The organism is Enterococcus sp. AZ128 (assembly GCF_051714485.1).
Lineage (GTDB): Bacteria > Bacillota > Bacilli > Lactobacillales > Enterococcaceae > Enterococcus_A.
Genome location: NZ_JBIORZ010000003.1, coordinates 1 through 57,671 on the forward strand (window position 1 = coordinate 1; position 57,671 = coordinate 57,671).

45 protein-coding genes and 1 riboswitch (1 of these 46 running past the window's edge) are annotated in these 57,671 nt (G+C 39.4%); of the genes, 8 read left to right on the plus strand and 37 right to left on the minus strand.

Going from position 1 to position 57,671, the window contains the following annotated elements; genetic code table 11:
* The 4 genes from IGI38_RS18835 to IGI38_RS18850 all read right to left on the minus strand — a co-directional run.
* The coding region (locus IGI38_RS18835; RefSeq protein WP_438733408.1) for an Ig-like domain-containing protein at positions 1-1,968 on the minus strand (1,968 nt) is incomplete at its 3' end.
* Positions 1,969-2,531: 563 nt separating this feature from the next.
* Positions 2,532-4,220 carry a MutS-related protein gene (locus IGI38_RS18840; protein ID WP_438733409.1) on the minus strand — a complete coding sequence of 563 codons (1,689 nt, stop codon included), beginning with the start codon at positions 4,218-4,220 and terminating at the stop codon, positions 2,532-2,534.
* A 79-nt stretch (positions 4,221-4,299) separates the two neighbouring features.
* Positions 4,300-5,241 carry an NAD(P)H-binding protein gene (locus IGI38_RS18845; protein ID WP_438733410.1) on the minus strand — a complete coding sequence of 314 codons (942 nt, stop codon included), beginning with the start codon at positions 5,239-5,241 and terminating at the stop codon, positions 4,300-4,302.
* 98 nt (positions 5,242-5,339) lie between these two features.
* On the minus strand, positions 5,340-6,218 hold the full coding sequence (locus IGI38_RS18850; RefSeq protein WP_438733411.1) for a LysR family transcriptional regulator: 879 nt from the start codon (positions 6,216-6,218) through the stop codon (positions 5,340-5,342).
* A gap of 232 nt (positions 6,219-6,450) precedes the next feature.
* Here IGI38_RS18850 and IGI38_RS18855 point away from each other — a divergent pair, with 232 nt between their 5' ends.
* Complete coding sequence (locus IGI38_RS18855; protein WP_438733412.1) at positions 6,451-7,368, plus strand: ABC transporter ATP-binding protein; 918 nt, start codon at positions 6,451-6,453, stop codon at positions 7,366-7,368.
* The gene (locus tag IGI38_RS18860) at positions 7,361-8,131 is read left to right on the plus strand and encodes an ABC transporter permease (RefSeq protein ID WP_438733413.1); all 771 of its coding nucleotides are present in this window, start codon (positions 7,361-7,363) and stop codon (positions 8,129-8,131) included. The genes IGI38_RS18855 and IGI38_RS18860 overlap by 8 nt, the downstream gene beginning before the upstream one ends.
* Before the next feature lie 51 nt (positions 8,132-8,182).
* On the opposite strand, the gene IGI38_RS18865 is transcribed toward IGI38_RS18860, so the two are convergent.
* The 5 genes from IGI38_RS18865 to fdrA all read right to left on the minus strand — a co-directional run bounded on the left by IGI38_RS18865 (position 8,183) and on the right by fdrA (position 15,731).
* Positions 8,183-9,016, minus strand: coding sequence for a DUF2877 domain-containing protein (locus tag IGI38_RS18865; RefSeq protein WP_438733414.1), 834 nt, complete (start codon positions 9,014-9,016; stop codon positions 8,183-8,185).
* 71 nt (positions 9,017-9,087) lie between these two features.
* The gene (locus IGI38_RS18870) at positions 9,088-10,311 is read right to left on the minus strand and encodes an amidohydrolase family protein (RefSeq protein WP_438733415.1); all 1,224 of its coding nucleotides are present in this window, start codon (positions 10,309-10,311) and stop codon (positions 9,088-9,090) included.
* Positions 10,312-10,406: 95 nt separating this feature from the next.
* Positions 10,407-11,732 (minus strand): citrate transporter, encoded by a 1,326-nt coding sequence (locus tag IGI38_RS18875; protein ID WP_438733895.1) that lies wholly within the window; start codon positions 11,730-11,732, stop codon positions 10,407-10,409.
* Positions 11,733-11,786: 54 nt separating this feature from the next.
* On the minus strand, positions 11,787-12,722 hold the full coding sequence (arcC, locus tag IGI38_RS18880) for a carbamate kinase (protein WP_438733416.1): 936 nt from the start codon (positions 12,720-12,722) through the stop codon (positions 11,787-11,789).
* Positions 12,723-12,737: 15 nt separating this feature from the next.
* The gene (fdrA, locus tag IGI38_RS18885; protein WP_438733417.1) at positions 12,738-15,731 is read right to left on the minus strand and encodes an acyl-CoA synthetase FdrA; all 2,994 of its coding nucleotides are present in this window, start codon (positions 15,729-15,731) and stop codon (positions 12,738-12,740) included.
* Positions 15,732-15,852: 121 nt separating this feature from the next.
* On the opposite strand from fdrA, the gene IGI38_RS18890 reads away from it, so the two are divergent.
* Positions 15,853-17,451: a PucR family transcriptional regulator gene (locus tag IGI38_RS18890; RefSeq protein WP_438733418.1), complete on the plus strand. Its 1,599-nt coding sequence runs from the start codon at positions 15,853-15,855 to the stop codon at positions 17,449-17,451.
* On the plus strand, positions 17,417-18,211 hold the full coding sequence (locus tag IGI38_RS18895; protein ID WP_438733419.1) for an alpha/beta hydrolase: 795 nt from the start codon (positions 17,417-17,419) through the stop codon (positions 18,209-18,211). Before IGI38_RS18890 ends, IGI38_RS18895 begins: the two co-directional genes overlap by 35 nt.
* A 182-nt stretch (positions 18,212-18,393) precedes the next feature.
* Here IGI38_RS18895 and dagF read toward each other — a convergent pair whose 3' ends face one another.
* The 24 genes from dagF to IGI38_RS19015 form a co-directional block, all read right to left on the minus strand.
* Positions 18,394-19,143 (minus strand): 2-dehydro-3-deoxy-phosphogluconate aldolase, encoded by a 750-nt coding sequence (gene dagF / locus IGI38_RS18900; RefSeq protein ID WP_438733420.1) that lies wholly within the window; start codon positions 19,141-19,143, stop codon positions 18,394-18,396.
* Between the two features lie 12 nt (positions 19,144-19,155).
* A complete protein-coding gene (locus IGI38_RS18905; protein ID WP_438733421.1) occupies positions 19,156-20,247 on the minus strand; it encodes a DgaE family pyridoxal phosphate-dependent ammonia lyase in 1,092 nt (363 codons plus the stop codon).
* A 21-nt stretch (positions 20,248-20,268) separates the two neighbouring features.
* A complete protein-coding gene (locus tag IGI38_RS18910; protein WP_438733422.1) occupies positions 20,269-21,120 on the minus strand; it encodes a PTS system mannose/fructose/sorbose family transporter subunit IID in 852 nt (283 codons plus the stop codon).
* A complete protein-coding gene (locus tag IGI38_RS18915; RefSeq protein WP_438733423.1) occupies positions 21,120-21,872 on the minus strand; it encodes a PTS mannose/fructose/sorbose/N-acetylgalactosamine transporter subunit IIC in 753 nt (250 codons plus the stop codon). The genes IGI38_RS18910 and IGI38_RS18915 overlap by 1 nt, the downstream gene beginning before the upstream one ends.
* A gap of 172 nt (positions 21,873-22,044) precedes the next feature.
* Positions 22,045-22,542, minus strand: a complete 498-nt coding sequence (locus IGI38_RS18920) for a PTS system mannose/fructose/N-acetylgalactosamine-transporter subunit IIB (protein ID WP_438733424.1) — start codon at positions 22,540-22,542, stop codon at positions 22,045-22,047.
* Between the two features lie 12 nt (positions 22,543-22,554).
* Positions 22,555-22,962, minus strand: a complete 408-nt coding sequence (locus IGI38_RS18925; RefSeq protein ID WP_438733425.1) for a PTS sugar transporter subunit IIA — start codon at positions 22,960-22,962, stop codon at positions 22,555-22,557.
* Positions 22,963-23,208: 246 nt separating this feature from the next.
* Complete coding sequence (locus tag IGI38_RS18930; protein WP_438733426.1) at positions 23,209-26,028, minus strand: sigma 54-interacting transcriptional regulator; 2,820 nt, start codon at positions 26,026-26,028, stop codon at positions 23,209-23,211.
* A 180-nt stretch (positions 26,029-26,208) separates the two neighbouring features.
* Positions 26,209-26,946 carry a tRNA pseudouridine(38-40) synthase TruA gene (gene truA, locus IGI38_RS18935; protein ID WP_438733427.1) on the minus strand — a complete coding sequence of 246 codons (738 nt, stop codon included), beginning with the start codon at positions 26,944-26,946 and terminating at the stop codon, positions 26,209-26,211.
* Between the two features lie 270 nt (positions 26,947-27,216).
* Positions 27,217-28,404 carry a MalY/PatB family protein gene (locus tag IGI38_RS18940; RefSeq protein ID WP_438733428.1) on the minus strand — a complete coding sequence of 396 codons (1,188 nt, stop codon included), beginning with the start codon at positions 28,402-28,404 and terminating at the stop codon, positions 27,217-27,219.
* Entirely contained in the window at positions 28,397-29,464 is a 1,068-nt protein-coding gene (locus IGI38_RS18945; protein WP_438733429.1) for a M24 family metallopeptidase, read from the minus strand. The genes IGI38_RS18940 and IGI38_RS18945 overlap by 8 nt, the downstream gene beginning before the upstream one ends.
* 16 nt (positions 29,465-29,480) lie before the next feature.
* Entirely contained in the window at positions 29,481-30,806 is a 1,326-nt protein-coding gene (locus tag IGI38_RS18950) for a PTS sugar transporter subunit IIC (RefSeq protein ID WP_438733430.1), read from the minus strand.
* A gap of 69 nt (positions 30,807-30,875) precedes the next feature.
* On the minus strand, positions 30,876-31,217 hold the full coding sequence (locus IGI38_RS18955; protein ID WP_438733431.1) for a PTS sugar transporter subunit IIB: 342 nt from the start codon (positions 31,215-31,217) through the stop codon (positions 30,876-30,878).
* Between the two features lie 29 nt (positions 31,218-31,246).
* Positions 31,247-31,552, minus strand: a complete 306-nt coding sequence (locus IGI38_RS18960) for a PTS lactose/cellobiose transporter subunit IIA (RefSeq protein ID WP_438733432.1) — start codon at positions 31,550-31,552, stop codon at positions 31,247-31,249.
* Between the two features lie 15 nt (positions 31,553-31,567).
* Complete coding sequence (ypdE, locus tag IGI38_RS18965; RefSeq protein WP_438733433.1) at positions 31,568-32,608, minus strand: aminopeptidase; 1,041 nt, start codon at positions 32,606-32,608, stop codon at positions 31,568-31,570.
* The gene (locus IGI38_RS18970) at positions 32,598-34,463 is read right to left on the minus strand and encodes a BglG family transcription antiterminator (protein ID WP_438733434.1); all 1,866 of its coding nucleotides are present in this window, start codon (positions 34,461-34,463) and stop codon (positions 32,598-32,600) included. The genes ypdE and IGI38_RS18970 overlap by 11 nt, the downstream gene beginning before the upstream one ends.
* Positions 34,464-34,831: 368 nt before the next feature.
* Positions 34,832-36,103, minus strand: a complete 1,272-nt coding sequence (eno, locus tag IGI38_RS18975; RefSeq protein WP_438733435.1) for a phosphopyruvate hydratase — start codon at positions 36,101-36,103, stop codon at positions 34,832-34,834.
* A gap of 148 nt (positions 36,104-36,251) precedes the next feature.
* A riboswitch (Fluoride riboswitch) is annotated at positions 36,252-36,318 on the minus strand.
* Between the two features lie 287 nt (positions 36,319-36,605).
* Positions 36,606-37,115, minus strand: a complete 510-nt coding sequence (locus IGI38_RS18980; protein WP_438733436.1) for a DinB family protein — start codon at positions 37,113-37,115, stop codon at positions 36,606-36,608.
* Between the two features lie 61 nt (positions 37,116-37,176).
* Positions 37,177-37,527, minus strand: a complete 351-nt coding sequence (locus IGI38_RS18985) for a hypothetical protein (RefSeq protein WP_438733437.1) — start codon at positions 37,525-37,527, stop codon at positions 37,177-37,179.
* A gap of 4 nt (positions 37,528-37,531) precedes the next feature.
* The gene (locus IGI38_RS18990) at positions 37,532-39,145 is read right to left on the minus strand and encodes an FAD-dependent oxidoreductase (protein ID WP_438733438.1); all 1,614 of its coding nucleotides are present in this window, start codon (positions 39,143-39,145) and stop codon (positions 37,532-37,534) included.
* Positions 39,146-39,467: 322 nt separating this feature from the next.
* Positions 39,468-39,785 carry a hypothetical protein gene (locus IGI38_RS18995; RefSeq protein ID WP_438733439.1) on the minus strand — a complete coding sequence of 106 codons (318 nt, stop codon included), beginning with the start codon at positions 39,783-39,785 and terminating at the stop codon, positions 39,468-39,470.
* A gap of 273 nt (positions 39,786-40,058) precedes the next feature.
* Positions 40,059-40,445 carry a C-GCAxxG-C-C family protein gene (locus IGI38_RS19000; RefSeq protein ID WP_438733440.1) on the minus strand — a complete coding sequence of 129 codons (387 nt, stop codon included), beginning with the start codon at positions 40,443-40,445 and terminating at the stop codon, positions 40,059-40,061.
* Positions 40,446-40,459: 14 nt separating this feature from the next.
* The gene (locus IGI38_RS19005; protein WP_438733441.1) at positions 40,460-40,903 is read right to left on the minus strand and encodes a GNAT family N-acetyltransferase; all 444 of its coding nucleotides are present in this window, start codon (positions 40,901-40,903) and stop codon (positions 40,460-40,462) included.
* 52 nt (positions 40,904-40,955) lie between these two features.
* The gene (locus IGI38_RS19010) at positions 40,956-43,046 is read right to left on the minus strand and encodes an ATP-dependent helicase (protein WP_438733442.1); all 2,091 of its coding nucleotides are present in this window, start codon (positions 43,044-43,046) and stop codon (positions 40,956-40,958) included.
* Between the two features lie 305 nt (positions 43,047-43,351).
* Positions 43,352-44,371 carry a PocR ligand-binding domain-containing protein gene (locus tag IGI38_RS19015; RefSeq protein WP_438733443.1) on the minus strand — a complete coding sequence of 340 codons (1,020 nt, stop codon included), beginning with the start codon at positions 44,369-44,371 and terminating at the stop codon, positions 43,352-43,354.
* A gap of 169 nt (positions 44,372-44,540) precedes the next feature.
* Between IGI38_RS19015 and IGI38_RS19020 the strand changes: the two genes are divergently transcribed.
* The 4 genes from IGI38_RS19020 to dhaL all read left to right on the plus strand — a co-directional run bounded on the left by IGI38_RS19020 (position 44,541) and on the right by dhaL (position 47,834).
* The gene (locus IGI38_RS19020) at positions 44,541-45,674 is read left to right on the plus strand and encodes a glycerol dehydrogenase (RefSeq protein WP_438733444.1); all 1,134 of its coding nucleotides are present in this window, start codon (positions 44,541-44,543) and stop codon (positions 45,672-45,674) included.
* Between the two features lie 148 nt (positions 45,675-45,822).
* Entirely contained in the window at positions 45,823-46,221 is a 399-nt protein-coding gene (dhaM, locus tag IGI38_RS19025) for a dihydroxyacetone kinase phosphoryl donor subunit DhaM (RefSeq protein ID WP_438733445.1), read from the plus strand.
* Position 46,222: 1 nt separating this feature from the next.
* A complete protein-coding gene (dhaK, locus tag IGI38_RS19030) occupies positions 46,223-47,206 on the plus strand; it encodes a dihydroxyacetone kinase subunit DhaK (RefSeq protein ID WP_438733446.1) in 984 nt (327 codons plus the stop codon).
* A 31-nt stretch (positions 47,207-47,237) separates the two neighbouring features.
* Complete coding sequence (gene dhaL / locus IGI38_RS19035) at positions 47,238-47,834, plus strand: dihydroxyacetone kinase subunit DhaL (RefSeq protein WP_438733447.1); 597 nt, start codon at positions 47,238-47,240, stop codon at positions 47,832-47,834.
* Positions 47,835-47,881: 47 nt separating this feature from the next.
* On the opposite strand, the gene IGI38_RS19040 is transcribed toward dhaL, so the two are convergent.
* The 4 genes from IGI38_RS19040 to IGI38_RS19055 all read right to left on the minus strand — a co-directional run.
* Complete coding sequence (locus tag IGI38_RS19040; RefSeq protein ID WP_438733448.1) at positions 47,882-49,237, minus strand: PcsB-like coiled-coil domain-containing protein; 1,356 nt, start codon at positions 49,235-49,237, stop codon at positions 47,882-47,884.
* 518 nt (positions 49,238-49,755) lie between these two features.
* Positions 49,756-55,836, minus strand: a complete 6,081-nt coding sequence (locus IGI38_RS19045; protein WP_438733449.1) for a VaFE repeat-containing surface-anchored protein — start codon at positions 55,834-55,836, stop codon at positions 49,756-49,758.
* Positions 55,837-55,950: 114 nt separating this feature from the next.
* Positions 55,951-56,898, minus strand: coding sequence for an IS30 family transposase (locus IGI38_RS19050; protein WP_438725454.1), 948 nt, complete (start codon positions 56,896-56,898; stop codon positions 55,951-55,953).
* 85 nt (positions 56,899-56,983) lie between these two features.
* Positions 56,984-57,671, minus strand: the 3' portion of a protein-coding gene (locus IGI38_RS19055) for a hypothetical protein (protein WP_438733450.1). It continues 29 nt past the right edge of the window; the window shows 688 of its 717 coding nt (coding positions 30-717); the start codon falls outside the window, past its right edge; its stop codon occupies positions 56,984-56,986.

The following is a 57,671-nucleotide window of genomic DNA, read 5'->3' on the forward strand; positions in this document are numbered from 1 at the left end:
CTTATTTCCGCCTGTAATTGTGACATAAGTACTTGATCCGGCAGGTGTTTCTTTCTGTAATTCAAACTCGACATTTTTTAAGATTACTTGAGTATCCTTATCCATTTTCTTCAATCGAAAAGTCGTCGGCGGCACACGAGTCGCACCACCGCCCCAGTTGCTGACAGTGACTTTGCTGACATCACTTTCTTCACCCGCAGTATTGGTTTCCCAATACACAGTCGCTTTATTTTCGATAATGGAGCCTTCACCTAATGTTGTGGAGCAAGTGATCCTTGTTACAAGCGCAAACGGGTAGTTATCATTTGTCTGCCCGCTATCAACACTAAAATACTTTTCATACGCTTCTTTTGTTTTGTCTCCACGCGAAGCGGTCATTCTTCCATCCGCTACCGCATTGTTGATCAAATCCCAGATGCGTTCCTTGGCGCTTTTGGTCGCATCTCCAAATAACAGAAGTCCATTACTTTTGTCATCCGTTAGGTTAGGCAGATCTTTATAATTCATCACTAACAGATTGTCCGAAGTCACACCATAGCAAGGATAATTATAGCTTTCGATTCGCGCTTCAAATTCTGCAGCCGATTCAGAGTCGCTTTGTGTCAGTTTTTCTAACGGTGTACTGGAGTTTCTACCATCTTTACCCAACAGTTGCAATGATCCTAGATTGTCCGAAGTCATATTTCCATCTTCATCCGCCGCATAAACATTCATATACATCGTGTAGCCTTCCAACGTCAGAGAAGAATCCATCTGATCTTTTAGGATCACCTTTTTATATAAGCTGGGATTGTCATCTTCATAGGCTTTTTTGTAGTTATCCATCATAATCGGAATATTCCAATAAACGATATTACTATTGGGAGTAGCGCCACCATTTTTGGTAATTGGTTTTTGATTTCCGATCGGTTTTCCAGGTAAGCTTTCAGATGGTTTTGGTCCGATCTCGATTGGATAGCGTCCAGTTTCAGTATTCCCAGTTGATCCGCCGCTGCTTTCTTGTGTCGCCGTTCCATAGGCTGTCGCATAACAATCCTGCAATCCATTCCAATTCTTTTCCACTGCATCGTTAAAGGTGATTTTCAAATATTTCTTTCCAGCTATCGTCTCTAATGTCATATCCCCGATCTTATCGCCTTTACTTTCATAAAACGGAACGGAGTTGCTGACGCTAGAAAAATTAAAATATTCTTCTGGTAGTGCAATGTAAATAAAGTCCCCATCTTTTAGGTCCGCTGCTGATGGAACCGTAAAGGTATAATCAAAATAGACACCATCTCCAACTTTGATCGTTGGTGGAGAGGGATTTACCACACCATCTTGGACAATATATTTTTTTGGATCGCCACCGATATAAATATTATTCAACTTCATATCATTGATTTGGCTTGTTTTGTCAGATCCCGAAAAAGGTGTGGCACCGCCTAATGGGTTAATTTTCTGACTGCTTTCTGAGCTCTTCTTTTTAGTCGAGCTTTTCTTACTTGTCGCTTCATCTGCTGACTGCTCTTGGTTCAAGTTCAGCTGGAATTCATACTCATTAAAAAAATTCAAGGTTACTTGTGATAACGAACGGACTTGATCAGCTAATTTAAATTCAAAATTCACTCCTTCAATCGAAGCTTGCTGATCACTGTCATTAACGACCGTTAATTGATTATTTTTAATTGAAACAGTAACATCCTTCTTGCGATAAAGTTCTTTGTCGCTCGTCGTGATTTCTGCAGGAAGTCCAAGCGTACGCTGTTCATTTTCTGCAATTGTCAGATCAAACTTTGCAACAAGTGAAGCATCAGGTGCGATTTCTTGCGGAAGTACATTTCCATCATGATTTTCCAGCTGCAGATTTGTTATACCGCTGTTTTCTGCAGTTTGCAGATTCTCTGCGATCGTTTGAAGTGGAAAACTAGACAAAACCATCAGCAAGATCGACAGAATCGACCACCAATGTTTTTTGAATTTGCTCATAATACCCTCCTTTCACTTATGACTTTTTTCTTTCCCTTTATTAGCAATCCCCTCCACTCCATCTCCTATGTATTCATTCCGAAAAAACTAATAAAATAATTTTGAATATTCATTAATAGAAATACTCAATTATCCCTCTTTGAAAATAAATACAGAAAAATCATTTTAGAATCATTTTTATTATATTTCTACTATTTTTGTGTGACAATATTTTTGGAGCAAGATGCATCACGGGAGAACAAGAGGTTAATATTAAGTCATAAAATTTTTCTTTTTAGATTAATATTAAAAATAATTCCTTGCTTTATTTCACGCTCTTGTAAAAACATTTCTATTTGAATTAATTTTTAATTATTTTAATAACCAGAAATATTTATGTGTCGTTTTTGAAAATAACGAATTTATAAAGTGGAGAAATAAATTATTTAACTGCATATAAAAGGAGCTGATCCAAAAGTCTTTTAGACTTTCGGATCAGCTCCTATTCACGAATAAACGGCGACTCATAAGCAGCGTCTGCGGAAATAAGCCGAACACTTATTAGTCTGCCACTTTGACTAACATTACAGGTTCGGCCATTCCCCAGTCATTCTGTATTTCTCAGCATAGGCTTCGGCCTGAGACACGATTTCTTGATCATACTGACAATACGATAATAACTTAATCGCGTTACTGCCCGTCGTTACCCCTACACGCAGTGTGTAATCAAACAGAATGTCAGCATCCGTAATTACTTCACGAAAATGATAGTTTTCATAACGATCCCCTAAAATACGACTTAACTCGACATCATGAGTGGCCAAACAAATAAAGCAGTTTAAGCTGGAAAACTTTCGCAAAATGATCGAAGCTGCGGCTATCCGTTCCACCATATTGGTTCCTTTGAACATCTCATCCATAAATATCATCGCATATTCTGACGACTCCGCAATTTTCAATAAGCGCTTCAATGATTTTATTTCTGCCATGTAGAAGCTGTCGCCGCTTACAATGTCATCTTTAAGATTCATGGAACTATAGACCAGACATGGTTTGAAGGAAAAACGTTTGGCCAGACAGGTATTGAAAAGCTGACCGAGAATCGTATTGACCGCCAAGGTTCTTGCAAAGGTCGATTTTCCGCTAGCATTTGATCCTGTAATTAAAATTTTATTACCAATACTGTGAGAATTAGGTACCGGTTCTTTTAACAACGGATGAATGATTTCCTCGAACGCTACTTCGGCTTCATCACTAAAAGTTGGCTGACAATAGTGCGGCAAACTATTTCGGTAAGAAGCAATGGCGATACAAAGCTCAATGTATCCGATCGTTTCATATAATTCCAGCGCTTCTCTGCGGTATTTTTTAAACAGCTTAACCATGGCAAAATAGGCATAGCCATACAAGGAAAAATAGGAAGTGATGATCATCATCAGACTGTTAGAAGATCCCGATATTTGAATCATGTAATCTGCCAGAGCAGTAATATTCTTAAACACACCAAGATTTTTACGCATCTGTTCCGTTTCATTTCCAAAAGCTGGCAGATCTAAGTTCACCATTAATTTTGCCGCACGAACCATTCGAGTAAACATTCCCAACGCTTCGAAAGCATGATAGATTTTACGCAATACAACTGTGAATAGAATCAGTCCCAAACAGAAGCTTAAGCAGACAGCTAAAATACCATAATCAATGTCGATCACTAACCAAACCAAACTGCCAAGACTTATTATTGTCATCATAAGGATGAGCAACATTGAAATCTGAGGAAATTTTTTTGGATCTAACAACAGTTCAACTAGTTGATTATTCGTCTTCCGCCCAATCCGATAAAAAGCGAACTGCAACCGTTCACGTGCCTCAGGATTCTCATTCATACTCTGTACAGCTTCTTCAAAATGACTCAAATCTGGATTTTTCTGTCTCCTAAAGAAATAGTAACTGTACTCATCTCCAATGCTGGATTGCGTATTTTTCATCCGCTTAAAAATGTCATCCATTGTCAAATCAGCCCAAGTGATATCATCAATCATCTGCTCGCTGTTCTGCTTATGGTGATAATACTTTTTCATACTGGCATAATCACGTTCATCTAACTTCCACTCACAAGATTTCCCATACTCGTCTCTGATTTTAGCCTTAATTTTTTGGTTCTGACGATACAAAAAATAGAAATAAACCAGAAAGAATATCCCAACAATTCCTAAAATAATTCCATAAACGCCAACAACACCCAATGACTGATCCTCACATTCTTTTTGATTCATTTTACCATTATAAAAATGAGTTTTCTTGCCAAATAAAAAAGCACCTCACCGCTTTTGAGCATGTGAGGTACTTGTCTAGTTAACTATCCTTAGAATGCCGTTCACCAACTTGGAATTCAGCGGCATGCTCAAACATATAGCGGACGGAAATTGGTGTATCGCCAGTCAAGTTTACAAAATCATCCGTGTGCTCAGCCATTTTATTTTCACGAATAGCCTGCGCAAAGGTTACCATCCCTTCAGAAGAAAATGGGGCTTCGGAATCGTCTTTGAATGTTCCTTCTGTCGTCCGCGGAACGCCCATTGCATCAAAAACCGCATAGTTTTCCTCATCAGATATTTCCTTGTAAGTCACCTTGTTGCCGGTCACTTCATTGCCAATCGCGACAAATTCGCTGATCGTCATCAAGTCTTTTCCATTGATATTCAAAATTTGATGATGCAGCGTTTCATTGATCAACGCGTAAGCTACTGCCTTGGCACAATCTTTTCTTGAAATATAGGCCATCTTTCCTTCACCTTGACTATTCGTTAAAACACCATCGCCTTTTACATACGTGAAGTAATTAGTGACCATCGCTTCCGCATATTGAGAGTTCCGTAAGAAAATATAGTCAAGTCCGCTTTCTTCAATATATTTCTCTGTAAAAGCATGATCTATTTTTTCAATGCTAGGATTCTCAGGATCAGCCGCATTAACTAATGATGTATAAATAATTTTTTTCACTCCGGCTGCTTTGGCTGCATCCACCACATTTTTATGGGCCGTTTGGCGTTTTGCTCCTACGAAAGGCATCGAAATGAGCGCTAACGTTTCACCACCTGCAAATTTTTCAGCCAAGCCTGCCAAATGATTAAAATTCGTTTCTCGTGTTTCTACACCTCGTGAGGCAAATTCCTCTAAAGAAGTCGGATCATACCCGCAAAAAACTAAACGATCTTTTTCTGCTATCGTCAATAGATACTCAGCTGCTTGTCCGCCTAAATTGCCGTCTACACCTGTCAAAATCAATTTATTCATTGAATGAAACCTCCTCATCTTTGATAAGTTAAGCTTATGTGATTTTATGAACAAATACCAATACATCTATTTAATAGCCCATAAGAAAAACTTATTCGTTACTCCTTCAACAGCTCCAGCAATCGGTGAACGGCGGCATTCTGCTCTGTGGCTAAATAAGCGAGAACAATCTCAAATTGGTGATGTGAATCTTTGATTGGCAATGATTTCACTTCCATTTCATCATCAATCAATGGATAGTTTTCAGGAAAGAAACCGAGCAGATCACTATTTTGGATCAAGAAAATCTCCGTTTCGACATCATCTGTGACCTTCGCGATATTCGGTGCATACCCATCCTGCAACGCATTTTCCAACATCAAATAGTAAGATTTTCCAATTGTCTCTGGCGACAGCATAACGATTGGCTGACTATAGAGTTCCTCTAAGGAAAGCGATTCTTTTTTGAAAAAGGGATGACCTTTACCAACAACTGCACAATAGTCGCCATAATATAGCGGCAAGGTTCTTATCTGCTTTTCTTCAAAAAATTCTGAATCAAAACTAATTGCTGCGTCATACCGATGATTCACCAAATTCTCAGCCACCCCCTTCAACGGTACCTTTTCAATATCTAATAAGATCTTTTCTTGCTCGAGCTTCTTATCTTGGACAACCTGAGAAAATAGCTGAATATCCATAATGGATGTATACTCTATCCGGATTCGTCTTTTTTGTTCATTATAATCAGACATTTGCTGCGTCAAATGCTCGTATTGCTGCAAAAGTTGAAGTGATTCTTGGTAGAGGAGCTTACCAGCTTCGGTCGGCTTCACCGGAATCGTTGTACGATCAATTAACTGACAAGCGAAGTGGGTTTCTAAAAAACGAATCTGTTGGGTGATACTCGCTTGAGAGACAAAATTCTTTTTCCCTGCCTTCGTAAAACTGCCGGTCTGAACTAAATCTATGAAGTATTTCAATTTTTCTAAATACATGAGCTCTCCTCCGCTTCTTGCCTTTCATTTTAACAAATATACCGGTCACTCTCCAAAAAGTTCATCACTGATTTTTATCAAACAGATTCAGAATTTAATGAAGCTTTTCGGGTTTGTGATCACCCGAATGAATGATAGAATAAGGAATCAGACTAAACTAAGATAATATTAGCAAGCAATTATTTTCAGTTGAAACATGACTACTTTATTCAGAACAAGGAGAACTATATCAATGACCAATGCACTTGAAATAAAAGCGTTGAAAAAAGTCTATGCCACGGGTGTAGAAGCTTTAAAAGGAATCGATTTATCCGTAGAAGAAGGCGATTTTTATGCCTTGTTAGGACCAAATGGCGCCGGAAAATCAACGACGATCGGAATCATCACTTCCTTAGTCAATAAAACTTCTGGTAACGTCAAAGTTTTCGGTTATGACTTAGACAAAAACTTAGTGATGGCTAAACAACAAATCGGATTGGTTCCGCAAGAATTTAATTTCAATCCTTTTGAGACAGTCCAGCAAATCGTCGTGAACCAAGCCGGCTATTATGGTGTACCGCGGAAAGATGCTTTGATCCGCAGTGAAAAATATCTGAAGCAATCAGATCTGTGGGAGAAGCGCAATGTTCGTGCTCGAATGCTGTCTGGCGGGATGAAGCGCCGATTAATGATCGCCCGCGCGCTGATGCATGAACCTCGATTACTTATTTTGGATGAACCAACAGCCGGTGTGGATATTGAACTGCGTCGCGAAATGTGGACTTTTCTAAGAGAACTTAACGCGAATGGAACAACGATTATTTTGACAACTCACTACTTGGAAGAAGCTGAGATGCTTTGCCGCAATATCGGGATTATCCAATCTGGCGAATTGATCGAAAATACGAGTATGAAGTCGTTATTGTCAAAATTGCAGTTTGAAACGTTTATTTTTGATCTTGAACCTTATAATACAAAGCCTACCATCACTGGCTTCAAGCATTCTTTTGAAGATGATCAAACCTTAGAAGTAGAAGTCGTTCGCGATCAAGGAATCAACGAGCTATTTGAGCAGTTAACGAACCAAGGAATCAAAGTCCTTTCTATGCGAAATAAATCCAACCGCTTAGAAGAGCTATTCCTTAAAATCACGGAGGAAAATCATGTTTAATCTATATTTCACTGCCCTTAAAAGTCTAGCGGTCAAAGAAACCAATCGCTATCTGAGAATCTGGATACAAACTTTGGTACCGCCGGTCATCACTACTTCCTTATACTTTGTCATTTTTGGAAATCTGATTGGCGGACGGATTGGGGACATGGCTGGCTTCTCCTACATGGAATTCATTGTTCCAGGATTGATTATGATGTCAGCCATCACAAGTTCTTATGCGAATGTTTCTTCCTCATTCTTCTCGCAAAAATTCCAAAAAAATATCGAGGAGATTTTAGTCGCTCCAGTCCCAACCCATATCATTATCTGGGGGTTTGTGATTGGCGGTGTTGGTCGGAGTGTCTTAGTTGGAGCATTAGTTACCGTTATCTCACTATTTTTTGTTCCGCTTCACGTTTATTCTTGGGGCATTGTTGTCGTCACATTACTGATGACTGCCATTTTATTTTCATTGGCAGGTTTACTAAATGGTATTTTTGCTCAATCTTTTGATGATGTCTCGATCGTACCAACCTTTGTTTTACAGCCACTAACCTATCTTGGCGGTGTCTTCTATGCTATTTCAATGCTGCCGCCATTTTGGCAAGCTGTCTCAAAAATCAATCCGATTGTTTATATGATCTCTGGTTTCCGTTACGGCTTTCTTGGTGTGATGGATGTCTCAATCGGGATATCAATGTCCATCTTAGTATTATTCATCGTCGTCCTGTATAGTGTCTGCTGGTATCTGATCGATCGCGGACGCGGGTTAAGAAGTTAAAAAAAAGAGCCGATTCGGACAAGTTGTTGTCCAAATCGGCTCTTCTTTAATTTACTCAAAGTTTTTTTGGACAGCAATGAGACCTAAAAGGACTCCATAGCAACTATCACTGCCAGAAGTATGCCCTATTGCTAAAATCGCATCCACTAACTGATCTAATTCACTATAAGAGAGCTTTCCCTCTAATCCAATTTGCAACTCAATAAATGTCGAACTCGCATACCCAGAAAGCAGCGCTGATAGATAATTCCAGCTAACATCAGTTGTCAGACCGTTCACTTCTCGCAACTGAACCTCTAAGACTGAATAAATTTTATATTGATAGACTTTAAGTATAAAAAAATAACCCATTAATAGATCATCTCCGCTAGGGGTTAACCCTTTGCCACGGCCCACGAAATATTCTACTAACGCCAGCCACTTATCGTCACCCATATCAGGATTCTGCAAGAAATCAAAATACATTCGTTCTCTATTTCCAACAGGTAAACCTAGTCGCTTCTCTAATTGTTTCGTGTCCAAAATTTTTTTTAGAGTCAATAATGTCGACAGATTTGGTTCAATGGCTCCAATGTCCAATGGAACTATTTGGATATCAGAAAATGATAACCGCTTGATTCCCAACTGACTGTAAATCGTTAATGACTGTTGAGTCAGTTTTACAACATTTCCCAACTGACAAAATGGTAGGATTTCTTGAAAAGCAGTTTGTGACAGCTGTACGCCGAAACTAGACAAAAAATTCCCCGACGCAGTTAAATTTATCAGCTGTTCCTCGACGATCAGATTGAGTGACTGTTCAAAAACACTATGGATTTTTCCAATCTTTCCAAAATGATCCAACGTTGAAAGATAAGAACTAATTCTAGCTTGTTCTTTGTCCATATGCTTCTCTCCATTGTTCAATCTCTGTAACTAACCTTAAAAAGGCAGAATAAATCTGCCCTTATCAAAATCTATTTTAAAATACTTGCTTGATGGTTCACTTTTACCGTGATCCGACCATTTTTAATGACATACAGTCGTTCTGGTATATCAATGACAGCATCCGCCTTAACTTTGGTGTCTAATAAAACCAAGTCAGCCTTTTTGCCTACGCCGATACCATAATCAGTTAATCCCAATGCTTTTGCAGGATTTTCTGTAATCATTGGAAGAACCGTCGGCAAATCATCAGCTCCACCTAAATGACCTACTGGCACAGCCAGCATCGCAATTTGCATCAAATCGCCATTTCCATACGGTGTGAAGGCATTTCGAATATTATTAGTAGCTAAACAAATATTGACACCGCCATCTCTTAACTTACGAATCGGTGTAACCGCGCGCCGAATGTTATACTCGTCGTTGCGGGCACCTAAGTGCAAATCAGTTGCGGGCAACGGCATCACATTAATTTTTGCTTCGGCCATTTTTTTAATCACACGATCCAATTGCTCTTTTGGCATAGCATGCAATGCTGTCAAGTGCCCCACTGACACACGTCCTTGATAACCTTCCTCAATCGTTTTCTCACATAAATATTCGATTGAAGTATTGTCCGCTTCATCTGCAAAATCTTGATGCAAGTCAATATCTTTGTCATATTTCTTTGCGATTTCGAAAATCAAATCAATATGATCATTCACAGGCGCGTCATTGTAAGGTATACCGCCAACAACATCGGCACCCATTTCCATCGCTTCATACATCATTTTATCAGTACCAGGTGCTTTAAAAATTCCTTCTTGCGGAAATGCAACCACCTGCATATCAATCAAATCTTTGTATTCTTCTTTTAATTTCATGATCATCTTGAAGCCAGTGAAACCTTGTGCCGGATCAAATTCAGAATGGGTTCTTACAGTCGTCGCTCCACGACGGATAATCATTTCCAAAGCTCGCTTCGCACGAGTATAGACATCTTCTTCTGTGAAAGTTGGTTTAAGCTTTGCAGTTACTTGAATAGCTTCCTTCAATGTTCCTGACTTGTTTGGTTCACGATCGGCAATCAGCGCTTTATCTAAATGAATATGACTTTCTATCAATCCAGGAATCAATACTCGTCCATTCGCTTCAATCACTTCTTTAGCGGAATCTTTGATTTCAGGTGCAATCGCTACAATTTTTCCTTGATCGATTGCGATATCCTGTAAGGCATCACCATCATTTAATCTTGCTTGTTTGATCAATAAATCCATTCTTTCCACTCCTTATTCAACTTAATGTATTCATTTCTATACTATATAACATCCATTTTGACGATTCGTTTATTCAGACTTTAACAGATTTTTACTTAACCAAAGAATAAGCCGATTGCTAAAAGTAAAACAGATGCTAAACTCAACCATTTTACGTTTCCTTTTACTACATCCAAAATTGGAATTTGGAAACCTGATGACAATGCCTGCATTGTAATATTTACGAAGCTCATTTGACTTCCTAAGCCAACACCCATCGTAACAAAACCTAAAGCTAATGGCGGGAATCCTAGTGAAACAGCTACCGGCAAGACTAATGTTAGGACTGAACCGACATACGCTCCCGCGGGAACGCCAATCAACACGCCGGTTAAAATGGCTACAGGAACAACAACAAATTCAGGCGCATTTTGGGCAACTCCTGCAATAACCGCGAAAGTTCCAGTTTGAGCGATTACATTAATGAAGGCTAAGAAAATCCCAACTTGGAATAAGCGCGTTAAGATATACGTTGAGCCATCTACCATTGCTTCGACGGATTGATTCATCGTAAAGTCGGTACATATGAAGACCAGCGCCAAAGTTAGGATCATATAGACCAAAGGTGTAAAAAAGGCAAAGCCGATGAGATCATTAACAATTGGTCCAAAGATTACTGCAAATAGTAAAAATATTGCTGGTAACGTCAGCTTGAATAATTCCCCATTTGTTTTCTTATCAAACTCATCATCTGTAGTCTCTTTGAAACCAATTTTCCGGCGTTTTGTCCCCCAGAATGCCAGAACAATAGCCAAAACAACAAAGATCAACCAATAAGGACGCATAATTGAAACATAATTTCCAACACTTACATCTCCAAGTTTAGAAACAATACTTGATTCTAATGAAGCCGGAGAAGTCGTAAAAGATACTGCTGCGGAAAGTGACATAGCTGCAATTAACTCTGGTACTACCCCAACTGCTGCAAAAGCTAACGGTGCAATGACCATGGCACTCCCGCCGCCGATTCCTGACATATAAGTAGCAGCCGCTAATAAGATAACAATAAAGGCTGATACATACTCAACCTTCCCTTTTGTTCCCCGTTTTGCCAAAGTTAGAGCAGCTGAATAACTGCCGGCTTTAAAAACCGCCATAGCAACCGCAGAATTAATGATCGGAACTGTAATGCTCAACATAGATGGAATTGTTTCCAACAACTGTGCATTCGCATCCATCAGGCTGACACCGCCAATCAGCATCGCTAAAACCCCCGCGACTAATCCGGCGATAATCATATCTACTTTCAAGAATAATAGAACAAGCACTAAAATCAATGGAACAATTACTAACAGTGCTTGAAAACCGGTCGGCGCAGTAACTTTATCTAGCGCCTCTGCGGCATATGCGTTGATTCCTGATGTTGCACCTACCAGCAACATCAGGAAAAAAAACGTAATTTTTCGCTTCATCATTAAACCCCTCACTCATTTTTATTAGCAAACAATTCTTGTACCAAAGCCTTCTACGATATTACTTAAGTTTTCAATTGAGGTAATCACAGCCTCACGTTTTCGACTTTCTTGAACAAAATCAATAGCAGATTCAACTTTTGGCAGCATGCTTCCAGGAGGAAATTGATCCTCCTGAATATATTGCTTCGCTTCACTGATCGTTAACTTTTCTAATTTCTTTTGGTTTGGTTGATTGTAGTTAATGTAAATATTATCGACTCCGGTTAAAATAATTAGACGATCTGCATCAATTTCTTTGGCTAAGTGATTCGCAGATAAATCCTTATCAATCACCGCTTCAACACCTTCAAATTCTCCTAGTGCATTTTTCGCAACAGGAATCCCGCCGCCACCAACACAAATAGTAATAATACCTGCATCCACTAGTGAAAGAATCGCCTCTTTTTCAATGATTCGTTTAGGTTTCGGAGAAGCAATCACTTTCCGATATCCTCGGCCAGAATCTTCTTGATAAAGTCCATCACCATTAGCCATTTGTCTCTCAGCTTCTTCGCTGGTATAGAAGGGACCGATTGGTTTAGTCGGTGTCTTAAATGACGGATCGTTTGTATCAACCTCTACTTGTGTGATTACACTAACCACACTTTTATGCATATTTCGTTTTTGTAGTTCATTCTGAATCGCCTGTTGAATCCAGTAGCCAATGCTGCCTTCGGTCATTGCCACATTTGAATCCAGCTTCATCATTGGAGTTTTTTCGGAATCTCCCGCTTTTTGCTGGATCAGCAAATTACCGACCTGAGGACCATTTCCATGGCAAATGACCACTTGCTCTCCTAATTCAATAAACTCAATAATATCTGACGCAACTTTTCGTACGACCTCCTTTTGTCCTTCGTCAGTTGGAATTTTATCTAAAATGGCGTTTCCGCCTAAAGCAATCACATTTAATCCCATTAATTTGATCCTTTCTTAGTTGGTCTCAATACCTAATGATTGGGCATAAGCTTCTAACGCTTTTTCAAAACAGGTTAAGGGTGCTCTCACAGTCCCTGCTCCGATTTGGCCAATACCTGCTTCTTTATGTGCAATTCCGGTGTTAATCAATGGTGTAATACCCGTCTCTACAACTTTTCGAATATCGATTCCTAGACAAGTTCCTCGGAAATCCCACGTCGGAATCGTCCAAGTTGGATTTTGACCTGCACTGATTTCTGCCATTTCATTCGAAATAGCTAAAGCATCTTGGAATCCCCCTGCGCCAACAAAACGGGTCACTCCAGGGGCGGCCACCATTGCCATTCCGCCAACACCGATCGTTTCGGTAATTGCACTATCGCCCATATCTGGATTGCCATTTTCCTCTGAGAACCCAGTAAAATATAAACCTTTAGGGACATTAACTGGTGCGGTATACCACTCATCCGCTGTCTCTGCGATACGAACACCAAAATCTACGCCATTTCTAGTTAATGTAGTAACGATGGTTCCTTTAGCGTCTTTTCTAGCACAGTCAACAATTGATTTTCCAGCAGCCATCATGATATTCAAGAAAAATTGATCTGTATCCGCTAAAAACTTCATAACGTCCTGTTTATCTTGTTCAGCCATTGATAGAGGGACTATCAGCGGGGCAATTTCTCTTAGGAAGTTCAATGACGCCGCGAAATTACGTTGATGGAATTCATCTCCCATCGTAATCGAACGTGCAATCAATACGCTCAAATTAAGACCATTTTTACTTTGCTTCAAAGCACCTGATAGAGTCGGGCCTAAAATATCTCTCATCCAATTCAATCGATCAATTACCTCTTGCGAGAAAGCGCCAAAGCGTAAGACTTTTCCAATCCCTTCATTCATTGTGCAGTATCCTTTTGAGCCATCTAAACGATTTTCAACTACAAAAACCGGCATATTAGCAGAAGTTATTCCTCCCATTGGACCAACTGCATGGACGTGGTGACAAGGAATAAAACGGATTTGATTGGATTCGATCAATGCGACAACTTCTTTTTCATTGGCCGCCCAGCCTTCAAAGATCGCCGCACCGACTACTGACCCTTTCATTGGCCCCGTCATTTCTGTCCAAGTAATTGGTGGACCTGCGTGTAGCAAAGTCTTCGTTGATTCATTTAACTCTGGAATCACTATTTTTGCTGGCACAACATCTGTTAGAAACGGTTGAGCATTTTTGATTTTGTTCATTACCTTTTGATTCTCTGCATCGATCTGTTCTGCGTGTTCTTCCAATGCGTTTAGAATCTTGATCATTTTTTTGTTTCCACTAGCTCTCGGTTTCCAATTAAATTGAGTAGATTTTCCATCAAACGCTTGGACTGATTGATTGAAGCTTTGTAATCCGACATTGATAATTCGCGGTTTAGAATTTAATAATTCCATCACTTTAGAACTTGCTTCAGGTACTTCAATTGTTGTTCCTTGATACGGCACAACAACCTTATCTTCTTCGGTCAACGCTATTCCTTTTAAACTTAGTGCCAATTGAACCGCTTTTGCGTTACTCTCAGCAACTAATATTTGATTTTCTTGTAACCGTTGAACCGCCTTCTGATAATTTTGCGGATCTTTGTCTGTTCCAACCACTGTTGCAACGAATTGCAAATCAGATCTAGACGCTTGGACTTTTTTTATCGTTGGCAGCAAAGCTCCCACCATATCTTCATGAGCGCCATAGCCTAATACAATATCTAACAAAATTGCACCTGTTGATTCATCGGCGGCATATTCTTGAATTTTTTTAATTCGAACTTCTGGATCAATCATTGGATGAGGCTTCCCTTGAGTATAGATATCATCACCCAAATCAATCACATCATAGCCGTGTGATTTTAAAACATAACCTTCCTTTTTCACCAATCCTTCTAAGCCTAAAGCCTCTGAGATCAACATTCCTGCTTCTGCAGCTAAAGTACCACCTGAATAAAGACCTTTGATGACCTTGTCTTCGGCAAGAATCGCAGTTGATTTAGCCACCGCTTCAAAATAATTTTTTTTAACAGCAGTTTCATTCGCTAAATCTACCGCAATCTTGGCGGTTTCTTCTAGTGCATGCGCCAGATATACTTTGCCTTCATGGGCTGCTGGTTTTTCCCCTAAGAAAATAGCTACTACTGGCTTAGTGATGCTTTGTAAAAGTTGAACAACCTCATCACGAACCTCTTTTGCTGGCGGTTTTGAAATCACACAGATCACATCTGTTGGTTCATGATTTTCTAAAGCCACAATGGCATCTTTCATCGTAGTTGCCCCAACTTTATCGCTTAAATCACGACCGCCTGTTCCGATGGCATGAACCACACCATTTCCCAAACGATCGATAATCGTTGTTACTTCCTGAATTCCAGTTCCAGAGGCACCAACAACACCAATATTTCCAGGTGCCACAACATTAGTAAAAGCAATCGGGATACTAGAAATAATTCCCGTCCCACAATCAGGGCCCATCATCAACAAACCTTTTTCATGAGCCATTTGTTTTAATCGCACTTCATCTTCTATCGGAATATTGTCAGTAAAAGAGAAAACATGCAGACCTTTTTTTAAAGCGGTTTCCATTTCTGCCGCACCATATTCTCCAGGAATACTAAAAAGCGCCATATTCGCTTCTGGTAAATTATCCAACGCTTCTTGCCATGAAGTTGCAGCTTTTGCTTTTTCTTCGGAGCCTGTTGACGATAGATCCTCTAAAAATTGTTCAATTTCAGGTAAAACTTGAGCCATAATATCTGATTGCTCACTGTCGACGACAATCATTAAATCGTTTGGTGAAGCCGCTTTCGCTTCATCCGTTAGAAGTTTTGTATTATCTAAGATATCCTTATTAGCATTTGTCCCCATCATAATTTGACTCATTGTAACAGCCTGCAGATCATTGATCCGATTTGTCAGTAGCATCAAATTAATAGAGTCTTGATAATTGTTTTTTAAAATAACAGTTTGCAACATTTAGTTACGCCTTCCTTTCCTCTACACAAACATTTTAGAACTAAAAGATGGCGTTTTCATCGGATGATATTCTAAAAAAGTGGTATAATTTTTATCCGAATAGGGAAAAAAGGAGAATTTGATGAAATTAAAAGAGTTGTTATCGCTAAGTCAATTAGAAACAAGTAAAATCCTAACGAAAGAAATTGGATTAGAGAATGAAGTAGAGTCAGCGATGGTATTAGAGGCTCTCGACATTGAACACTGGAGTAAAAGAAATCAATTAATTTTGACCTCCTTCTATGCCTTTGATGGACTTACAGAAGCTGATCTAGAAGAGTTCTTCCATAAAATGCAGCAAATTGGTGTGAGTGGATTAGTCATTAAAATGGAACGCTTGATTAAAATCATCCCCGATTGGGTAATCGAACTATCCTTCAAATATCAAATTCCTTTGATTAAAATCGCGCAGGATGTTAGCTATGAAAAAATTTTGCTCGCCATTTACGAACCATTATTGAATCATCAGACTCATATTTTGCGTGCCTATTATGATGTTCGTCAACGTTTTACCAGACTGGAGCGCCAACATCCTTCGTTGAAAGAAATTATGAAGGAATTTTACCATTTGATTGGATCGCCCTGCAGCTTGAAGATGATCGATCATCAGGTAGAAATAGCTTTTGGTGAAACACCTAAGGACAATGTTGTCCTTGATCGAAAAAGTTTATCTAGTGGGGAATTTACTAAAAACGACTATACCTTGCTGACGCTTTTTTCACAGCAAAATGGTCCAAGCCAGTCTGCTTTGGAAGTGAATCTATTTAACCCCTATTCTAGTCGCTGTCTATTGTTGGTTTATTTGAATCAAACGGAGATTAAAGAAACTGATTTGGTTATTATTGAAAATACGATCGACGTTTTGCAGGAGAGATTGAATACTGAATACTTATTAAAGAAAGAACGCTACGAGCGATTAAACAATTTAGCCGATGCTATTTTACAAAACACGCCGAAGAATCTTGATGAACTGGAAAGTCTCTTGCAAGAAGCTCACATGAATCAGCATGCGTATTACCAAGCGGTAGCCTTTTCAACAAAAACACCCGCGTCAAAACTGCTGAAAGACAGAGCAATCAATCTTCTGAAGAGCTTGAAGACTGATTCAATCTTTTTTGATCATCATAACTATTCACTGATTCTTTTTAATTTTAGTCAAAACAAGAGTATTTCAAAATTACAGATGAAGCATCTGTTAACCGAAGTATTAGAATCAAACCCAACGATGACTTTTGTTGTCAGCAGTTTAAAACAACGTGATGATTTAAAGGAGATTTTGATGGAGTGTTTGGATATTTTAAGATTCAGTGAGGAATTCTATCAAGATAATGTGGTGGAATTAGCAGATATTGGTATTTTTCGACACTTTATTCGCAGTGAACAGCTTCAAGCAATCAATGAACTTGTTCCCGCAAAATTACTGAATCTGGCTCAAACTAATTTTGAACTTTTCGAAACCTTCTACCAATTCTTACGAAACAATCGAAACTATAAACAAACATCAGAGGCGATGTTTCTACATTCAAAGACCATTCGCTACCGTTTAAATAAAGTCGAAAAAATCCTAGCAATCGATCTTGCCGATCCTTTGCAAGTAATGAATCATGAAATTGGTACTTATATCATAAAAATGAGGAGAACCGCTCTTGAAAAAAACAATGACATTAACAAACCAAGCTAATTATGATCTCTATGAAACAACCCAAAACGATAAATTTGTTCTCTATCTCCATGGCGGAGGTTTAGTCTATGGGTCAAAAAATGATCTTCCTCGTGATCTGAGAGATCGCTTCTTACAGAGAGGTTATTCTGTACTAGCTTTGGATTACCGCTTAGCGCCTAACAGTTCTTTGGTTGAAATTCTAGATGACTTAGAGACAAGTGTTGCGTTTCTGTGTAACACTATCATTAAGGGCGCGTCCTTCGGTATCTGTGGGCGATCAGCCGGCGCTTTTCTAATGTTGCAATTGACCCAACGGCTCAAAGAAAAAAATCAAGCACCCGATTTCTTAGTCAATTTCTACGGGTACACTGACTTAACGTTTATCAATGAAGAGCGAACATTACTGCCACAGAAAATTTCTTCAAAACAAATTGAAGGAACTGAGTTGAAAAAGCCTATCTGGGATGATCCTCTCATGTCGCGTTACTTACTTTACCATTATGCTGTACAACAAAATTTACTTCCTTCATTTTACGGTGTCGATTCTCCTGATGAATTCGCCTTATCAAAAGAAATTTTGCACTCTTTTCCAAAAACATTTAGCAGCGCCAGCTCTTCTGATGAAGAAATCCCCTTTCGTTATAGCAAAATGATTGGACGTAGTATCCCAGACAGCCTTTTTGTTCCGGTCTATTATTTACCTCATGATTTTTTGAAGGAGAGTAACAAATCAGAAGTTCAAGTTGTTTTAGATAAATTGGCAGATTGGCTGCCTTAACTAAGAGATCGTGACAGAAGCAGTCAACTTCAAGAAATTTCGGCTTATTTCTGAATGCTAGTTCTGCTTAGTGAAACTTAGCAGTAACTGTATGGGTAGCTTGCGAAGAAGAAGCTACTTCTGGCACACCGTTTGTTCGGAAAAAGGAACTGTGACAAGACTTTTGTCACAGTTCCTTTTTTTTAAGAATGAACATTCAATATCTTTTTCATTATCTCCAATAACGTTTTAACATCTTCTGGTTTCGTATCTCCTGTCTCAGAATCAATGATCGAGCTATAGATATGAGGAATGATTTTTTTCACTCCAGCATCAACAGCGATTTGAACGATTTCTTCCACATTCGACAAATCAATTCCACCTGTAGGCTCTAAATAAAAATCATATTTAGCACAAGCCTCAGCAACAGCTCGGTATTCTTCTTTATGTGCCAGTCCCTTCATAGGAAAATACTTCACTGAGCTACCGCCCATATCCTTTAACAATTTAATTGCCGTTTCAATCGGTACAACTGCTTCTGGCGCTCTTGAACTCAGTGGTCCCGTCGCAATATTGACATACCCAACTTTTCCAGTCGGTGAAACTAAACCATTCACAATCGTGTCAGCTTGCCCTAAAAGTGCTCGCGAAGTCCCCACTCCGGTAAACACTTGATTCACATGTTGCGGTTGTAAAATAGCTGAAATACGAGAAACCATTTGACTTTGATTTGGGTCTCCAGCACCTAATCCAACAGATAATGCATTATTAGTTGCTGCCTGATACAATTTCATGTCTTCGACTGCCAGCTCATCACTAGTGTAGTTTTTTGATAATACGCCTAATACTACATGTCCTTCAGCGGCCTCGTAGCATTCCTTGGCATTTTCGACCGAATGAGCTAAAACATTCAAACAAATACGCTCTTCTAAATAGTTTGGTGTTAATGACATACCGTCTCTCCTTTATCTCATGATTTCCTGCAAACGTTGAACAATTTTTTCTAGCTCTTGTTCATTAACAGAACGAACGTCAAATTCAACGATTCCATTATTCGCTTGGTATTCACGTGTGTAGATTGCTGGGTTTTCTTCTTTCAACTCATTGATTACAGCTAAAGCTGATTTTTTTCCAGTTACTTTCACACTCGCGCGATAAATATCCCGTCCGGCACCATCCTGTACAACTTTCGATTCTAAATTAGTAATTTGATTGACTGCTGAAACAAACGGAACCAATCGTTGTTTCAACTCCTCACCAGATTCAGTTCCATCAGATAAATAATCGGCGACTGCTTGTGTAAATCCTAAGATGTTATCCTTGCCGATTTTCATTGCTCGACCGATCCCTTTGCCTTGCAGCCTCGTCCATTCCACATATTGACTTTTGCCAATGACTAACCCTGCACTAGGTCCTTCGATCGCCTTTGCTCCAGAGTAAATAACAAGATCCGCACCTGACTGTGTATATTTAAAAAGGTCCTCTTCAGCAGCGGCATCAACAATCAATGGAAGCTCATGTTTCTCTGCCATTTTAGCCGCTTCTGCAACACTCAACATACTTTTTTGAACAGTATGATGGCTTTTTATATACAAAATCGCAGCCGTTTCTGGTGTTATCATCCTCTCAAGATGCTCTATCGAACACATATTGGCATAGCCTGCCTCGACAACTTTTCCACCGCCTTGTTGAATCATCACTTCCACCGGCGTGCCATAATCAACATTGTGGCCTTTAGGAATAATGATCTCTCTCTTCGTTATCTTAGACGTATACGGATGATAGACGTGATACAAATCCCCTCTTCCAATCATCGCCGCAACAGACTGAGCGATCCCAGCCGAAGCCGAAGAAACGATCTGAGCATCCTCTGTTTGCAGCAGTTCTGCAAGATATTTTCCCGTTTGAATCATTAAATCACTCATCTCAAAAAAATGTTCACCGCCAAAACGTTGAGCCTCTAAAACATTTTTTGATACCTTTGAGACGCCTAAAATCGTCATTCGTCCAGAAGCGTTGATTACTTCTTTTAAACCAAATTTTTCATAACTGATCATTTTTACACCCTCGATAACTTTTTATAATAATCCGAAGAATGAAGCGACAATACTGATGATAACGATCGTTCCGATAATAATGCCGTACCTAGGTCCTTTTTTGACCATAAAGAAATAAATGGCAAACACTGCTGTCAATGGTAATAATCCTTTAACGATCTGATCAAAAATATCTTGTAAAATGATCGTTGCCCCGCCAGGTACTTTAAATTTCATTGGACTGACAATGTTTACATAGCTGGCACTTAAAGCACCCATCATCATCATTCCTAAAACATTTGCCGCATAAATCACCTGCTTGATCTTCCCATCCTTCAATAAGCTTAAAATCGAATTACGTCCTAAACTATACGATTTATTGATCAATAACCAGCTGATATACATCGTAACTGCTGTATAGATAACAATCGGGCCAATCCCGCCAATCGCATTTCCGCTTGAAGCCATTGGAATAAAAATCGAGATGATCAAAGGCATAACCGCCGCCCAAATAATCGAGTCCCCAATTCCAGCCAAAGGTCCCATCAAACCAGTCTTAATTGAAGTGATTGCTGTATCCGTAATCGCTGCCCCGTTAGATTTTTCCTCTTCCATCGCAATAACGATTCCTTGAATAGAGGAGCCGATTGTTCCTTCTGTATTAAAGAAATTTAAGTGACGTTTCAATGCTTCTCTTTGCGCATCTTCATCGTCCGCATACAATTTTTTGACAGCTGGGATCATTGAAGCACAAAAGACCAAACTCTGCAGCCGCTCATACGAATTAGATAACTCACAACCTAACTGGTAGATCCAAAATGATCGAGACAATTCCTTTTTAGTAATTTTCTTTTGTTCTAATTGTTGTTCATTTTTCTCTGTCATTTGTTCCATTATGCTGCCGCCTCCTCTTCTAATGCTTTGTTCCTCACTAAGAATGCAATACAGACACCAATAATCGCGACAGCCATCACTTCTGCGCCGAAGTATACAACTGCGACAAATCCGATCAAGAAATAAGGAATCAAATGTTTCTTCCCGATAACCATAATCGTTAATGCAAATCCAAGCGCTGGTAAAATGCCGCCCATCACTTCAAATCCGTGCATCAACCATTCTGGAATCACATCTAAAACCTGATTGACGATCGACTGGCCAAAGAAATTTGCAGCAAATACAAGAGGAAAACGAATAACAAAACCAGCAAGTGCAGGATACAAAAAAGCAGCTCGATAAATGCCAGAATAATTTAAATCCTCTGCATATTTGTCCGCCATATGAACCCATGTCGCATTGACCGTCCGTCGAAGCTGATCCATAAATACGCCTAACACACCAAAAGGAACCGCTAAAGCAATCGCTGCTTCCGCATTCATGCCGACTCCCAAAGCAATCGGAATCGCAATCGCAGAAGCTAAAGCCGGATCACTGGGAACATTTCCGCCTGGTGTAGATGTTACACCCAAATAGACCAGCTGAATCCCCGCTCCAATCACCATCGCTTCTGATAATTTACCTGTCGCAATCCCCGCAATCAAAGCCGCAGAAAGAGGTTGAGACAGCATTCCTGAAAAGGTATAGCCGAAACGCAGCCGAGCAAACCAATAGTATAACCCCATCACAATTGAAATACCTAGAACACCCATAATTTGAACACTCCTTTTTCTTATTCATGTATTTATTTTTCCTTCAGAAAAATAAGTTCGATTTTCAAGCCGTATACGATTCAACTTGCTGTTCTTTGATGATTATGTTTTTTCTTTTTTATTGTCTTTGTTCAATCAAGCAACTGAAAAGTGTTGAACTCACATCCTTTTTCTACAATATTTTATACTTTTCAATTAGTTTTTGAATCGGTACTGGTGTTTCTTCTGGAATAGCTTGGAAATAAACTTCCATATTTTTGGCTAAAAGCCCTTCTAAAATCTCAACGTCTTCTTCTGAGAGATTAATATTTTTCACTACGTTTTTACGACTAGGGCCACCACCAAGTCCGCCAACTTGAATGGCCTCTTTGACAACTCCGACTTCAACCATTTCCCGCAGTGTCATCAAATCTGGGACCAAAAACAGCACTTTACTATTTTTAGCTGCCGCTTCATTCTCCCAATACTCTTTGACAGACTCTATACTTTTGATGATGACCTCTACACCTGGAGGAGCCGCCATCAGATAAATACTTTGTAAAAATTCATCTTGCTCCAGCTCATCACTTACTACGATAATTTCATTAGCTGCCGATTGCTGCAGCCATTTAGTCACAACTTGACCGTGAATCAAGCGACTATCTACTCTAGCTAATACGATTTTTGACATTTTTCTCATCCTTTACTTTTTTATAGGTAATTCCAATAGTTGACAACTATCGATGACAGCCTTATGAATTTCTTGCGCCGACTCTCGTGTAAATCCTCCGTTATCTTGTTTCATTACTGCCTCCAATAACATAGAAGCACATAGCCCCGAAATCGCTGCAACTTCATAATCCTTTGATAAGCGCAACGCGACATTACTAGGTGTTCCGCCTTTGATATCCGTTAGAATCAGTAATTTATCGTGCCATTTTAATTGTTCAATTTGTGCTTTGACCCGTTCTAGATAATCTGGCAAAGAGTCTTCCGCATTCAAAGCAACTTCATAAACATTATGAATCTCTCCAACAATCATTTGGACACTTTTTAAAAGCTCTAACCCCCATCCATTATGAGTCAAAATCAAAATCGGTTCTTTCTCCATACCCTCACTCCTTATTCATCTTAAGCTATTCATGTCCTATACTATCCAACCAAACAGACTCCTTATCATTAAGCGAATTCACAAGTATGGTTTTAATTTTTTTACGTAAAAATCTCCTATACTTATCTATGCTGCTTTTTTCGAGTTAAGGAGTTGGACTGACATTCGGACATTGCCTTCACCTTTTATAAAGCAAATGCTGTGCCAAAAAAATAACCCTTTAAAAAAAGGGCTATTTACCGCGGTTTATACAGTGACTTCAAACAGCAAATCATAAATGTATTTCACTTCCAACGGTGGAATGATGACATTATATGACACTTCGATCGGTCGGAAGGCCATTTTTATGACAGATGCCAGCTCCGGCAGCTCACGATATGACAGTTCATAAGAAGTATGATCATATTCTGGATGTTGAATTTGCCGTTCAATCATACAGGCGCAGTGAATGATGAAACGCAGAAGTCGTTTTTCATCACTTTTCTTTTTAGTCTGCATACAAATATCCGAATAAATTTTTGATAATTCAATCGTAATACTTTTAGGATTTAAAATACTCAATAAATCTGTAATGGCTTCGATCGATAATCCCTGAATATATTTAGCTGAGACCTTTTTTAAGACTGCCTGATTTTCATCTTTAGCTAGATCAAAGCCTAACATTTGAAACACTAATCTAATCCCTTGATCCGACAATAAATTATCCAGTGAAACAAACGGGATATCAGGAATTTCAGTCTTCACTGTCCCGATGATCCCGACTAATTTCTCATCCTCGTGAACAAAGGAAAGCAGGCGGCTAAGATCTTCCAATTCTTTTTTCTCCAGTGTGATGATTCTCACATTGGTCAGTAATTCTTGCGGAAAGGTATTTAGCAGCAATTTTTCAATTTTTAGTGCCGTACCTAAACCTGTTAGACAAGAAATAACCAAAACCTTAGAGTCTTCAAAATTACCTTTACGACAAATGAGCGCTTTATGATTCTTCTCCTTTAAAACTGGCAAGAGGTATTCAAAATTCGTCGATTCATAAATCGCTTCCCGAGCTACTTCCAGTAATGTCAGTAAATTGATGTTGCTGATCAAAAGCACTTCGATTTGAAATTCTTTACTAAGCACATTGCCGAAATAGACTAACGAACCGATATCAACCATAAGAATCAACTTGCTGTACCCATTGTCCCGCACTACCTGTCGAACCTTGTCCAGGGTTTCTTCCACCGACTGATTAATCGGCATATTAACAGAATTCATTAGACTAGTCGAAAATAGAACATTTGTGTACTCTACCATGCTGGAGGCTGTCGCGCTCCCGTGAGCCACCACGACAATGCCGCATTTTTCATCTAATTCATAACGGCGATCCGTCGCTTTTATTTTACGAATGAATAAATCATAAAAAATAATTTCCGTATTCGGCAGTTTCAAGGCAAAATAAGTCTCAATATGGTCAACGATTTTCTCTGCCAGCTGATAATTCTCAATCTTCCCCGAAAAAATATTACTTGTCAGATCAAAAAAATCTTCGTTTATCTGCGCTGAGTAAAAAACACTGGAATAAATATGAGCCGCTAACACATCCTTCAAATGCTCAGGCAGAAGAATTCCTAACTCTTGTTCAATATAGTGAATGATTTGATTAATTTGTTCATAGAACTGCTCATCTATGTCATGATCTTTTGAAAACGTTTGGCTGAAGAGATCCATATCGTAAAGCTGATCCAGCTTATTCTGCATCATGGCTACCGCATCTTTAGAAGAAATATTTACATTCTTAAGATCAGCGTATTCCTTTAATAAGAAATTATAAAAACGATCATTCTGCTTATCTTTTACTTGCAGCAGCTGTTCCACATGAGGATAAAAATAGTCATGTTGAATATTGATCCCTCGACTAGGAACGTACTCATTTAATACAACAATATCCTTCGTATCTACCGTATTTTCATCCAGCATTCCCAATGGGACATCGATGACCAATCCTTGAATCTCATAGTCGATCGCATCTAAATACGCCTGCGCACAAATAAACTGGATTTCTGACTTCAGTTCCCCGACATTTGCTTTGTATTTGGAGAAAACGAGATATTTCAACGTATTGTAAGAAATAGAAATATCTTTTTGAATGCCCTGACTCTCTTCCATAAAAAAAGTCAGGATTAGCTGTATCTTTTCTTTGATTGATCGTTCAGACAAACTAGGTATATGTAAATTTACCGGTATTCGACGCAAAAATGTTTTCAAAAAAGTCTTTTCCAATTCCTCTGTCGTAGCAAAAACAAACTTGATTGAGACATGACGCTGATTTTCTGCTTCACCCATTCGTGTGAAATAACCTTTGTCTAATAAGGTAAACAATTTCTCTTGCCCTTCATTGGTCAGCCGATGAACCTCATCCAAAAAGAAGAAACCTCCGTCTGCCAATTCTACCAATCCCTGATGATCATTATCCGCTCCCGTAAAACTGCCCTTTTTATAGCCAAACAAATGGGACGTCAATAATTCCGGATTGTTGAAATATTCAGCACAGTTAAAATAAATAAAAGGAACTTTCTGCTCTGTTTTTGCCTCAAAAAATTCATGCAGATGCTCTGCCAATAACGTTTTCCCTACACCTGATTCTCCCGTCAGCATAATGTTCAACCCTTTGGGCGGATATAAAACAGCCGCCTTCAATTTTTTTATGCTATCTGCTAGGCTTCCATCATAGCCGATTACTTTTGAAAACGGATTGTTGCGAAATTCTTGTTTCTGCTGCTCCTTCTTCTCCATTGCTTCGCGAAGTTCCATTTCTAACTCCCCAAGTGAAGCGTATTCATCTTTTGGAGGAGAAAAAAGAAAGGTCTTTTCTAAAACTAACCGCGCAAAAAACAATACCGGGCGTGATTTGACTTTGATGACTTGATGACTGCTCGTTAATTTTGATAAATCTTCACTAACCGCCGTTCGAGCGTAGCCAGTAGCCTCACAAATATCTTTTACCGTACACCCCTTTAAGTTGTTCAAGGTGAGTTCATTAAACTGATGGAATTTATGTAAACATTCAAAAATAGTATCAATTCTCATAATTTTCTCCTTCAAAGAGTTGTTAGCTTGTTTTTAACATCTCACAAGCCAGAATGCAACACAATTTTTTACAAGTGAACATAGAAAAAATAGTGACGAATAGGAACATCCTGTCTAATGAAGAGGTAAATAAAAAACTAGTTTTGAACATTTCAGCGTTCAAAACTAGTTCTATAAATTTTAGTAATACACTTCATCAAGAAAAAGTCCTTGCGCTGGTGCTGTTTCTCCAGCGTTTTCTCGTACCTTAGTCTCAAATATTTCATCGATTACCTTCAGCTCCAATTTTCCAGAGCCGATTTCTAAAATCGTTCCCATCAGAATACGAACCATTTTGTGCAAGAAGCCATCACCAACAAAGATAAAATGCAACATACTGCCTTCTCGTTCAATTGAGATAGTTTCAATCGTCCGCGTCGTTGATTTTTTGGTCTTTTTCAACGCTGAAAAGCCTGCAAAGTCATGCTTACCGATCAGTTTCTCACAAGCAGCATTCATTTTGTCCATATCCAATGTTTGTGGGAAATAAAAACTGTGATAGCGTTCAAAAGCCGTAGGAATTGGATCATTCCAGACATAGTAGCTGTATTGCTTGCCTTTCACATTATAGCGAGCATGGAAACGTTCGGGCATTTCTTCTATCTTTTTGACTACAATATCACTTGGTAGATAGCGGTTAAAAAATACCAGCATCTCATTGCGGGTCATTTCTGAATTTGTTTTAAAATTTGCAACTTGACCTTTGGCATGCGCCCCTGCATCCGTTCGACCCGAACCGATAATCTCAATCTTTTCACTGGTCATTTGCTCGATGACACTTTCGATTTTTCCCTGGATCGTCTTCTCTGAATCTCCCAGACGTTGCCAGCCTAGATAACGTTTACCATCGTATTCAATTGTTAACTTAATATTTCGCATAGGATATATCCTCCTCAAAAGTTTCACACTGAACCAATGTACCACAGAAACCTGAGATGCTCTAGTGGCAGAACCGCTATCTCATGTTATAGGAATCATTTTTCTACAGGTTAGAAAAATACATTTTATTTTCGTTTCCCATACGAACCGACTATACTCTTTCTACTTTTTTTTAACCAATAGATGTCCTCTCGAAGAATATATCCTGCTGAAACTCGGACTCACAAAAAAGTCGGAACACTTGGTGAAGTGGTCCGACTTTCAATGAATTTACACACGTTCAACGCTCTTGCTATATTCTTTTTTGATTCGGCTTAATGCTTCCAGCAACAGTTCTCTGGGCATTCCGATACTCAACCGAACAAAACCCTCGCCATCTTGGACAAAGTAACTGCCAACCACCATCGTTAAATTCGCACGACGGAAAAATTTCTGCATTTCTGCTTCATCTTTAAACCAGTCATGTACATCAATCCAGGCTAAAAATGAAGACTCTGAAGGCATCACTTTAGCCTCTGGAATTTCTGCAAAAAACTCATAGATAAGCTTCATGTTTTCTTCCACATAATCGGTCATTTCATCTAGCCATGCTTCACTTTCATTATAAGCCGCCACGATTGCCGGTACAGCAAAGACATGAGGAGATGTAATCGAATTCTTTTGTAATTGAAGCAGTAACGTTTCTCTGATTTCTGGATTTGGAATCACCACGTAAGAAGTTTTTAGCCCACCTAGATTAAAGCCTTTGTTTGGAGATAGACACAAAACACTGTGATGAGAAATTTCTGGATGTGCATTCCAAATCGATGTAAATCTCTGATTCTTATAAACGATATCGCGATGAATCTCATCACACACCAAAAGAACCTCGTGGCGAATGCACAATTCTGCTAATTGGAAAAGCTCCTCTTTTGTCCAAACACGCCCGGATGGATTTTGCGGACTGCAAAAAATGAGCAACTTGATATCGTGATCGATCATCTGCTGCTCCATATCTTCAAAATCAAGATAATAGCGATTGTCGCGATTAATCAGCGAACTGCAGTATAATTTTCGTTCATTGTGTTCGACTGCTTCAGCGAAAGGATCGTATGCCGGAGTATTGATCAACACCCCTTCACCTTTTTCCGTATAAGCCTGCACGATATAATGCAGCGTCGACACCGTTCCAAAAGTCAGTTTGATCCATTCTTTCTCAATCTCAGTATCATAGCGCCGCTTATTCCAATCGATCACCGCGCCATAAAATTCATCTGGCACGTAAGAATAACTGTAATCACCAATACTTGCGCGTTTCATCAATGCTTCTTGGATCGCTGGAGCGACTTCAAAATCAATATCTGCTAAATCCATTGGAATCGCCTCTTCGTTCAAGCCAAATTTTTCTTTCAGTACTTGATTACTCCATTTGCGAGCATTCCCTTGTTTGCGATCAATGATTTTATCAAGATTATACATAGCATTCACCTACAGTTAACAGTTCTTTTGTTGTTTTATTCAATGGGACCCCGACACCATTTTGAATCACGACATCATCTTCGATTCGTACACCGCCGATACCGGGAAGATAAATTCCCGGTTCGACACTCATCACCATGTTTTCTTTTAGCACCATCTGACTCTTCGGGTTCAAGATCGGGCCATCGCCGCCCATGCCAATACCATGACCTAAACCATGACTAAAATATTCACCATATCCGGCCTCACAAATGATTTTTCGTGCTACGGCGTCGACCTCTTGCCCAGTGACTCCCTCACGAATAAAATCAGAAGCCGCCTGCTGAGCATCTTTTACAACTTGATAAACTAACGCTAGTTCCTTGTTAGGTTCTCCCAGAGTAACTGTTCGCGTCATATCCGATTGATAATCATCTAAGACGATTCCAAAATCGATCGTGATAAAATCGCCCAGTTCAAAAGCACGTTGCGTTGGTCGCCCATGAGGCAGCGCGCTTCGCGGTCCGCTAGCCACGATCGGATCAAAAGCCATTGCGGAGGCTCCTTTTTTTAATGAAAGATAATGGATTAACGCTCCAAGTTCATTTTCCTGCATGCCCGCTTTGATTTCCGGCAGTAATTCTGCGAAAATCTCATCTGTTACTGCGCAAGCATTGGTGATCAGCTGAATTTCGTCTGCTGATTTAATTGCGCGTAATTCCTGAAGCTGACTCGACCAAATCGTTACTTTAAATTCTTCAGAAAACTTGCGATACTCTTGGATCGACAAACCATTTGGTTCGATCGCCAAATCTGTGATTTTCTGTTGCTTCAGCCAATTAACTATTTGGGGTAGGTAACTGCCTTGTGGCACTTCAAAATTTTCAAATCCTTCGGTCAGATCTTTTATCTCTTGCCGATAACGTCCATCAAAAAACTGAATCTTAGAAGAAGGCGTGACGACCAGATAAATGCCGCTTCCGCCTAGTGAACCAAAATATTTTTTGTTTTCACGATTTTTGATAATGATCGCGTCCTTATCTGAATCAATTAACAGCTGTTGGATTTTTTCAATTCTCATCTGTCACACTCCAATTCTAGAAATCTAGATCTAATCCATCCAAGATATCCGTATCGCCTTGGTCGAAGATATTTTTTTGTTCCTTTTTCTTCGCTTCATCTTTTAGTTCGTTGCGTTCCATGACCTTAAAGAATGGTACATAAATGGCTACTGCGAGAACTAATTGCAACGCATTCACCAAAATCGTCCGCCAATCACCGTTTGTCAAGAAACCTTCCAAGAAGACGCCAACATATGGAGGGTCAAAGACTGGTTTGTTCAACCAACCCCAATGCATGAAAAACATCGGCAACGTCCCAATGATCGCCCCGCCAAAAACATGCGGAATGAACATCAACGGATTTAAAATGATCGGTGCTCCAAACAAGATCGGTTCATTGATTCCAAACAAAGCAGGAAATAACGAAACCTTTCCGATTTGACGATAACGCTTCGATTTTGAAACCAAGCACGCCACAATACAGCCAATTGAAATTCCGCAGCCTGTAAATCCAAAGAAGGCACTTGATGCACCAGCAGTGTAAAAATGCGGGATTGGCTGACCAGCTTGGAAGGCAGTGATATTTTCGGCAATGAAAGCAACCATAATCGGACGAGTAATTGGACTGAAAACAGATGAATGAATCCCAAAGAAGAAGATCAAGCAAATACAGAAATTCAGCGCCAATACGGACCATGGATTGTCCATCGAACCAACCAGCGGTGATAAGAAACGCGTCAGGATTGTTGGTGGAAGCTCGCCGGCAGTCTCCATCAAAGCAAACCGGCCTATAATGAATGTTCCGCCGACAATCAATGTTACGGGAATCAATTCAAAAGATTTAGAAACAAAGTCCGGCACTCCTTCCGGCATCCGAATCGTCAAATTGCGTTTTTTACAGAAATTGTATAGTTCCACCGTGATCAAGGCAACAAACATCGCGGTAAACAGACCTTTCGCGCCAAAGTTCGTGATATCCAGCATCCCGTTCTCATCAAAAGTGGCTGTCATAAATAGAAAGCCAAATAATGACAATGTTACAGCACCAGGAATATACAGCTTATAATGATTTCCTAAGTTATACGAAATCGCGGCACAAGCGTAAAGACCAATCAGCCCCGTTGAAAGTGTTACTGGAAGATTAAATAATTCCGCATTATTAAGAATAAACTGACTAAATGTATTGGATTCCCCCAACATGTTTGGCAATGCCGGTAAGATAGCAAAGAAACTTCCTAAAATGGTAAATGGTGTCATAGCAACCATCCCAGCTTTGATGGCACTCAAGTGTCGTTGGTTATCGACTTTGTGAGCTAGCGGGACGAAGAAACGGTTCATAAAAGCCTCAAATTTTGCGAACATAATGCTCCTCCTAGTTCATAGTTATCACTCTATTTTTCACTACGTCTATCCTTCTGCTTTCACTAATGTTTAAACAGATTGTTTAGCTAGTTGATGTTTTTTATGGGTAACCAGCGCAAGCTTCATAACTGTCGCGCCATCCATTTGTCCATAGACATCCTTATCAATCACTGCATAAGGAATATCTCGCGGTTCCAAAATTGACTGAATAAAATCGATTTTGTGAGTGATTTGAGGTCCAACTAAAACGATATCCCAGCCATCGATTTGGCTTTCAATCGAATCTGCGGGAATCGCAGTAAAATCAAAATCCGCATCATTCAATTTCGCACTTTGTTGAACGACCTTGCGCATATTTTGCATCAACATATTCGTAGAGAATCCTCCAGCACAGCATAGTAAAATTTTCATAATCCTTTTCCCCTTTATCGTTTATTTTTTTAGTGCAACACTGAAATCAGTGTTTCGATTAAATCTCTAGCTAATTGACTCGTCATATAGTGGTCCTGCGCGTGAACCATCAGCAGCCCAACATTTGATGATTCCACCTCGTCATTTAATTCACGGCTGATTAAATCAGTTTGAATATTATGAGCTTCCAGATCTAAGTTGCGCGACTCTGCTATCAGCTCTTTCGCTCGATCAAACTCCTTAGTTTTTACACATTTTAATGCTTCGAAAGCTTTCGCTTTGCTTTCTCCAGCAATCGAGATCAATTGTACGATTTCTTGTTCTTCTTTTGTCATGTTGTGACAGCCCCTTTAAATGAAATCCGCCATGCGGTGATACGTTTCTTCTGTAAAATTTTTGATTAACCCTTCATATAGATTGATCATTTGTTGGACATCTCGTTTATTTACGATCGAATAAGCACAATGTCCATAACGGACAGGTAAAATCGTCACAACAGTCGGTTTTCCCTCATTCACTTTGTGAGCTTCACCACCATCAGTACCACCAGAATTGAACATATCCAACTGTAACGGAATCGCTTGCTTTTTCGCTATTTCTTTAACATAATGAATCATTTCTAGATTTGGAGCCAAGGTACGATCAAAATGTGTTAAAATCGGCCCTTTGCCAATTTGCCGCTGATTGGTATGATCACGTACAAATTCAGTACTGAACGTCGCCACATCAATAACAAAGACAATATCCGGATTAATTGCTTGTACGGCTGTCTTTGCCCCGCGAATCCCAACTTCTTCGCTGCTTGTATTGGCAAAATGCACAGTCAGCGGTAATTCTTCAGTAGCTAACGTCTTCATCAGTTCGCCCATTACGAAACAGGCCAGACGATCATCGAAGGCTTTTCCCGCATAAATATCTTCTACTGCGAAGTCTTCAAATTCGGTCGCGTAACACCCCCTATTGCCTACTTCTATTCCTAATTCCTCAACTTCTTCCGCAGTGGTTGCTCCGATATCACAGTAGAGATTTTCTGTTTTGCCATCACGATACTCGCCATTGATGACTCCGCTAATTTTTCTCCCATCAAAGGTTGTGATCCGAATTTTTTGCAAATGCTGGGCAAGCGGCTTCACTCCGCCTACGACCATTAAATGAATCAGTCCGAATTTACTAATGCTTCGTACCATAAATCCCACTTCATCCATGTGTCCACAGATCATGATACTCTTTGTACTTTTGCCTTTTTTTGTAAAAATCAAGCTGCCAAGTCCATCCGTCTGTTTCTCATAAGGCAATTCACCCAGCTCAGATAAAATCGTCTGCCGAACCTCTTTTTCATTACTAGCTATCCCATCAGCATTGGAAAGATTTTTCAAAAACTCAATGTTCACTCTGATTCCTTCTTCCTAAAACTCGTTTTAATGTATAGTAAAATTCGTGGTAATCCTTACTTTCAACTAACGTGTTAATTGCCGCTGGATGATTCATCAATTTGCTCAACTCTTTTGAGATGATCTGATGAATGTCCAATTGCTCCGCCTTTAATGAGACCATAAAAATTATTTTTGCTGTCCGCTCTGTCTTCCTCATCCCTTCAGGTAATAAACAAACCGCCACTCGATTTTCCTTGCCTGACATGACTAGCGGATGGGGAATCGCGATCCCATTTTGATAGATCGTTGATAAATAATTCTCGCGTTCCATCAGGGATTCCTTATACCCTGCGAAACCGACCTGCTCTTCTACTTCTTCCGCCAGGTCCTCCAAAATATCGGAATAGGCGCGATCCGTTTCAATTCGAAACAATGATTCTGAAAACAAGTCAAAAAAGGCGCGTTCAATTGAAAAGTTTTCGTCACTTTTTAATAGGCTGAGATTTTCACTTACTTCTAAATAATCAAGCTCACTTTGAATCTCACTCATCAAAATAACTGGACATTCAATTTCGATCGTTAATTCAATGATCGAAAAGATTAAATCAGGATAATAATCTTGAATTTTTTCGATTTCAAACATTGAAAAAGTCTGGATCTTCGCACGTGGAAAAATCCGCTTCAATTTCATTTCCACCAGATATGCCATCCCCCCGCCAGATGAACAGACTACGGCGATTCGATAGATATTTTCGATCAACTTTTGCTGCCACTTATGATAGGGAACTGTCATATGAGTCGCTAAGTAGCCAATTTCATCAGATGCGATTTTTAATTCGAATTTTTCCTCCAGCCACTTGGAAAACATGACCGCGAAATTAAAGATCACTGGATAATCTTTACTGATGTCTTTCAAGTAGGGATTGCTGAAATTCACTTCTTTGCGTGACCGTTCAATCAACGCCGCCACATGCAGATAAACAAGATCAATAAATTCCTGATCATTCGAAAAATGTGTCTTCTGCTGGTGATCCATCTGCTGAAAAAAATGGACGATCTCTTCCTTTAGTAATTGTTTATTGCTTAATATTTCAAGTTTCTTTGTTTTGGCTAATAGGCTGGCTTCAAAGTAATCATGAGTCTCCTTTTTAACAGGTACAGGAAAGTTTATAGTCTTTAATACGTCTGTTAAAAAAGAGTTTGGGGATTCCGTTTGCTTGTCCTTCTCTTTGATTAACAGCAGTAGAAACAGTTCTTCCTCTAATCGTCGAAACTCAACATAATCGATCTCCCATTGATGATGACTAATCAAATGATAGAGACTATCCTTCAAATCTTTTTGTTTTTCGAGATCGAACGCCCTCCCTAATTTTTCCAGTAATTTAACATTGCCTCTCTGATAACAATCCAGCAGCAATAAAAGCCGATTTTTCAACTCGCTGATGATTCGAATTCCATAATGAGCTTTCCGCTCCAAGATCAAGGAACTGCCTTTAAGATACAATTCAAGTTTTGAAAGATCCTTTTTAATTTGGCTTCCACTAACGAGCAATTCATCGCTTAGCTGCCTAACGGTCTGATAGTCTTCATTGATTAAAAGAAGGCTCAATAACGACTCCAGCCGATCCTTTTGCATCTCAATCGTCGCCTCAGAGAATCCCGCCAGAAAAGCTGAAAGTTTTTCTTCATCTAAAATGATCAATCGACAGCCTAACTTAGCAGATTTTTCTATCGTAAACCCCTGTTGTAAGTCTGATAAACCTTGCAGATCGTTACGGATTGTTCTAGATGAAACACCAATCTTTTGGGCCAATTGATCGATTTTTAAATAGTCATTTTCTCTTAAGGCCTTCAATATTTGTACCTCTCTCATCCTCACCTCTCCTTTTTTTGCAAGCGTAATCATTTACACGTTCAGTATAAGAAACCCCTTTCAATTAGAAAAGTTGAACTTTTTCCATTGAGTTGTGCAAAACGTGTCCGTTTAAAAACTCAAATAAGAAACAACCAAACCTACAATGATGTATGTGCTTTAAGAATTGTATCAGCCACCCTTTACTATCACAATAAAAATGATAAATTTAATATATCAACTAATACTGCCAACCATAAAACTAAAAGAATGCTCTCATTTTGTGCAATGTTTTAGAATTTCATGTACCTTTTTTTGGAAAGTGAAGTCTAAACGTAAGAATCCCTACCGTCAATAGTGACGATCGGGATTCTCAGATGTATCTCCTTTTACGCTTTATGAAAACGAGCTAACCTTCCATAACCTCCTAATTCTTCTTCAATACGCAGGAACTGATTATATTTTTCGACCCGTTCACTGCGAGCCATGGAGCCTGTTTTGATTTGCCCAGCGTTCATGGCTACCGCAAAATCTGCAATGAAGGTATCGCCAGTTTCACCAGAACGGTGAGATATCATAGTTGTATAACCATTTGCACGCGCCATTTTGATGGTTTCGATGGATTCTGAAACAGTTCCGATTTGATTCAATTTGATCAAAATCGAATTAGCGACCTTTTTATCGATTCCTTCAGCAAAGATCGTTGGATTAGTTACAAAAATATCGTCACCAACAAGTTGAATTTGATTGCTCATTGTTTCAGTCATTTTCTTGAACCCATCCCAATCATGTTCTGAAAAACCATCTTCAATTGAGATGATTGCCGGATATTTATTAACTAAATCTTGATAGTAAGTCAACATTTCATCTGAAGTCATTTCTTTCCCTTCAAAGTTGTATTTCTTCGTATCATCGTTGTAAAATTCACTTGATGCTGGGTCCAGTGCAATGGCGATTTCTTCACCTGGTAGATAACCAGCTTCCTTAATAGCCCAATATAACATTTCGATTGCTGCTTCGGTACTACCTAATTTTGGCGCAAAACCTCCTTCATCGCCAACAGCTGTTTCATATCCTTCTTTGCCAAGTACACGCTTCAATGTGTGGTAAGTGTTCGCAACTTTTTCTACACCATCACGAAAACTCTTACGTTTTACCGGTGTGATTAAGAATTCTTGAACATCGATTCCTGAGTCTGCGTGAACACCTCCGTTGATTACATTGAAGAACGGCTGAGGTAATTCAAGATCGACTCCGCCTAGATAACGATACAATGGGATCTTTTGACTTTGAGCCGCTGCACGCGCGACAGCCATAGAAACTCCAAGGATCGCATTTGCCCCAAGACGCCCCTTATTCGGCGTACCGTCTAAATCGATCATGGCTTTATCAATTTCTGCTTGATCGAATGGTGAGCGACCTTTCAACTCATCGTTGATTTCAGTATTGACGTTTCTTACCGCCTTCAAGACACCTTTTCCCATCAAATAATCACCGCCATCTCGCAACTCGACTGCCTCACGGTCACCAGTCGAAGCACCACTTGGAACTTCGGCACGCCCCATTGTCCCATCCGATAAAACCACGTCGGCCTCAACCGTAGGGTTCCCCCGTGAATCAAAAATCTCTCTTGCTTTTACTGCTTCAATTACTACTGACATCTCTTTTTCCTCCTCAAAAAATGATTTCATTTACATCGCGCATCAACTAAACTGTCTGAGCTAGCTATCAAAAATTGAATACGCAAAAAAGCCTGTTACAAGTTAAGTACTTTTAAACACACTTTAAGTAAAGGTTAAAAGTATTTAACTTACAACAGGCGCCATCAGCTGAATGATTCAGCGGTTAGGAGGGGTGCACCATCCCTCTTACACAAAAAAGAATACCACTCTCATTTTCTTTTGACAATCAGAACGTCTTTTGGGAATTGTCAAAAAAGGACCTGTGACAAAAATCTTGTCACAGGTCCTTTTTCCGAACAAACGGTGTGTCAGAAGTAGCTTCTTCTTCGCAAACTACGCATACAGTTACTGCTAAGTTTCACTAAGCAAAGCTAGCATTCGGAAATAAGCCGAAATTTCACAAAAATTTAAGAAGCAATTTTCGGAAATTCCTTCTTATTTCTTGAAGCTGACCACTTCTGTCACAACCTCTTTCCTAAAACTATTTTCCAATAACTAATCGCCTAGTGTACACGGCCTGTCCTGAATGCATCAAGGCATCATCAATTGCTGAAACAATACGAACTTGGCGAGTAACCGGCGGATTCCAACTAGTATCGATCACATCCGCTAGATTGCTTTCATCTAAGCTTTCTAAATAATTCTTCGTAAATTCAATGCTGGCCGCTAAATAATCCAAAACTAATTGGCGATCTGCAACAACAACCTTCGCTGCTTCTTCTGGTGTGTGTCGATAATCTTCAGTATCATCTGGTAGATCCAAAGCAAATTTTTCTGACCATCCATCGCTTGTCCACAAGAATTCTGTACCATTCAAATCAGATAGCTGCATGTCTAACTCTCGCGCAGTGTGCCACATCAGCCAAATTACCGATTTGATCAAAGGCGCTGGCATTTGATTCGCTTCTTCTGTCGTCATCTGATCCAGTGTATCCTCAAAACGTTCTTGCGCACGATCCAACATTTCCATTGCAAATTGCGTATTCTTCATTTTGTGAAACCCTCCTTGTACTCTCTTCTCTCACTTTACTACGGTGATTTTCTAAGAGCAACTATTCGATGTCTGAGTATAAATAAATGAGGTCATTCGCAATTTGTTCTGCTTCATTTATCTGATCAAAATGAAAATGTAATTTTTGTTTTGGCAAAGTGATGATCAACTCATTTTCTTTGCGACGAATTTCCGCCTGATCCCTTAAAAAAAACTCATGGGTAAATTGGTCCAAATCCACTCTTGGATGAATCAATAAAATTCCTGCAGAATAGAAAACAGCTGGAATTTCGTCACTCGTTTCTAGCAATGTAAAATTCATCAACTCTTCTGTCGAAAGTTGTGAATCAATATAGGCTTGTAAAATTAAAAACTGTTGCGTTTGATTGAAGACTTGTTTAAATTCATTCATCGTGCTACTCCTCGATCAAAATCGCAGGAATTCCAAAACCAGCTAAAATACGCACTGAAGTATAGGTGTTCAGGCCTTTTCTGAAGGTGATATAAACTTTTCGATCTCTCGGGATCTCATCGATCCGATCACGCAGCTCATTCATTGGAATATTTTTAGTTGCTTCAATACTGCCAGATTTTGCTTTATTCGCTTCACGAATATCCAAGAAAAATGCGCTTGCTAAGTCTTCTTCTGAAATATCAGCTGCTTTGATTGTTTTTACAATATTGGTCATTTGATTGATCGCCACATAGCCGGCGATATTCAACGGATCCCTTGTTGTTGAATAAGGCGGCGAATAAGGCAATTCTAAATCAGGCAAATCGAAAACTGTCAGGTTTCCAGTAATAGCAACAGATAATTCCCCCATGCGCTTATCAACACCTTTTTCTCCAACAGCTTGTCCACCCAAAATTTTCCCGCTTGTCGCATCAAAAATAATTTTCAAATTTAAACGTGTCGCACCTGGATAGAAATACGCGTGATCGAATGGTGTGACAAAGATCGTTTTGTAATTGGTGATTCCCGCCGCCTTCAACGCATGTTCAGTCATGCCGGCGTAGCTTGCAGTATAATCAAAAATTTTCGCTACACCGGCACCAATATAACCGCGGTAACGCATAGGTGTTCCGTTGAGCATATCCGCCAGCATGTGCCCTTGCCGATTGGCAGCACTGGACAACATACTGGATGTTGCCAGTCCCGTTACTACACTGGTTGTTTTGATAATATCGCCGATCGCATAAACATCCGGCACATTCGTTTCCAATTGATCGTTGACGATGATCTGACCATCATCAGACAGTTCAACTCCCGCTGTTTTTGCTACTTCATTATTTGGTGCAACACCTGTCGCAAAAATAATCATGTCCGGCTCAAGCGTCACGCCATCCGATAAAACTACTTCTTTACCTATTTCTCGGATTTCTTCTACATGTGTACTCAAATGAACATGCAGCCCATTTTCGATCAGCTTATCATAAATTAAATCCGCAATTTCTTCATCATATGGAAAAGCAACTTGCGGCAATTGATCAACGAGTGTCACATCTAAACCCAGATGCTTGAAATTTTCAGCTAATTCCAATCCCATTACCCCCGCGCCTAAAACTAAAACATTTTTAGGCTCATGTTTATCGATAAAGGTTTTAATAGCCGCCGCGTCCGTTACACTTCGTAAAACAAATCCATTTTCGGCTTCTTCTGCCCCTTTAATAGGTGGTAAAGTTGGCCGTGCACCTGCAGAAATAACCAATTTGTCATAGTCAGTGGTCGTTTCCTCACCCGTTTTTAAATCCGTAACAACTAGCTGCTTCTTATCTGGATCGATCACTTGTACTTCATGTGTCGTAAAAACATCGATATTATTTTTCACCTTCAAAATTTCCGGTGTTCGTTCAATCAATGAATCCAGCTCCTCGATCACACCGCCTAAATAATAAGGCAAGGCACAGCTAGCGTAAGAGATATTTTCCCCTCGCTCATAAATCGCGATCTCATGTTCTTCATTCAAACGACGCAAGCGTGTCGCAAATGAAGGTCCTCCTGCTACTCCGCCAATAACTACAATTTTCATAAATGATATCCTCTCTTCATAAATATTAAATCCATTTCAACCCGTCTATCCTTCCACTAGCCTCTGTGCTTTTTAACTTGGAGCTAGTTTTACTTAACGTATTCATTTCTGAGTTTGATCTTCGCTGGGCAAACCAGCCTACTGATTTGCGGTCCTCACTTTTTTAACGCATGGGTAAACTAAATGTTTATAGCCCATTTAGCTTCAAACAGGGGCATCCTTTTTTGATAGTACCTTTTTTTCAAAATACCAGCAAAGAATTGTTCTCCATGATTTTAGGTAAACAAAAAAAGAGCAATCATCTTCAATAAATGATTGCTCTTTACTTTATTTTCTTCAATTCTAGCGTTCCCTCTGATTTGCCATTTTTAACTATTTCTAATTTTAACTGCTGCCGCCCCGTTCGGATGGCACGATATTCGACTTTGTTTCCATCATCTGTCATAACGAGTCTTTTTTTGTTCGAGTTTACGGCTACTTTGGCTTGTTTCAATACAATAGCACCCTTGCATCTAATCGTCCAATTATTGAAATGATCATTCTTAGCCTTAAAGGAATAGTTGCTCGACTGATTCGTCCAGTTTCCCTGCAGCCAAGCTGAGTTATTTGGGGTCAGCTTATTGATAATGACCAACAACAAAAATATACCGAGAATTATCAGAACACTGATAAGTTGTTTTTTCCATCGAAATAAGCAGCTCACAAGATTTTCTATGATCATTTTAATGATTTCTGTACCCATCTTATGTAATAACCCCTAACTTTGCAGATGCTTCTGTTTATTTTTCACATCTTAATAGTGAAAATCGTAACATAGCGTTTAGGGCTTTACAAACTCTTTTTTGCCCCTTTTATTGTAAATTGTGAACAATATGAAGATTTATTTTTTTCTAATGATTTATTTTTTATCCTATTAGTCGACTAGATTCTCTTCAAGAATTTCCAAAGCCGCACGAACATAATCCGAGCACGGACGTTTGCCAAAGAGCTCTTTACAGTACAATGAGCCGCAGGTCTGCTCAAACTCTTGCGTCATTGCCGCGTGCAGTTTTCCAGTATCAGCCTCTCTATACTTCGCCGGATCAGCAATTTCCAGTGTTCCCTTTAAGGCATTAGCGACCAGATAATTTCCTACCAATGCACCGCACAATCCTTGATAGTTCCCGCCACCATAATTTTCAGCAAGGTCATTTGCTTCGCTCTCGGATATCCCCATCTCATTACAATAGGCGCAGGTAATTGCCTGACAACAGTTTCGACCAGTTTGAAAATACACCATTGCCAGCTCCTGATGCTCCATGTCTCGCCATCCTTTCACCTCTGCAGTTGTTTATCTAATGTAATACAAGGTACGCCATCTTCATCATAGGGTTTTCCAACTCTTCGATAACCCAAATATTCATAAAATTCTGCCGCCGTTAGTTCTGCATGGATAACGAGCTGTTTAACCTCCCGCTCCCTTGCCAAATCTTCTAACGCCTTAACTACTTGACTTCCTAAATGGTTTCCGCGATATTCCTTTAATGTCGCCACACGTCCGATCCGAGCAACATCGTCGGTCTCATTTAACAGACGAGCCGTCGCGACCGGCAGGTTTCCATCGAAAAGAACACTGTAAACCGTTTCGGAAGTATCATTTTGATCAAACTCAGCGGCCAAAGCCAATGCTTTTTCCAAGACAAAAACCTTCATTCGAATATAACTGCTAGCTGCACGCATATGAACAGCATTACTTACTTCCAATCTAAAGTCCTTCATACGTCCTCCTGTTTCGTTTCGATTCATAGACTATGCTTTACAGTACCACAACCTATTTCGACTTTTTATAATCCTTTATAGGCAAACCAGCTTCTTTTAAAAACAGTGATGGCTCTGTCGTTTTATTATTGACAGCTTTTGGAAACGTCATGTATAGATTTTCCTTTGCACGGGTGATCGCAACATACATCAAGCGACGCTGTTCCTCCATCGTTGTTGGCGGATCGGCTTTTTCTATCGCTGTCTGCAGATCACAATCGGCTTTTTTTACCGTATGATGGTTAGGCAGTGCATCATTGTACACCCCTTTAATGAAAATGTTCTTTTTACCTAATCCTTTGCTGGCATGAATCGATAAAAGATAGACCGCGTTCAATTTTTGTTGGTCGTAATCGCTTAATCGCTGTTTCATCCCTTGATTTTGTTTGCTGGCCTGTTCAAAATTCGCCAATAAACCGTGCCAATCAGCTGCCGCGGATAGTTCCTTATTCAACCAATCCGCTTCTTCTTCACTCAGATCCTTTTTGAATTTTGGCGTTGCTAAAAGAGCTTCCGCTAAAGCAACAAGATTTAATTGCTTTTGCTGATAAAACAAATAAATTTGCTTAAAAAACTCCTTAGTCAACTTTTGCGCAGTCGGATTCAAGTTCTTCTCAACAACTAAAAAATCAATCAGATCGTTGATTTTAAATTTATTTTTAGTAAATAATTCAGCTGTAAATTTTTCGCTCGTTCCAAATTTAATGTAGTGATAAAAAGCATATTGTTGAATGATGCTTTTTAAGGCATTATTCTTTTGTTCTGCATTCATTGCCGCATCAAGAAGTTTTAATTGTTCAAAAAGATTTTTGAATAACGGAATCCCAAATATTCCCAGCAAATCATCATTGGATTGCGTCACGAAGGGTACTTTTTCTTTCACTAATTGTTTCAACAATGAGCGCAACTGAACCCGCGTCGGATATAAAATCAAGGTATCGGTATAATTCGGCTGCCCGTCAGCCCTGGGAGTTTTCGATGCCAGTTCTTGGATTTTTCTGCCGATCCAGGCAGCTTCTTCTTCATCATCTGGAAAGCCAATACTATAACATTCGTGATCCTCCGCTGTTTTATAGGCGGTCATCGTTTTTTCCAATCGATCATGAGCATTTCCTTGGATCAATTGATTGCCGACCGCTACGATCGGTGCTTCAGAACGATAATTAGTCATGAGTGTTAATGACGTTTGCTGGTATTCCTGATCAAATTCCTTAATGAATTTAGGTTCTGCTCCTCGGAAGTAATAAATGCTCTGATCATCATCCCCTACGATGATCAATTTGCCCGCTGTTTTTTGTTTCGCTTCTTTATCAGGCGGACAAATAAGGGCAACGATCTGCTTTTGCAGCGGATTGATATCTTGGAACTCATCAATAAAGATATATCGGTATTTTTGTTGCAGTTTTTGTTGCGCTTGAGGAGCATTTTCCAAGATCAATTTTAGATTAAATAGCATATCATCAAAATTGATAAAGTGCTGTTCCTTTTTATTTACCGATAACTCTTCTAAAAATTGCTTGAAGACAACACTCAATTTTTGATTAGGCAGCAATTCTTTAGCATCAAAATGCTTCGCGATAAAACGAACCATTTCCTGATCAGAATATCCTAAGTTTCGCCAGTAGCTGATACGCGTCAAAATGCTGCGATCCTCGTATTTATCAAAATTGTATAGACGATATTTTTTGATCAATTGATTGATCGTTTGGGCATATAGTTCTTCATTAATCGTCCCTGCGATTCCCCATCGTTCCAGTTCCGGCATTTGTCGAATTAGTTCGTTATACTCCCCATTGAACCACCCATGAAACGTTTGAACGTTAATCCGAGCATAGCCGCCCAAGTATTGGTTGACGCGAGCCTCCATTTCCAATTTGGCTTTGCGGGAAAAGGTACACATCAAAATCGTTTTAGGATCAATCGATTTTTCTAAGACCAGATAAGCCGCTTTTGCACAAATCGTCTGCGTCTTTCCGCTTCCTGCTCCAGCGATGATCCGCAGATGTGTGTGCATCGGAAAACGAATCGCGGCTAGCTGTTCCTCACTAAACGGATTTCCGCCATTTTTAGCAATCAACTGCTGCAAAGTCTCTCGATCTTCCATTTTCTCTGGATCCGTCTCGATTAAATCTGAATTTATATAATTGGAAAGCTTAGTAAGCATGAATAAATGGTTCCTTTCTATTTCTATGTAAAAAGTCATACTTACTCATTATAACGGAATCATTCATTTTTGATAGTAATTAATAGAAAAACGAGCCTGCTCATAGGATATGAGGGACTCGTTGTTTTCGTTTACTAAGTTCCTAAAGTAAGATTCATGCCTTCTAAAATAAGTTTCACAAGAGTTGACTTTCTAAAGCGCCTTTAAGTTGCCAATCTAAAAGGCCCCAGCAGATTTATTCTTTACTAACGATTGTTTCTCAGGTGTTCCTTTCGATAATTCAATGGTGTCACTCCAGTTATTTTTTTGAAGCTGCGCACAAAATAGCTGGGTTCAACATATCCAAGCGCATCACTGACTTCGGCAATTGCCCAATCTGTCGTTTCCAACAGCTGTTCTGCCCAATAAACCTTTAATTTCCCATAGATTTTACTAAAAGGCTCGCCAAATTCTTCCTTTAGCAAACGACTTAGGTAACTGGGTGACACATTCGCTGCCGCAGCTAGAGTTACTAAATCAATATGACTCTCCTTATTCTCAAATACTAGATCAATTGCCGGCTGAAGCAGCTGATTTTTGGCTAAGTACACCCCATTAGACTCTTGTAATCGATTTTCCAATTTTGAATGTTGAATATCTTTTTGCACGAATTCCAAATTAAGAGGATCATCGCTCCTCGATTCCTCTCGTTTTGAAATTCGCAGCGTTTGTTTATAGGCTTTGATCAAATAGTCTTTTTTGATCGCTTCGCTAATAATGTATTCACTGATCTTTTCCAACATCTCTGCAGATTTTTTCAAATCCGCTTTGCTAAATCGCGGGTATTGATCAATCAAAGTCTGATGAGTTTCTTTAAACGTTTGCAAAAAGATTCGATCGTCTAATTGCAGGACTTGCTCCAATTCTTCCTGCGCTTCCTCTAATAGAATCTCTCCTGCCATAATAGCCCCTACATAACGGTTATCGATCATGATTGGAATCGCCATATCAACAATATCGAAATGGCAGCGATAAATGAACGGCTGTCCTGTTCGAACAGCTTCAAGTCCACCTCTGGAATCACATTTTTCACAATAAACAGAGAGTTCTGGATGATTCCGAACTAACTGACAAAAAGGCTTCACTTGGCTGTGCTTTGTAATCGGCTTTCCTCGATAATCCACTAAAATAATCGCTAAATGAGTAGCTAATGCGACACTTTCTTGAACAGCTTCCCATTTTGGCAAGTCTAAAACTTGTTCAATATCAAATTGTGCGTTATTCACACGATCACCTCTTCTTGCATTATAGAACTTTCTTCGTAAATTACAAAATAGTACCATTTCACAAAATAGTTCAATTGTTTTATCCAAGAAAGCGGTAACACAGTTCAATGTTTTTTTTATGATAACGCTTTATGCTTATCCTGTAAATAAAACCAAGGAGGTTCCACCCATGAGAAAAGCACTGATTTTACCAACAAAGTATGTTCAAGGAGAAGACGAATTATTAAACTTAGGTTATTTTGTGACAACCTTTGGCAAGTCTGCACTATTAATTGCAAATCCTGACGATGTTAAACGGATTCGGCCAGAACTCGATGCTACAGCAGAAAAATTTGGTATTTCCTTTATTGAAGGCGGATTCAACGGTGAAGTAACTCGAGAAGAAACGAAACGTCTGCAAAAAATTGCAAAAGAGAAACAAACAGATTGTATCATCGGTCTAGGCGGCGGAAAAGCTATTGACGCTTCAAAAGTCGTAGCTGAAGGCGAACGTTTAATTATCGTACCGACGATTGCTGCCCAAGATGCCCCAACTTCACATTCTGCTGTACTTTATCACGCAGATGGTTCTTTTGATGACTACGCGTATTTCAAACAAAGTCCAAGTGTTGTCCTAGTCGATACCAAAGTGATTGCAAAAGCGCCAACACGTTTCCTTGTAGCCGGTATGGGAGATGCCTTATCAACCTATTTTGAAGCACGCGCTACACACAATTCTTATTCACGTGTTAACGCCAGCTTACCGATGGGTTCTCGTGAAGGACTGACTCCTCCAGCCAGCGGCACCTACGCTGCTCTGGCTATGGCAAAACTTTGTTGGGACCACTTACAAGAAGATGGCTTAAATGCCAAAATCGCTTGTGATGCAAATTTAGCAACAGAAGCACTTAATAAAATTGTTGAAACCAATATTTTGCTTTCTGGCTTAGGTTTTGAAAGCGGCGGATTAGCGGCTGCTCATGCCATTCACAACGGTATGACTGTTCTTGCTGGGACCCATCATTATCTTCATGGTGAAAAAGTTGCTTTCGCTACATTAGCTCAATTAGTTTTAGAAGATGCTGAAACAGCTGAAGTCAATGCCGTGATGGATTTTATGGCCGCTATCGGTCTACCACTAACTTTAGCCGATCTTGGTGTTGAATCAATAACTTTTGAGGAAGCTTTGGAAGTCGCAAAAATTGCTTCAATCCCAGAAGAATCGATTCACTCTATGCCCTTCCCAATCGTCGAAGAAGAAGTCGCCAACGCAATTATTGTCGCGGATCGGATCGGTCAAGCATACAAAGATTCTCATAACTAACGAAAAATTTTTCCTGCAATCTTTTGTTAGTTAATTAAAAGGATACCCGTTCTGCATTAGGTGAGGAGCCGGATGGCAAACTAAATGGCCTAGCAGAAGGGTATCCAACTTGAAAATAAATACATTTATAGGAAGAAGAGGCAATTTGATGAACAAAGCGATTCTATTAATTTCGCACAGTAAGAAAATCACAGATGGGATCAAAGAAATGATCGAACAAATGGCCCAAAATGAATCTCTGCAAATTTTTTCTTTGGGCGGTACTTCCGACGATGAACTAGGAAGTGATCCGACTAAAATCGTTGATGCCGTTGCTGAAGCGAAATCTGTTGATAAATTCTTCGTCTTCGCTGATCTTGGCAGTGCGGTTTTAAGTGCCGAGTTGGCTTTCGATATGTTAGAGGAAGATCAACAAGCAAAATATATATTAGTAGATGCACCATTGGTGGAAGGAGCGTTCGCTGCTGGAATCACTGCAAGTGTCTCCGATGACTTTGAGCATATTTTAGCAGAAGCAAAAAATGCTCCTAAGAAGGGGTGGGAATAGAATGAAAAAAATCATCAACGAACCACAAGATATTATTGAAGAAATGGTGACGGGTATCGTCAAAAGTTATCCAGATCTTGTACACCGCATCGCTGATTCTCGCGTTATTGCCAAGAATAGCGGCGCGAAACAAGTTGGCCTCATCTCTGGCGGCGGAAGCGGTCACGAACCAGCTCATGCGGGTTTTGTTGGTAATGGTATGTTGAGCGCCGCGGTCTTAGGCGACGTCTTTACCTCACCTACTCCTGATCAAATCGAAATCGCGATTAATCATGCCAACCAAGGTCAAGGCGTTTTGTTGATCGTTAAAAACTATACTGGCGACATTTTGAATTTCGAGATGGCGAAGGATTTAGCCGATATGAATGATATTCCTGTCGAGATTGTGGTCGTTGACGATGATATTGCCGTAGAAGATAGTACCTACACAGCAGGAAAACGCGGCGTTGCCGGAACTGTGCTTGTTCATAAAATACTTGGGGATGCTGCAAGAAACGGTTCAAGTTTGAGTGAGTTAAAAGAATTAGGCGATCGGATCGTTGCCGCAACAAAAACTATCGGCGTTGCTCTAAAAGCTGCTACTGTTCCTGAAGTTGGCAAACCTGGTTTTTCACTAGCCGAAGATGAAATCGAATTCGGTGTCGGCATCCACGGTGAACCCGGTTATCGTCGAGAAAAATTGCAGCCTTCCAAAGAACTGGCTAAAGAGATGGTCAGTAAACTGACTGCTGCTTACGATCAAAAACCAAAAGAAATCGGTGTCTTAGTCAACGGGATGGGCGGTACTCCCTTGATGGAACAATTTGTCTTTATTAACGATGTTTTGAATTTACTGCTGGAAGAAAATATTCACGTTTCTTTCCATAAAGTCGGTAATTATATGACCTCGATTGATATGCAGGGTCTCTCATTGACATTCATTGATTTGACAGATTCGGCTTGGCAAAAAGCACTGTCAGCAGAGGTTTCAACAATCTCTTGGTAAAAAAGAGTTTGAATGAAGGGAGTAAGAAAAAATGAATGTAACAGTAAAAGAAATTCAGGCTTGGCTATCCGATTTTGCCGAAGTCATCGAAAAAAACAAAGACTACCTAAGTGATCTAGATACCCCTATTGGTGATGGTGACCATGGAAATAATATGAATCGAGGAATGAGTGAATACAAGACCGCCTTCGAAGCAAAACAACCGACGACAATTAGCGACACCTTTAAAGTTCTTTCCATGGCGCTAATTTCAAAAGTTGGCGGTGCCTCTGGTCCATTATACGGCTCAGCCTTTATGAACTTAACGAAATCAACAAAGGATATTACAGAAATTACCAGTGAAAAGCAATTGGGTGAGTTGTTCGAAAATGGATTAGCAGGCATTCAAGCTCGTGGAAAAGCAACTCCCGGTGACAAAACGATGGTGGATGTTTGGTATTCCGTTGTTCAAGAATTGAAGAATGCGAATTTAACAAAAAACAGTATCGAAACGGCTAAAGAAAATACAAAAGAGCTGCAAGCAAAAAAAGGACGTGCTTCTTATTTAGGAGAACGTTCGATTGGTCATATCGATCCTGGTGCAGCATCCAGCGCTCTGCTTTTTCAAAGCTTACTGCCCTACTTATAAAGCACAAAAAAGAGTTTCCGATTTTTCGGAAACTCTTTTGCTATTTCTTATGGGTGAATATATTGTAAGCCGGCTGCGCTCAATGTCGCAGTGTTCGGTCCAGTTGGTGATGGGAATCCCATACCGCCTTGAGTAATCGTGATTGTATTATCAGATGCATTGTATGACTGAACATAGGCTACATGTCCGTATGAAGAATCTGCATTCCAAGTTCCAACTGATTGGCCTTGTGCAAAGACTACGATTGACCCCGCCGCAGGTGAACCGTCTACTTGGTAACCATCAGCTGCTGCTGACGCGCCCCATTGGCATCCGTTCCCCCAATAAGTACCAGCCCAAGGTGCAACATTTTTAACATACCAAGTACATTGACCGACTGCGTAGGCATTACCTGAACTAGTATGGTCTACTTTGTTTCCACCTGTACTTGGTGCTGGTGCAGGCGTTGATGAACCTGTATTTTCAGTAGTACTTGTAGTTGTTTCAGTTGACGCTGCTGATGTTGAAGAGGATGAAGTTGAACTTTCTTCGCTTGCACTTGATGATGCAGTAGAAGATGAAGTTGAACTTTCAGCCGTTTCTTTTGCTTGTTCAGCTTGTTCTTTCGCAGCTTTTGCTTGAGAATCTTCGAAGGCTTTTTGCGCTTTCGCAGCTTCTTTCGCTTGACGCTCTTGTTCTGCTTTTTGTGCTTTTGCAGCTTCTTGCTGTTCTTTCAAGACACGTGCTTGTTCTGCTTTAGCTTCTTCTTGGTCTTTTTTCAATTTAGACTTGTCTTGTTCTGCTGTTGCTTGTTCTGCAGCATAGTTTGCTTTCACAACGTTCAAATCAGCTTGTTTGTTAGCAATCTCATTTTTTTGTGTTTCTAATTCTTTTTGATTTGTTTGAATTTCAGCAACTTTAGTTTCATTATCTTTGACTTTTTCTTCTACCGCTTTTTCATCGGCTTTTTGTTCTTCCATCAAAGATTGGTTTGCTTTAACCATTGTTGACATCGCTTGAACACGTCCGATTACATCAGATAATGAATCTGCTTCTAAAACAGCTGAAACATAGTTAGTCGCTTGACCTTGCACCTGTGTATCACGTGCTTGGCTTTTGATTACTTCGTTACGTTTAGCAATACGTACTTTCAAAGTAGCGATTTTTTCTTGTAATTTCATTGTATCTTTATTTAATTGATCTTGTTTTGCTTCTAAGTCTTTCACTTTTCCGCTAACTGTTGCGATTTCACTTGTTAATCCATCGATTTGTGTTTGAACATCGGATTGTTTACCTTGTAAATCACTGATCTTTTGGTCTTTTTCTTGAATTTGTTGATCATAATTATCTGCTAGTGCAATACTTGGTACTGCTGATACAGCAATTGTACACACCAACAATGCTGATAATATACTCTTTTTCACTAATTATTCCTCCGGCTATTATGTTGATTTAGATGATAGATCGCATAACGTCAGAAGTAATTCTACCACAGTGATATATCACGCAGATAAAAGGAATGTTACAAATACATTTCAATATTATTTATAAATTTATTGAATTAAAAGCACTAGCCCTTTAATCCAGTGCTATTTTGCTGCCGCTTTTAGTGAGTTGCCGCTCTTTCGTGTCAATCGTATTCTTGTCAGAGTAACCCCAAAAAAGAAAATAAGGCCAATGATAAAAGGCAAATAATCATTTATTTTTCTTATATTGCAAAACGAGTGAGGTCTATCTCGAATTTTTAAGCACTCCCATGAACGAGACTTTTATTTAATCAAAGAAACTGAACATCGGAAGTCGAGTGGAGCGACCAGGAATTTGTGTAAGATCTATTTCATAGTTTCTAAATTGCCCACACACTAGGATATTAAAAAAGTGCCTCTCGAAAATTTCGAGAGGCACTTTTTTGGGAATAACTCACGAGTTTTTCATTGATAAATTATACTTTTCTTTTTCGATAAACATATAAAGCACTAGCTAGAAGCACTATTACTAATCCAATATAAGGTAGAGCTCTAAATACTTGTTCTCCAGTTTGAGGTAAACTTCCTCCACTGCTGTATGAATCGCTGCCTCCACTATAAGACACATCGAGGTTGCCGTCAGTATTAAAGGTCCCTCCCTTAGTCTTAGGAAGTTCAGGATTCGTTTTCTTCACTGTTACTGTTTGCGCTTCATCATTGATATCTTCGTGAGAACCAATTAGATTCCCTTTCGCATCAAATAATTTTTCAAAAGCAACAAGTGTTAAATCATCTGACAGTACACTACGACGGAAAGTAAAGCTCATTTCAACTGTCCCACTACCCGTATCACTAGCTACAAAAGTTGCTTGACTTTCAACTTCACGTCCCATTACCGTAAATGGTTCAACTGAGTTTTTCATCATTAATTTTCCGCGAACTGTATAGCTTTCACCCGGAACCAGATTTTCATAAAATACGATATCTTTGATAACGACATCTTCGTCGCTTTCTTTACTGACCTCAGCAGCTTGGGTACCTACTTTGGGATAGTTGACTGATTGATCCTTATCCTCAATCTCAGTATGAGCGGCTACTTCTTTATCCTCTTGATACAATGTCTCGAAGACAACAACCGTTTTACCAGCTAAATCGCCTTTCGTAATTTTGAATTCTAGTTCGATAACACCATCACGTTTTGTCGCAGTAAAAGTTTTCTCCGCGTGAATTTCTTTGCCATCACGAGTCAAGAACGGTTTGTTAGTAGCTTTATCCATCAAGGTACCTTTGACCGTGTATTTTTTCCCGATTTCTAAGTTCTTGTAACTGACTTCATCCACTACCGTAACTTCGTCATCAGCAAAACCTTCATTTGTTCCTGTTTCTTTATCTTTAGCTTTCGTTGAAACTTGTGGTTGACGGACGGTCTGATCTTCATCTTCAATATCCTCATGTAAACCGACTAGTTTCCCTTCAGTATTAAACAACTTCTCAAAAACGACCAATACAGTATCTTCCGTTAAATGACTGCGGTCAAATTGGAAGGCTACTTCTACGGTTCCGCTGCCGGATTCTGAAGCAATAAAGGTGGCCTTGCTTACTACTTCTTTGTCACCAACTTTGAAGGCTTTACCTGTTGCTTTATCCATTAACGTACCAGTGATCGTATATTCTTTGCCAGAAATTAAGTTTTCATAAGATACAATATCTTTAATGATTACTTCTTTATCCATTGATCCAGTTGTTTCAGACGCTTTTGTGCCGACTTTTGGATAAGACACTGTTTGCGCTTCATCTTCAATGTCTGTGTGGGCGGCTACCTCTTTTTCATCGTGATAAAGTGTTTCGAAAACAACCACTGTTTTGCCAGCTAGATCGCCACGTTTAATAAAGAATTCCAAATTGATTGTGCCATCGGATTTTTCCGCTTTGAATGTTTTCTCTGCATGAACTTCATCACCGTCACGCGTCAAGAAAGGCTTACCTGTTGCTTTATCCATCAACGTACCTTTGACAGTGTAGTTCTTGCCAACGATCAAATGTTTATAAGACACTCTATCTACGATCGTTACTCGTTCGTTTGCTAATCCTTCACTCATTTCGGTATCTTTATCAATAGCATCTGTCTTCACTTCGATCTCTGGTTTGACTTCAACTGTTTGGTCTTTATCTTCGAGATCTTCGTGGAGTCCAACCAATTTGCCTTCAACATTGTAAAGTTTTTCAAAGACAACTAGATTTTTAGGATCTTCTAGCGCTTTTCTATCAAATGTAAATGCAACTTCAACCGTGCCAGAACCTTTTTTGTTAGCAGTAAAGGTTGCTTCGCCAGTTACTTCTTTGTCTTCAACTTTAAAGACTTCGCCAGTAGCTTTATCCATTAAGACACCTGTTACTTTGTATTCTTTACCAGGAACTAAGTTTTCATAAGATACGATGTCTTTTAGAATAACGTTATCACCATGGATACTGGTTTCAGAAGCTTTTGTTCCCACTTCCGGATAGTTCACTGATTGTTCCTTATCATTAATATCCGTATGCGAACCTACTTCTTTGCCTTCAACGTAAAGCGTTTCAAAGACAACAACAGTCTTACCAGCTAAATCGCCTTTGGTCACAATAAACTCTAATTCAAGGGTACCATTTTGAGTTTCTGCAACAAAATCGTGATTAGCATGAACTTCTTTTCCATCTTTGGTCAGGAATGGTTTGCCTGTAGCCTTATCCATTAAGACTCCCTTGACTGAATATTCTTGCCCAATATTTAAATTCTTGTAAGAAACGATATCGATGATCTTCACTTCTTCTTTCGCCAAGCCTTCGTTCATCTCAGTTTCTTCATCTTTTGCAGAAGTCCCGATTTCTACATCTGGTTTAATTTCAATCGTCTGGTCTTCGTCATCGATGTCTTCATGTGTACCAACCAGCTTACCGGTTGAACCATATACACGCTCAAAAACAACTAGTTCCTTATTATCTTTTAATGCTTTTCGATCAAATGTAAATTTCACTTTGACCGTGCCGCTGCCTGTATCAGAAGCGTTAAATGTCGTGGTCCCAATAACTTCTTTCTTATCAACTAAGAAAGCTTTACCGGTTTCTTTATCCATCAAGATACCTTCGACTTTGTATTGTTTACCAGGAACTAAATTGTCATATGAAACAATGTCCTCGATAACAACTGTATCTCCGTGTATACTTGACTCAGCGGCTTTCGTACCGACATTAGGATAGTAAACGGTTTGATCATCGTCTTCTATGTCAGTATGAGAGCCTACTTCTTTGTCTTTGTTATAAAGTTTCTCAAACACAACAATCGTTTTTCCAGCAAGATCGCCTTTAGTAATCGTAAACGTTAGTTCAACACTGCCATTAGCTTTTTCTGCAGTAAATTTTTTCTCCGCATGAACTTCATCACCATCTTTGGTTAAGAAAGGTTTCCCTGTTTCTTTATCCATCAAGGTTCCCTTAACTGTGTATTCACGTCCTACAATCAAATTCTTGTATGTCACTTTATCAACAATTGTTACTTCTTCTTTCGCATTTCCTTCATTTGTACCTGTTTCACCATCTTTAGCGTTGGTTTCCAATTCAGGATAGTTAACTGTTTGATCGTCGTCATCTATTTCTTCATGGACAGCTACTTCTTTTTCTCCTTCAAATAGTTTTTCGAAAACTACTACAGTTTTACCACGCATATCCGTCTTCTTCACAATAAATTCTAAATCGATCGTACCGTTTTCTTTATCAGCATTAAATGTTTTCTCAGCGGTTACTTTCTTGCCTTCTGAATCCACAAATGCTTGTCCTGTCGACTTGTCCATCAAGACACCTTTGACCGTATATTCGCGTCCGACCACTAAATTTTTATAGGAAACAGTATCAACAATTGTTACTTCTTCTTTCGGCTGACTATTTTCATCTACCGAATTTCCTTCATTGATTCCTGATTCTTTGTCTTTAGCACTTGTTCCAATTTCTATTTTAGGTCTGACAACTACATTTTCAGTCTCTTCACCTTTTTTACCCGTGTGAACCAAGTTGCCTTTTTCGTCGTAGAGTTTTTCGACATAGCCGTAAGAACCAACTTCTTTCGGTTTAAATGATCCAGATTTATATTCTCCAGAAGTACTGACTTTTATCTTATCTGAAGTCCAGACAATATCTTTATCTGTCGCATCTTCTGCATTAACGAAATCATTTACTTTATCAGAGAATTTATACAGATCAACGATAACGTAATAACCATCTGGCACTGTGTTTTCTAGGATAATCGTATCGTAGATTGGTTCACCTAAATAAATGTCATTGCTGGAAGCTTTTGTATGAATATTTAATTTCTCCACATTCAGCACTTCGCCAACATCACCATGTTTTCCTTCATAGAGCACCTTACCTGTCTTGGTGTCTGTAACCTTCGCGACCCAACCATAGGTTCCTGAATCTGAAATACGCAGGTCTTCTAATCCGTAATCTTTAGCATTTGATTTGTATTCGCCATATTTCTTAATTGGCATACCTTTAGAAGTTTTCGCAATTTCTTTAGGATTCGAATAATCAAAATCATTTATTTTATCGCTATATTTATACAAAATAAAGATTACTTCAGCATCATCGCTCTTCAATGACTTATTGACATGCAGCGTATCATGGATCGGTTTTCCAATGAATGTATGCTCTTCATTTACTTGAGTGTAATATTCTTCCTCTTGACCTTGAGGAACGTGAACCGTTTCTGATGGTACACCATATTCGGTTTCGAATTTAGCTAATCGACCGTCATCCGATCCGCCGGATACTACGATCGTGTACCACCCCGCTTTATCAAATGGTTTAAACTCAGTAGTTCTCAATGTTCCCTGTAATAATGGTGCTTTTACAGTATCAAACACTTCTGCGTTCGCTGGTACACTGCCGCGAAGAGGTTTTGTTGGGCTGTAATACATAGTTAAGGTAGCTTCAAGAGCTTTATCTTCACCTTTTCCAAATCCGTCAGGTAAATTGTAGTCCCCATTTTTATCTGGATCACGATCCTTACCGACTAATTCAGGATTCTTGACTCCCCATTTATCTGTATCGCCTTTTCCATCTGTTGATAATCCCCATAAACCAGGAAGATCCAAAACAGTGATTGAATCATATACTTGTGACTCAATTTCAGAGGTAGATTCAGAAACAGTTGTCTCAATATTTGGTATCCATGGAACGACCACATACTCATCGGCACTTCCAAAATCCGAATACCAAGGTTCGGTATAGTTAGTTTCAGCGATTTCTTCGACCCAAACATACCAGCCTTTTTCCGTCACTTCAATTTCTGGTGTTGTAAACGTTCCATTTCCTTGAATTGTTGTTTGAACCTGTCCGGCAACTTTGGCATTAGAAGGAATTTGCGGGCTTCCGCCTTCATGATTGTTGCCATTTTTGATAAAATCCGGTTTCGTTAAAAATGGTCCTAATAATTTACTAGTAATAGTAAGTTCATGACCACCTTTATTGCCAGTGACAGTCAATTTATCAGCAACTTTTCCGCCCTCTGGATTTAACTGTGCTACTGTTGTTTCAGTTTTAACTTCTGGTTTCCATTTAGTAATCGTTTGCTCATCTTGCTCATTGAACTTGCATTGAAAACCATTGTAAAAATGTTCTTTATTTGCCTGGTCGTTCATATCCAACTTTAATACTGGATAATAAAAACCTGCTTTAGTCGAGTTCAAATGTGAATTGACAACATGCTCACCAGTATTCGTAATTGTAAGTTCATCTTTTCCTAAATAGCTGACATCAGCTGGTAAACTGCCGACATCCATTTGAGTAGTTCCATAATCTGTCTCGGAATAATACCAATCAACAACCAATTTAACTGGGACTTTGTTGTTTGTTCCAAGAATATTCGGCCATTTCATATCTGGATCAGTCAATTGAATATTTAACGTATCTACTAATGTATCGCCGACTTTCACACGACTTTTGGCTTTTGTTGTTCCCGTTAACGAAAATTTTTCAACAACTTTGATTTTTTCATTCTCATCATTAAATGGTGCTTGGAAGCCTTCTTTGAGAAATTCTTTGCTGGCTCCTTGTTTATTCAAATCCATTTTCAACACTGGATAATAGTAGCCCTGTTTATCAACTAGATTCTTTGAATTCAATTGATATGTTCCAGGTGCAGTGATCGTCATAGTATCAGTAGTGACTTTTGTAACTCCTGCTGGCAAATTACCCACATCATATTTTGTATTTCCAAAATCTTGTGTTGAGTAATACCAATCTACTTCTAAATTCACAGGAACTTTCTGACCAGTAGTTGAGTCAACTGCCCATTCACCATCTTTCAGTGAAATCGTTAACTCATCCGTCAAACGATCACCAACTTCAAGCTCAGTCGGAGTTTTCGTTGAACCATTGATCGAGAATTTTTCTTCTTTGATTGGTAGATCATCGCTTACTTTTAAGGCAGCCTGTAATGGAACATACGCACCAACCATATTTTGACTATCAGACCAGTTATAACGAATTAATTGTGTTCCTGGCAGATTGTTGATCGTTGCAGTCACAGAAAGTGGATTACCAGCAGGACCTTGTACTAAGGTATAGTTATCTAAATCTGCGGCTTTATTAATCGTGATATTTCCAACTGATGTAGTTTCACCATTTTTCTTGCTGAATTGTCAAATTAATTGCAACATTTCTTCTTGAAAGACTTCCCAACAATTTTTCCAGTTCAATGTTTTTTTAGGACGCATATTTATCTTGCGTAATGCTTCCTGTTTCTCCGTAGGGGGTACCTTTGAAAAATCAGTTCCCTTAGGGAAGAATTCTCTAAATAAACCATTCCCATTTTCGTTAGATCCGCGTTGCCATGGGGAGTATGGATCACAAAAATACATAGGTACGTCTAAATCTTTCTCAATTTCTTTCCAGCAAGAAAACTCTTTCCCACGGTCGACCGTAAAGCTTAAAAATGCCTTGTGACTCCCTAGGTCTTGCACAAAAGCTTTAATCGCTTGTGCCATTGACTTCGCGGTACGATCCCTCATTGAGATCGCCCAATAAAAGCGTGTTTTCCGTTCAATAAACGTTGCTTCGCAGGCTTTGCTTTCCCCTCTGCTAGAAACAACTGTGTCCAACTCCCAATGTCCAAATTCTTCTCGAGTTGACACAGAAGCTGGGCGTTCATCAATGGTATGCCCTACAGTCATTTTGCCTCGTGCCTCTTCTTGTTTTTCTTGTCTTCTGCCTTTATGTCTCAGACACTGTTTAGACACATTAAGAATACCGGCATAGAGCCAATTGTAAATGGTTTTGAATGAAACTATTTGACGATCATTCGCAATTTGTTCAGGGGACCAGCTGTCTTCAAGATCACATTCAATCTGATAAGCGAATTCAGAAGTCCATTTGGACTTCGCACCACAGGCACTGCGCTTCATTTCCGCATCTAATTGCGCATTGTCGGCATTATAGATCAAATCTTCGGGTACTCGTTTCAACTCACGATCAATCGTTGTTCGGCTAACACCAATTCTGTCCGCTATTTCTTGAATACTCTTGGCATCATAAATCATCGTCTCTATACATTTTCGATTATCTCGTGTAAGCTTTTTGTGTGAACCCATCAAAATCACTCCTAGTAGTTTGTTATCCTAAACTCATTTTACTAGAAATTTTTGATGGGTTCTTTGTTGCGATTAATATTACAATTCAGCTCTTGAACTGTCCACCAGTCATTGCTAATTGAATATTAGAACCATACCATTGGCTTACATCTGTTCCGTTAGCTGATTTTATTACCAATTTCGCTGTCGCTGTTTTCGTACCTGGGACTTGCGTCATTTTTATTTCTGCAGTGTAAGGACCTGCATACTTTTGTGCATCTGCATAATGCTTATTGAAGCTTGTTAACACAGTCTCCAATTGCGCATCTCCTCTAAATGCATTCACACTCGTTAAAAATTTTTGAGCAGTGGTCGAACTAGCGCCCCCAGTCTCCAAGTAGCGGTGAACATAATATGAGACTGTCGCATGATTTAAATGTCGATTAGCTGCACCTCCATAGTCTTTGTTGACTAGCTCATTCATCAAATATGCACCGATGGGATCACTAATTGTTTGTTTGGTTGCTGAGCTGAAGCTCACATTATTAACCATCTTCCCGTTTTCCGTACAAAACATAAATTTCGATCCATTAGGTTCTGAACCGCCGGTCGCATAAGATACCGTCCGAAAACGATTCGGATGACTAGTTCCTCCATACATATATCCATAAGCATTCTGACCAAAGCCAGTTCCTTCATCTGCGGTAGATCCCGCCTCTACGATCATAGATAACCCATTGACTCCCAATGACGATACAACCATAAATATTACTGCTGCGATTCGAGTCATTTTA

Bases quoted from the DNA above. Each gene is read 5' to 3' on its own strand.
- IGI38_RS19005 (WP_438733441.1), bottom strand. From the start codon at position 40,903: ATGAAGGACTTTAGATTGGAAGTAAGTAATGCTGTTCATATGCGTGCA.
- IGI38_RS19000 (WP_438733440.1), bottom strand. From the start codon at position 40,445: ATGGAGCATCAGGAGCTGGCAATGGTGTATTTTCAAACTGGTCGAAAC.
- IGI38_RS18960 (WP_438733432.1), bottom strand. From the start codon at position 31,552: ATGACAAAAGAAGAACAAGAAATCGTACAATTGATCTCGATTGCTGGA.
- IGI38_RS18890 (WP_438733418.1), top strand. From the start codon at position 15,853: ATGAAATTAAAAGAGTTGTTATCGCTAAGTCAATTAGAAACAAGTAAA.
- IGI38_RS18855 (WP_438733412.1), top strand. From the start codon at position 6,451: ATGACCAATGCACTTGAAATAAAAGCGTTGAAAAAAGTCTATGCCACG.
- IGI38_RS18850 (WP_438733411.1), bottom strand. From the start codon at position 6,218: ATGTATTTAGAAAAATTGAAATACTTCATAGATTTAGTTCAGACCGGC.
- fdrA (WP_438733417.1), bottom strand. From the start codon at position 15,731: ATGTTGCAAACTGTTATTTTAAAAAACAATTATCAAGACTCTATTAAT.
- IGI38_RS18915 (WP_438733423.1), bottom strand. From the start codon at position 21,872: ATGGGTGTTCTAGGTATTTCAATTGTGATGGGGTTATACTATTGGTTT.
- arcC (WP_438733416.1), bottom strand. From the start codon at position 12,722: ATGGGATTAAATGTGATTGCTTTAGGCGGAAACGCCATTTTAGATAAA.
- IGI38_RS18985 (WP_438733437.1), bottom strand. From the start codon at position 37,527: ATGAATGAATTTAAACAAGTCTTCAATCAAACGCAACAGTTTTTAATT.
- IGI38_RS18870 (WP_438733415.1), bottom strand. From the start codon at position 10,311: ATGGATTTATTGATCAAACAAGCAAGATTAAATGATGGTGATGCCTTA.
- IGI38_RS18980 (WP_438733436.1), bottom strand. From the start codon at position 37,115: ATGAAGAATACGCAATTTGCAATGGAAATGTTGGATCGTGCGCAAGAA.
- IGI38_RS18875 (WP_438733895.1), bottom strand. From the start codon at position 11,732: ATGTTGCTGGTAGGTGCAACATCAGGAATCAACGCATATGCCGCAGAG.
- truA (WP_438733427.1), bottom strand. From the start codon at position 26,946: ATGCGAAATATTAAGTTAACAATTGAATACGATGGTAAACGTTATCTA.
- IGI38_RS18905 (WP_438733421.1), bottom strand. From the start codon at position 20,247: ATGATCAGTTATGAAAAATTTGGTTTAAAAGAAGTAATCAACGCTTCT.
- IGI38_RS18845 (WP_438733410.1), bottom strand. From the start codon at position 5,241: ATGAATAAATTGATTTTGACAGGTGTAGACGGCAATTTAGGCGGACAA.
- IGI38_RS19010 (WP_438733442.1), bottom strand. From the start codon at position 43,046: ATGGAAGATCGAGAGACTTTGCAGCAGTTGATTGCTAAAAATGGCGGA.
- IGI38_RS18950 (WP_438733430.1), bottom strand. From the start codon at position 30,806: ATGTTCGCAAAATTTGAGGCTTTTATGAACCGTTTCTTCGTCCCGCTA.
- eno (WP_438733435.1), bottom strand. From the start codon at position 36,103: ATGTCAGTAGTAATTGAAGCAGTAAAAGCAAGAGAGATTTTTGATTCA.
- IGI38_RS18955 (WP_438733431.1), bottom strand. From the start codon at position 31,217: ATGAAAATTTTACTATGCTGTGCTGGAGGATTCTCTACGAATATGTTG.
- IGI38_RS18925 (WP_438733425.1), bottom strand. From the start codon at position 22,962: ATGGAGAAAGAACCGATTTTGATTTTGACTCATAATGGATGGGGGTTA.
- IGI38_RS18970 (WP_438733434.1), bottom strand. From the start codon at position 34,463: ATGAGAGAGGTACAAATATTGAAGGCCTTAAGAGAAAATGACTATTTA.
- IGI38_RS19050 (WP_438725454.1), bottom strand. From the start codon at position 56,898: ATGGGTTCACACAAAAAGCTTACACGAGATAATCGAAAATGTATAGAG.
- IGI38_RS19020 (WP_438733444.1), top strand. From the start codon at position 44,541: ATGAGAAAAGCACTGATTTTACCAACAAAGTATGTTCAAGGAGAAGAC.
- IGI38_RS18945 (WP_438733429.1), bottom strand. From the start codon at position 29,464: ATGAGAATTGAAAAAATCCAACAGCTGTTAATTGATTCAGATAAGGAC.
- dhaK (WP_438733446.1), top strand. From the start codon at position 46,223: ATGAAAAAAATCATCAACGAACCACAAGATATTATTGAAGAAATGGTG.
- IGI38_RS18860 (WP_438733413.1), top strand. From the start codon at position 7,361: ATGTTTAATCTATATTTCACTGCCCTTAAAAGTCTAGCGGTCAAAGAA.
- IGI38_RS18990 (WP_438733438.1), bottom strand. From the start codon at position 39,145: ATGAAAATTGTAGTTATTGGCGGAGTAGCAGGAGGACCTTCATTTGCG.
- dagF (WP_438733420.1), bottom strand. From the start codon at position 19,143: ATGTCATTAACACCAAACTATTTAGAAGAGCGTATTTGTTTGAATGTT.
- IGI38_RS18840 (WP_438733409.1), bottom strand. From the start codon at position 4,220: ATGAATCAAAAAGAATGTGAGGATCAGTCATTGGGTGTTGTTGGCGTT.
- IGI38_RS18865 (WP_438733414.1), bottom strand. From the start codon at position 9,016: ATGGACAAAGAACAAGCTAGAATTAGTTCTTATCTTTCAACGTTGGAT.
- IGI38_RS18930 (WP_438733426.1), bottom strand. From the start codon at position 26,028: ATGAGAATTGATACTATTTTTGAATGTTTACATAAATTCCATCAGTTT.
- IGI38_RS18910 (WP_438733422.1), bottom strand. From the start codon at position 21,120: ATGGAACAAATGACAGAGAAAAATGAACAACAATTAGAACAAAAGAAA.
- dhaM (WP_438733445.1), top strand. From the start codon at position 45,823: ATGAACAAAGCGATTCTATTAATTTCGCACAGTAAGAAAATCACAGAT.
- dhaL (WP_438733447.1), top strand. From the start codon at position 47,238: ATGAATGTAACAGTAAAAGAAATTCAGGCTTGGCTATCCGATTTTGCC.
- IGI38_RS18940 (WP_438733428.1), bottom strand. From the start codon at position 28,404: ATGTATAATCTTGATAAAATCATTGATCGCAAACAAGGGAATGCTCGC.
- IGI38_RS18920 (WP_438733424.1), bottom strand. From the start codon at position 22,542: ATGTCAAAAATCGTATTAGCTAGAGTAGATAGTCGCTTGATTCACGGT.